Raw genomic sequence first — 53,468 nt, forward strand, 5'->3', positions numbered from 1 at the left:
CAAGACCCTGCCCTATGACCCCCTGCTGGATTTTGCGAGCGTGTCGACCGCGGCCTCTTTTCCGCTCATGCTCTCGATAGGTCCGGTCGTGCCCGCCAGCGTGCGGACGCTGCCGGAGTACCTGGCCTGGGTCAAGGAAGACCTGAAGACGCGGGGCGCCTACGCCAATCCCGGCTCCGGCTCGATTGCCCACTTCGTCGGCGCATTGCTGGCGCTGGAAGCCAACCTGGATATGACGGCGATCGCGTATCGTGGCTCCGCGCCCGCGGTGGCCGACACGGTGGGTGGGCAGGTCCCCGCGATGGTCACGGGCATCACGGAGCTGCTGGCGCATGCCAGTACAGGCAAGATTCGCATCCTCGCCACATCGGGGGCGCAGCGCAACGCCTTCCTGCCGGACACGCCAACCTTCGCGGAACAGGGCTTCCGCCGGCTGGTGGCCGAGGAGGTCGTCGCGTTCCATCTGCCGGCCCGCACGCCGCGCCCCATCGTGGAAGCGGCCAACCAGTCCATCAACAACGCGCTGAAGGATTCCTCGGTGGTCAAGGCGCTGGCCGGTGTAGGCGTGGCTGCGAAAGGATCAACGCCCGAGGAGCTGGACCAGCTGCTGCGCAGCGAGCATGCACGCTGGGCCGCGTCGATCAAGCGCATCGGCTTCAACGCGCAGTCCTGACACCCACTGCCGCATAAAAAATGCGCCCCAGGGGCGCATTTCAGATCGAACGCAAAGGGCGCCTTACTTGGCCGCGACCACCCGCACCATTTCCAGGCACTTGTTGGAGTAGCCCCACTCGTTGTCGTACCAGCTCACCAGCTTGATGAAGGTGCCGTCGAGCGCGATGCCGGCTTCAGCGTCGAAGATGGAGGTGCGCGGGTCGCCGCGGAAGTCGGTCGCAACGACCTTGTCCTCGGTGTAGCCCAGCACGCCTTTCAGCGCGCCTTCGCTTTGTGCCTTCATTTCGGCGCAGATTTCCTTGTAGGTCGCTTCCTTGACCAGCTCCACGGTGAGGTCGACCACCGACACGTCGGAGGTCGGCACGCGGAAGCTCATGCCGGTGAGCTTCTTGTTGAGCTCGGGAATCACCACGCCAACGGCCTTGGCCGCGCCCGTGCTGGAGGGGATGATGTTCTCGAGGATGCCGCGGCCGCCGCGCCAGTCCTTGTTGCTCGGGCCGTCAACGGTCTTCTGGGTGGCCGTGGCGGCGTGCACGGTGGTCATCAGGCCGCGCTTGATACCCCACTTGTCGTTGAGCACCTTGGCCAGGGGCGCCAGGCAGTTGGTGGTGCAGCTGGCGTTGCTGATGATCGCCTCGCTGGCGTATTTCTTGTCGTTCACGCCATAGACGAACATGGGGGTGTCGTCCTTGCTGGGCGCCGACATGATCACCTTGCTCGCGCCCGCGTCGAGGTGCTTCTGGCACGTTTCCTTGGTGAGGAAGAGGCCGGTGGATTCGAGCACCACCTCGGCGCCCACTTCGCCCCACTTGAGGTTGGCCGGATCGCGCTCCTGCGTCAGGCGGATCTTCTTGCCATTGACGATCAGGGTGTTGCCCTCGACGGTAATCTCGCCCTGGAAGCGGCCGTGCACCGAGTCGTACTGGAGCATGTAGGCCAGGTATTCCGGCTCGAGCAGGTCGTTGATGGCGACGATCTCGATGTCGTTCTTGAAGTTCTGCACCGCCGCACGCAGCACGTTGCGACCGATGCGGCCAAAGCCGTTGATGCCGAGTTTGATAGCCATGTGGTTTGCTCCTGAAGTTGAAAACTGGGGTGCAGCCGGATCAGCGCGCGAGCGCCGCCTCGACCGTGGCAGCGACGTTCTCTGCCGTGAAGCCGAAATGCTTGAACAATACGCCGGCAGGCGCCGACTCGCCGTAGGTATCGATGCCGACGGCGGCGGCGACGCCGTACTTCCACCAACCGTCGGTGACGCCCATCTCGACCGCGATGCGCGGGGTTCCCTGCGGCAGCACGCTGTTCTTGTAGGCGACGCTCTGGCGATCGAAGGTGGTGGTGGAAGGCATGGAGACCACTCGCACGGCGATCTTCTTCGCGGCCAGCAGTTCCTGGGCCTTGAGCGCCAGCTGCACTTCGGAACCCGTGGCGATGATGACCGCCTGCAACTTCTTCTTGAGCTCGGGCTCGGCCAGTACGTAGGCGCCCTTGCTGATGTCGGAAAGATCCTTCTTGGGGGCGTAAGGCAGGTTCTGGCGTGACAGCAGCAACGCTGTCGGGCGCGTGGTGTTCTGGAGTGCGACGGCCCATGCCACCACGGTCTCGGCCGTGTCCGCCGGGCGCCAGACGTCGAGGTTGGGGATGAGCCGCAGCGAGGCGGCGTGCTCGATGGACTGGTGCGTGGGCCCGTCCTCGCCAAGACCGATGGAGTCGTGGGTGAATACATGCACCACGCGTTGCTTCATCAGCGCCGCCATGCGGATGGCGTTGCGGCTGTAGTCGCTGAACGTCAGGAAGGTGCCGCCGTACGGAATGAAGCCGCCGTGCAGCGCGACGCCGTTCATGATGGCCGCCATGCCGAACTCGCGCACGCCGTAGTTGATGTGGCGGCCAGGCATGCCGTCGGGCAGCTGTTCGTTGCCTTCGGTGCGCACCACGGCGCCAGTGGCATCGAAGCGCAGCGCCGGCGTGCTCTTGGTGTTGGTCAGGTTGGAGCCGGTGAGATCGGCGCTGCCGCCCAGCAGCTCGGGCAAGGCAGCAGTAAAGGCTTCGAGCGCCAACTGCGAGGCCTTGCGCGAAGCGACGGTCTCCGCCTTGGTGTGGGCCGTGACGACCGTATCGAAAGCGGTCTGGTGAAAGTTCTTCGGCAGCTCGCCCTTCATGCGGCGGGTGAACTCGGCCGCCAGGTCCGGGTACTGCCTGGCATAGGCGGCGAACTTGTCGTTCCACGCGGCTTCACGTTGAGCGCCGGCGGCCTTGGCGTCCCATTCCGTGTACACGGCCTGCGGCAGATCGAAGGGCTCGTGGGGCCATTGCAGTGCCGTGCGGGTGAGGCCGATTTCGTCCGGCCCCAGCGGCTCGCCGTGGGCCTTGGCGGTATTGGCGCGGTTGGGACTGCCCTTGCCGATCTGCGTCTTGCAGATGATGAGGATGGGCCGCTCGTCCTGCTGCCGGGCCCGGTGGATGGAGTCCGACACTTCCTTCACGTCGTGGCCGTCGATCGGCCCGATCACGCTCCAGCCGTAGGCCTTGAAGCGTTCCGCCGTGTTGTCGATGAACCATGGCTTCACCGGGCCATCGATCGAGATGCCGTTGTCGTCGTAGAGCGCGATCAGCTTGCCGAGCTTCCAGGCGCCGGCCAGCGCAGCGGCCTCGTGGCTGATGCCCTCCATCAGGCAGCCGTCGCCCAGGAAGGCGTAGGTGCGGTGGTCGACGATCAGGTGATCGGCACGGTTGAACTCTGCGGCCAGCAGCTTTTCAGCCAGCGCGAAACCCACCGCGTTGGTGAAGCCCTGGCCGAGCGGGCCGGTGGTGGTCTCCACGCCGGGCGTGATACCTGTTTCGGGATGGCCGGCCGTCTTGCTGTGCAGCTGGCGGAAGCGCTTGAGCTCGTCCACCGGCAGTGCGTAGCCCGTCAGGTGCAGCACGGCGTAGATGAGCATCGACGCGTGGCCGTTGGACAGCACGAAGCGGTCGCGATCGAACCACTGCGGGTTGACGGGGTTGTGCTTGAGGTGATCGCCCCACAGGGCGACCGCCATGTCGGCCATGCCCATCGGTGCGCCCGGATGCCCCGAGTTCGCGAGTTGAACGGCATCCATGGCCAGCGCGCGAATCGCGTTGGCCATCAAGGCTTGGTTGGCCATGAGGTCGGAACTTTCTTGGGGAGCAGGTTGGGGAGCCCGCGATTTTAACGGGCGGTGCCTGGCTTCCGCCCGGAGGCCGGGCAGAGGGCTGATAGAGTGCCGGCCATGCATGGCTTGCACCTGACCGCAGATCTCCACGATTGCCGTTGCGAGATGCGTTGGCTGGTCGACGCGCAGGACCTGGGCGTCGCATGCGTGGAGGCGGTCGAAGCGGTGGGCCTGCAGGCCGTGGGCACGCTGTTCCATCCCTTTCCGCCGGGTCCGCGTGGCCCGGGCGGCGTGACGGCCACCGTGCTGCTGGCCGAGTCGCACCTGTGCGTCCACACCTGGCCCGAGCAGCGCAGTGCGACGCTCGATGTGTATGTCTGCAATTTCGGCGCCGACCACTCGGCCAGGGCGAGGGCGCTGATGGCGGCGCTGGAGGCGTTGTTCGTGCCCGGCCGCGCGGAGCGGCATGTATTGCAGCGCGGCGCGATCCAGGCGGAGCTTGGCCAGTGAGCATTCAAGCAATGATCCTCGCCGCGGGGCGCGGCGAACGCATGCGGCCGTTGACCGACGTGCAGCCCAAGCCCCTGCTCGAGGTGCATGGCAGGCCGCTGATGCAATGGCCCATGGAGGCGCTGGCCGCCGGCGGATTCGCGCAGCTGGTGGTCAACACCGCCTGGCTGGGCGAACAGATTGCGATGCGCTTCGGACCGCGCCACGCCGCTTCCGACATCGTCTATTCGCACGAGGGGCGGGACTTCGGAGGTGCGCTCGAGACGGCGGGCGGCATCGTGCGCGCGCTGCCGCTGCTGGGAGCTGTGTTCTGGGTACTCGCGGGCGACGTGTTCGCGCCGGATTTCGTGTTCAGCCAAGCGGCGGTGGACCGCTTTGTGGGAGCCGGGCGTCTCGCACACCTGTGGCTGGTACCGAATCCGCCGCACAACCCAGCCGGCGACTTCGGGATCTCGCCAGACGGGCTGGCATTGAACGATGCGTCGGCAAAGCACACCTTCTCGACCATCGGCCTGTACCGTGCCGCACTCTTTGCGCCGCCTTATTGCCACATTGCGGCCGGCAATCCCGATGGCGTCAAGGCGCCGCTCGCGCCCGTGCTGCGCGCGGCGATCGGCGACGGCCTGGTCAGCGCCGAGCTCTACAGGGGCGCCTGGACCGACGTCGGGACGCCCGAGCGACTGGCTGCGTTGAATGCGGAAAGAAAACGGCCCGCACAAGGCGGGCCGGAGCATCGCTAGATCGCGGCACTCGATGATCAGGGCACGTTGGCTGTCCTGAGCATGAAGGGCCGGCCCTCCATCGTGTAGCTGCCGCCGAACTCCATGTTCATGCCGCCGGTTGGCTGCACCGGACAGCCGCCAGGCGGCTGGCAAGCCCAGGAGGTCCCGCGGTCCGCGAAGATCACGGAGCCGTAGCGGTAGTTCGACACCGCCTTGCCCGTGTAGTCCGCAACGCTCAGCACCATGTTGTCGCTGGCGAAGTTGTCGGCATCCTCCACCGCGATCGGGTCGATGATGCGCGAGTCCTGCAGCGTGCGCACCACGCTGCCGCTGTTGCCGTCGGAGCTGAACCTCACCCACTGGATCTTGCGATCGCCGCGCGAGGCCACCAGCACCTGCTGGTTCAGCGGCTCGATGGTCTTGTTCTCCGGATCGATCTTCGAGATGGCCAGCGAGGTCGGGTTCTTGCCAACGGCCACGCGGCTCCTCTCGACGACATCCGCGACGGTGGTACCGGCCGGCACGTTGCCCAGCCCGTAGATTCGCAGCGAACCGGCCTCGGTAGCGATCCACGCACGGTGCACCGGGCCGAACAGCGTGGTGCGCACTGCCGTGGGCCGGTCGTCCAGCGTCACAGTGGTGATCACCGCCGGGGTCTGCTGCGGCTTGTACGCGAAGGTGTACGGCCACTGGTTGTCGGCGTAGCCCAGGTTCGTGAACTCCGTCGGGCCGGTGCCGAAGTAGACGCTGTTGACGTAGCTGAACAGCGGCTTCAGGTCGATGAACGCAGCCTTCTTCTCCGACTTGGAGATGACCACCGCCACACCCGCCTTGGCATATCGATCGGCGTTGCTGCCGGTGCCGGTAAAGGTCGCGCGCTTGGCCGGGTCCGTCAGGGGCGTGTAGGTCTCGCCCATGAACTCGCCGTATTTCTCTGGCAGCGCCGTCTGGAATTGGTCGAAGCCGGTGGTGACCGCGATCTCGGTGGGTGCGTTCACGCCGGGCAGGTCGATGTAGCCCAGGACTTTCATGAAGGCGGTATTGCCCATGTTCGGCAGGCCGGGATAGACGGCTCCCCATTCGTGCCACCAGTCGTACCAGGCGCTGTAGGTCGTGCTTCCGATGCCGGTCGGGGTGCCGCCATTGCGGTTGAAGGGGTCGCAGTTGTTGCACAGCCCGGCCAGGGAGATCACGGCCACCTGGCCTTTCAGCGCCACCGTATCCCACACCGTCACCAGCGCGTATTCACTGTTGTTGGTGATCGCCATGCCGGTCGGCACCTTGCCGTCGGGCAGCTTGAGGGAGGTCCGGTTGTTCGCCGTGTTGCTGCCGGCGGTGCCGATCAGGCCATTGTTGAAGGCGACCAGTGAGGTCGCGCAGAAGCCCGTGCGTCCACCGCAGCGCGCCACCGCCACCGGGTCGCCTGTCGTGAGGCCGGCGCTCTTGTAAGTGGTGACGTTGTAGTTGTTGCGCCCGGCGCTCCCATCCCAGGCCATGGCTTCCTGCCACGGCAACTGCGGCGCTTGCGAGAAGGTGTTGCGATCGACCGCGGAGACCTGCAGGTCGCCCACGCCCATGCGCACCGTCGGATCGTCGGCCACGAAGCCCACGTGGGCCTGATTGGTCGAATACAGGCCCGTATCGGCCGAGACCGGCCCTCCGACCTGCCAGGTACCGGCGTGGTAGCTCATGGTCTGGTCGCCGCGCTTGAACAGGGTCGGGATGCCACTGTTGTCGATGGCCGGCGCGCTGCCGTAGCGGTAGCTGATGCCGTCGGCCTTCGCCAACCTGGACGCCATGGAGCGGTAGGCGTCGGCAACGACGCGACCAGTACTGTCGACGACGTCGCCCGTGGTGATTGGTGCGGGGGCAGGTGCTGGGGCTGGTGCGGGTGCCGGGGCTGGTGCCGGGGCAGGCGCGGGTGCCGGGGCGGGCGCGGGTGCCGGGGCGGGTGCAGGCACGAGTGCGGCATCGGCCGCGCCAAGTGAGTAGCAAGCCTTGACCACGAAGGGTAGAGGGTCGCTGCCGAAAAATTCGTTGGTGCACTGCGCGGCGCCAGTCACCGTCTTCCCGATCCACGAAGTTCCAGAGCCGTAGTTCACCGAGGTGGCAACAGGCACGGTAAACGATGCGCCCTCTGTTGCGAGCAGTGTTCCTGCGACAGGTGCGAGTGCAGGCGCCGGTGCAGGTGCCGGTGCAGGTGCCGGTGCCGGTGCAGGTGCAGGCGCCGGTGCAGGTGCAGGCGCCGGTGCCGGTGCAGGTGCAGGTGCAGGTGCAGGTGCAGAGGTCTGGACGTAACACGCTTTAGCGACGTTAGGCAGCACATCGCCGAAGGTCGCGTTGTTGCAGGCGACGGAGCCAGACAGGTACTTGGTCACCCAAGTCGACTTCGCGCCGTACTTGACCGCCTGCAGGGTAGCCAAGGTGAACCCTTGATTTTCATCGGCGACTTTCGTCCAGCTCGAACCGAGGGGCTTGGAGGACGATTCGGACACTTCAGCGACCGTCGGGTCATCGGCCGCTGGCGCCGGGCTCAATGTAGCGGCACCGGTGAGTGAGACCGGGAGAGCTCCTCCGCCGGAGCCACCCCCTCCTCCGCCTCCACAACCCCCCAGGGCGCCCGCGGCAACAAAGAGAAGCAGCGCGCTTTTGTCCGTGACTTTCATCGAAGGGGGCTCCAGAAAGGGGGGTTGATCTGTCGGATGCGTCCTACGTTACTTTCATTTGGTTGCTTTGTTGCCGATTCCGAGGGCGCCAAGTTACGTCGGTTTCAATTGGTTACTTGAACTTTTGGAATTCGCATACTGAAGATTTCGATGTGGACAGGCGTTGTCTTGCGAAAGCAACAGGCAAAAAAAGGCCCGCGCAAGGCGGGCCGCAATTTGAATGACCGAACTATCAGGGCACGTTGGCCGTCCTGAGCGTGAAGGGCCGGCCCTCCATCGCATAGGTGCCGCCGAACTCCATGTTCATGCTGCCGGTCCCCTGCACCGGGCAACCGCCGGGCGGCTGGCAGGCCCAGGAGCCGCCACGGCTGGCGAAGATCACCGGGCCGTAGCGGTAGTTCGACACCGCCTTGCCCGTGTAGTCCGCAACGCTCAGCACCATGTTGTCACTGGCGAAGTTGTCGGCATCCTCCACCGCGATCGGGTCGATGATGCGCGAGTCCTGCAGCGTGCGCACCACGCTGCCGCTGTTGCCGTCAGAGCCGAATCTCACCCACTGGATCTTGCGATCGCCGCGCGAGGCCACCAGCACCTGCTGGTTCAGCGGCTCGATGGTCTTGTTCTCCGGATCGATCTTCGAGATCGCCAGCGAGGTCGGGTTCTTGCCAACCACCACTCGGCCCTTTTCCACGACATCCGCCGCGGTGGTACCGGTCGGCACGTTGCCCAGCCCGTAGATACGCAGCGAGCCTTCCTCGGTGGCGATCCATGCGCGGTGCACGTTGCCGAACAGAGTCGTGCGCACTGCCGTCGGCTTGTTGTCCAGCGATACGGTGGAGATCACCGTCGGCGTCTGCTGCGGCTTGTACGCGAAGGTGTACGGCCACTGGTTGTCGGCCTGTCCCAGGTTCGTGAACTCCGTCGGGCCGGTGCCGAAGTAGACGTTGTTGACGTAGCTGAACAGCGGCTTCAGGTCGATGAACGCAGCCTTCTTCTCCGACTTGGAGATGACCACCGCCACACCCGCCTTGGCGTATCGGTTGGCATTGCTGCCCGAACCGCTGAAGGTGGCGCGCTTGGACGGATCGGTCAGGGGCGAGTAGGTCTGGCCCATGAATTCCCCACCCTTTTCAGGCAGCGCCGTCTGGAACTGGTCGAAGCCGGTGGTCACCGCAATTTCCGTCGGCGCGTTCATGCCAGGCAGGTCGATGTAGCCGAGCACCTTCATGAAGGCGGTATTGCCCATGTTCGGCAAGCCCGGGTACACACCCATCCACTCGTGCCACCAGTCGTACCAGCGGTCGTAGGTCCCGCTTCGTATGCCGGTGGGCGTTCCGCCGTTGGGGTTGTACGGGTCGCAGTTGTTGCACAGCCCAGCCAGCGAGATCACCGCGACCTGGCCCTTCAGCGCGGTCGTGTCCCACACCGTCACCAGCGCATATTCGCTGGTATTGGTCACCGCGATGCCCGTGGGCACCTTGTTGGCAGGCAGCTTGACCGAGCCGCGGTTGTTCGCCGTGTTGCTGCCGGCGGTGCCGATCAGGCCGTTGTTGAAGGCAACCAGCGAGGTCGCGCAGAAGCCCGTGCGTCCCCCGCAACGCGCCACCGCCACCGGATCGCCCGTCGTGAGACCGGCGTCCTTGTAGGTGCTGACGTTGTAGTTGGTGCGCCCTGCGCTGCCGTCCCACGCTGCCGCTTCCTGCCAAGGCAGCTGCGGCGCCTGCGAGAAGGTGTTGTGGTCGATCGCCGAGATCTGCAGATCGCCCACGCCCATGCGCACCGCCGGGTTGTCAGCCACGAAGCCCACGTGGGCCTGGTTGGTCGAATAAAGGCCGGCATCGGCCAGCACGGGGCCGCCGACTTGCCAGGTACCGGCGTGATAGCTCATGGTCTGGTCGCCGCGCTTGAACAGCGTCGGGATGCCGCTGTTGTCGACGCCCGGAGCGTTGCCGTAGCGGTAGGCGATGCCTTCTGCCTTGGCGAGAAGCGGCGCCATGGCACGGTACGCGTCGGCTTGCAGGTTGCCAGCGCTGTCGACCACGTCCCCGGCAACCGCGGGGGCGGGGGCCGGGGCAGGGGCGGCGAGAACCGGAGCCGGAGCCGGAGCCGGAGCCGGAGCCGGAGCCGGCGCCGGGGCTGGAGCCGTAGCGGTCGCCGAACCGAGCGAATAGCAGGCCTTCACGACAAAGGGCGCGGGATCGCCGCCGAAGAATTCGTTGGTGCAGTTGGCGTTGCCGCTCACCGTCTTCTGTGCCCACTTCCCGTTGGCGCCATATTGCACCAGCGTTGCGGAAGCCAAGGTGAACGACGAGCCCTCGTTAGCCAGCAGCGTGCCCGCCGCGGGTGCAGGGGCCGGGGCTGGCGCCGGCGCGAGTGAAGTCGCCGTCTGGACGTAGCACGCCTTCGCCACATAGGGCAGCGGGTCACCGAAGGTCCCGTTGCCGCAGTTCACCGAGCCCGACAACGACTTGCTCGCGTAGGTGTCGTTGGCGCCGTACTGGACGACAGTCGCAGAAGCCAAGTTGAAGGCTTGACCCTCGTTCGCTACCTTGGTCCAGCTGGAATCCAGCTTGCTCAGCGCTGCCGCGTTTTCCTTGGTCGCTGTGGATGATTCGGCCGGCACGTCGCCGGTTGAAGATGCTGCCGTAGGTGACGTGTCGGAGCCCAAAGCGGCAAAGCCGCCGCCGGAACTGTTTCCTCCGCCCCCGCAACCCGCGAGTGCGCCTGCTGCAACAAAAAGCAGAAGCGCGCTTTTGTCGAATACTTTCAAGCAAATCCCTCCTAGTTTGATCGAGTTGGGGTTTTTACGGGTGAACCCTGGCGCGCGCAACTCTTCTTGCACTTCCTTTCCTATGTGTATTCGGCTCCCTAGGCGGGTGTTACTAACGTTGTGATTGCTAACGCGTTCAACGCAAATTGGCGGCGACGGGAAGGAGACCTTCGCGCTCACTCGTGTAGGAGAAGGGGCCGGGCAGCGAATTCGACCGAGCATCAAAAAGCCCGCACGAAGCGGGCTTTTTGATGTCAGAGAACGCGGGATCTCAGTAGATCAGGGCACGTTGGCGGTTCGAATGTTGAACGGCTTGCCTTCCATCGCAAAGCTGCCGCCAAATTCAATATTGACACCGTTGGTGGGCTGCACCGGACAGCCGCCCGGCGGCTGGCAGGACCAGGAGCCGCCGCGATTCGCGAAGATCACGGAGCCATAACGGTAGTTGGACACCTTTTTGCCGGCGTAGTCGGCAATGCTCAGGACCATGTTGTCGCTGGCAAAGTTGTCGGCATCCTCCACAGCGATCGGGTCGATGATGCGCGAGTCCTGCAGGCTGCGCACCACGCTGCCGCTGTTGCCGTCGGAGCCGAATCTCACCCACTGGATCTTGCGATCGCCGCGCGAGGCCACCAGCACCTGCTGGTTCAGCGGCTCGATGGTCTTGTTCTCCGGATCGATCTTCGAGGTCGCGAGCGAAGTCGGGTTTCTGCCGACAGCGACGCGGCCCTTCTCGGTCACGTCGCCCACCACGGTCCCGGTGGGCACATTACCGAGGCCGTAGATCCTCAGCGAACCCGATTCGGTCGCGATCCAGGCCCGATGCACATTGCCGAACAGAGTCGTCTTCACTGCTGTCGGTCGATCGTCCAGGGCCACGGTGGAGATCACCGTCGGCGTCTGCTGCGGCTTGTACGCGAAGGTGTACGGCCACTGGTTGTCGGCCTGTCCCAGGTTCGTGAACTCCGTCGGGCCGGTGCCGAAGTAGACGTTGTTGACGTAGCTGAACAGCGGCTTCAGGTCGATGAACGCAGCCTTCTTCTCCGACTTGGAGATGACCACCGCCACACCCGCCTTGGCATATCGGTTGGCGTTGGTGCCCGAACCGCTGAAGGTGGCGCGCTTGGACGGATCGGTCAGGGGCGAGTAGGTCTGGCCCATGAATTCCCCACCCTTTTCAGGCAGCGCCGTCTGGAACTGGTCGAAGCCGGTGGTCACCGCAATTTCCGTCGGCGCGTTCATGCCAGGCAGGTCGATGTAGCCGAGCACCTTCATGAAGGCGATGTTGCCCATGTTCGGCAAGCCCGGATACACACCCATCCACTCGTGCCACCAGTCGTACCACGCGTCGTAGCTGCCGTTCTTGTTGGAATCGTACGGATTGCAGTTGTTGCACAGCCCGGCCAGCGAGATCACCGCGACCTGGCCCTTCAGCGCGGTCGTGTCCCACACCGTCACCAGCGCGTATTCGCTGGTATTGGTCATCGCGATGCCGGTGGGCACCTTGTTGGCGGGCAGCTTGACGGAACCCTTGTTGTTCGCCGTGTTGCTGCCGGCCGTGCCGATCAGGCCATTCTGGAAGGCAACCAGCGAAGTCGCGCAGAAGCCCGTGCGTCCCCCGCAACGCGCCACCGCCACCGGATCGCCATTGGTGAGACCGGCCGTCTTGTAGGTGCTGACGTTGTAGTTGGTGCGCCCTGCGCTGCCGTCCCACGCTGCCGCTTCCTGCCAGGGCAGCTGCGGCGCCTGCGAGAAGGTGTTGTGGTCGACTGCCGAGATCTGCAGATCGCCCACGCCCATGCGCACCGCCGGGTTGTCAGCCACGAAGCCCACGTGAGCTTGGTTGGTCGAATAGAGGCCGGCGTCGGCGAGAAGAGGCCCGCCGACTTGCCAGGTGCCGGCGTGGTAGGTCATCGTCTGGTCGGAGCGCTGGGACAGCGTCGGAATGCCCGCGTTGTCGACCGGAGCCGGATTGCCGTAACGGTAAGCGATGCCCGCATCCTTGGCGAACTGCGCGGCGGTCGCCTTGTAGGCGTCGGCTGCGATAGCGCCGGAAGTGTCGACCACTTCGTTTGCAACGGGAGTTGTGGTGGCTGGGGCCTGGGTGCCTTGCGTGGCATTGGTGCCGGTGCTGGTGGCAGCGCCAGCGCCGGCAGTCGTGTCCGTGGCGGTGCCGGCGGTGGTACCCGTGTCAGTGGCCGTCGCTGTCGCGCCGAGGGCGGCGAATCCACCGCCACCTCCACCGCCACCTCCTCCACATCCCGTGATGAGAGCGCTCGCGACTACCGTAAGCAGCGCTGCGCCTTTATATGAAAACTTCAACAAAAATACCTCCAATTTGACAAGATAGTCATTTGTACGTGGGAGTCCTCCTACAGGGCAACTCTTCTTGCAATTGTTTTCTTGTTGTGTTTTCACTCTCCAGGAGTGGAGTTACAAAGGTATTGCATAGTCACGTTATGACCGCAAATCATCAAAGCTCCCGGCGCAAGGAACTTTCTTCTTATCTGGGCGCCGACGCGGTAGCCATCATCCCGACGGCACCCGAGCGGCCGCGCAATCGCGACTCGGATTTCCCGTTCCGGCACGACAGCTACTTCTATTACCTGACGGGCTTCAGCGAGCCCAATTCCTGCCTGGTGCTCACAAGCGAAGGGCATGCCACCCTGTTCTGCGCCCCGAAAGACCTCGAGCGCGAAATCTGGGACGGCTATCGCCTCGGTCCGGACGCTGCACCGGCGGCGCTCGGCGTCGACGAGTCTTTTTCGGTCGAAGAACTCGACAGCCGCATGCCGAAGCTTCTCGAAAACAAGAGGACTGTCTGGTACCCCTTCGCGACGCACAAGGGTCTGGAGTCGCGCGTCGACGGCTGGCTGTCGGCGGTGCGTGCCAGGGTCCGTTATGGCGCGCTGTGCCCCGATGAACAGCGCGACTTGTGCGGACCGCTGGATGAAATGCGGCTGATCAAGGATGCCCACGAGCAGGACACGATGCGCCGCGCGGCACAGATCAGTGCGCGGGCGCATGTTCGCGCGATGCAGCAGTCGGCGCGCATGCTGCGTGAAGGCCAGGACGTGCGCGAGTACCACCTCGATGCGGAACTGCTGCACGAGTTTCGCCTGGGCGGCTCGCAGTACCCGGCCTACACCTCCATCGTGGCCGCCGGTGCCAACGCCTGCGTGCTGCACTACCGCGCCGACGTGGCGCCCGTGCGCGACGGCGAACTGGTGCTGATCGACGCCGGCTGCGAGCTGGACGGCTACGCGAGCGACATCACTCGCACCTTTCCGGCGAACGGCGTCTTCACCGGCCCGCAGCGAGCCTTGTACGAGCTGGTGCTGGAAAGCCAAGACGCTGCCGTGGCTGCAACGAGAGCAGGCGCTCGCTTCAACGACCCCCACGATGCCACGGTGAAGGTGCTGTCACAGGGCATGCTGGACCTGGGACTGCTGGACGCCAACAAGGTGGGCGGCGTCGACGACGTGATCGAGAAGCGCGCCTACTTCGCCTTCTACATGCACCGCACCGGCCATTGGCTGGGCATGGACGTGCACGATTGCGGCAGCTATGTGGAGCCCGCGCAGGCGAGCGAGGTCAGCGAGCGCAGGGACCCGCTGTCGAACGAGCTCATCAAGAACCGCCCCAGCCGCATCCTGAAGCCGGGCATGGTGCTGACCATCGAGCCGGGCCTCTACGTGCGGCCGGGTGAAGGCGTGCCGGAGCGGTTCCACAACATCGGCATCCGCATCGAAGACGACGCGATCGTGACGCAAACGGGCTGCGAGCTGATCTCACGGGGTGTCCCGGTCAAGCCGGACGAGATCGAGGCTCTGATGCGGGCCTAACCCACCTCGGCAGGCCTCAAAACCTGGCGCGCCCAGGCAGGGAGCCACGGCCCGCGAGGGCGGACCTGGCCACCGACGACGGAGGCGACCAGGTGGGGCCCGCCGGTCTCGGTGTCTGCGGCGTCGAACAACAGGGCGAGTTGCACCTCGCGCACGGCAATGCGCAGGTTCTCGAGCGTGCGCGGGTAGCGCGTCAGGATCTTGTCCGCGGGCACGTCATGGCCGCCCTCGTGCACGCGCTGCTGAACCCGCTCCAAGAGCTGCCGCGGATCGTCGAGGCAAACCACGTAGAGCGCGATCTCGAAACCCAGGGCTCGCGCCTCTGCAATGAGCTGCAGCTTGGAAGGATGTGAAAAAACCGTCTCGCTGACGAAGGCGCGACCAGCGTCCAGGTGGGCCTTGCGCTGGGCGTCAGCCCACGTTCGCGCGGCCTCGGAGCGCCGTACCGCATGGCGAATGTGACCGAGCTCTTCGCGCTCGTGCAGGTCGGCATTGACGAAAGGCAGCTGCGGGTAGCGCGGCTGGATCAGGTACCGGTAGAGCGTCGATTTGCCGGCACCGTTCGGGCCGGCGATCAGGTGGAGAACAGGCATCAGGCCGCGCGGCGGCTGCGCGGACGGCTTTGCGACTTGGCGCGGTTCTCGGCCACAGCAGCCTTGGCTCGCTCGGCCAGTGCGCCGGACTGGGCGAGGGCCAGCACGTGGCCGTGCAGGGCGCCGAGTTCGGGCGACAGCACCGGCGGCACCTCCGCGGCAACGGCGTACCGCGCTCCTTCCTCGCGCGCGATCAATGCCTGGCTGTCCTGGATGGAGAGGCCGGTCTGCTCCAGTGCGCGCCCGAGCGTGGCCCAGTACTCGATCTGGCCCGCCACCGAGCGGCGCAGGGGCTGGGCTGCATCGCGCGCCTTGTCCACCAGCGCGGCCGGTAGCTTGACGGAAGCGAAGGGGGTTGGCGTAGGCATGTGTGACTCCTGATTGGCGCATTTTGCGCCAATGGGCAAAGCCTCGCAATTCAAGCGGTTGCTCCGCGAGTTCAGGCCGCGGCAAGGTGCCCGCGCACAAAGGCTTCCTCGAAGATCGAATACCCTGACCAGTCGCTGTGCGCAAAGGCAAGGCGGCCGGAGACGATACGCTCGCGCGCGCCAAGCCGGGCGAGCAGTCCGGGCGCCGGAATGGCCATGGCGTGGCCGTAACGCGTGATCTCGATGCGGGTGGCGAGCGCGGCAAGATCCGGATGAGGCAGTGACAGCTCGGCCAGCAGTTCGTCGCGCCAGCCGCTCCAGGGTCGATCCAGCAGCAGGCGCCGGGCGTCCGCGCCATCGTACGCGCTGGGGCCGAGCGGCCGGTACCAGCTCAGCACGGTGGCGCCCGGCGTCGGATCCAGCGCCTGGTGGCGCGCATCGACATAGCCAAGCCCACGTGTACCGTAGACCACGTTGTCCCAGCTCGGAGCCGCGCCGGGCCGGTCGGCCAGCGGCTCGCGGAGGTGCACGTTGGCCACCAGCCACGGTGCATGGTGCAACGCGCTGGCGGCGTCGCGCAAGAGCGCAGGGGCGTTCTCCACCACGCGGCCGGCGATGAAGGCCGGCAGCGCGACGATGCAGCGCTCGGCCTGCCAACGCACCCGGGCCCCGGCGATCGCATCGAAGGCTTCGACCTCGACGCCCGCGCGTGTCTCGGCAATGCGCAGCACCCCATGGCCGGTCTTCAGGCGATCCCCCAGCGGCGCCGCAAGCCGCCGGGACAGCCAGCCATTGCCCTCGGGCCAGGTCAGCACCGCGTCGCGCTCGGCGTCCTCATCGCCCGGCGCATGGAAGCCGTGCCGGCTCGCGAAATAGTGGATGCCGGCCCAGGCCGAGACGTGCGCGCTGCCGGCACCGTAGTCGTCACGGCAGCAATAGTCCAGGTACCAGCGCAGCTGCGGATCGTCGAGGCCTTCGCGTTCGAGCCAGGCCGCGAACGGCAAGGCATCCAGTTCCAGCAGGCGCGGCATGAGCGGCGCGCGCAGCGTCGGAATGGCGAAGCGCGCTTCGCGCCGCAGGGCATCCACGCGCCTCGCGAACAGCCGGTACTGCGCCAGGGTGCGTTCGTGCATGCCCTGCACGGGCAGCAAGCCGTCCTGCCAGGCGCCCTGGAAGAAAAGGCGTTCCTGGGGGCTGTGGCAGAGGTGACGTTCCTCGTACTCCCAGCGGCCCGCCACACGCTGGCGCAAGCCGAACTCCTCGAGCAGGTCCTGCACCTCGTGGGCCTCGTGACCCGGCAGCGGCAAGTAATGGGCACCGAGAGGGCAGGCGATGCCGCCGACCTCGCCGCCCCGGCTGTTGCCGCCGGCCTGGTCCTCGAGTTCAAGCAGCACGAAGTCCTCGATGCCGGCCAAGCGCAGGGCGCGCGCAGCCGCCAGCCCGGCAATGCCTCCGCCGGCGATGACGACGCGCGTGCGATGCGTGATCGAGGGCGCCTCGCCGCGGCGCCACGCCTGGTCGCGCATTGCGTGGCCCCGCGCGATATCGATCCCGGTGAAGCCCCCTTCGATCTCGTGCCGCGCGCCGCAGCCGCCGAGCGTCAGGGCGGCGGCACCGAGGAATGCGCGGCGCTTCATCCGCCGTGACCGACGACCTTGCCCCACTCCTGCTCGTAGGTCGTCACCAGGGTCTGGTTGGACAGCCGGTTCACTTCGGCCGGCACGCGCGCCATGTCACGCGGGAACTCGAACAGCTGGGGCAGCGCCGGAAGGGTCAGGAAGCGCAGCCCCTCAGGCAGGGCCTGTGGCAACCGGTAAGGCCTGCGGCCCGCCACCACGAAGCCCCATTCGCCGAAGCTGGGCACGTGCGCATGGTAGGGCGTCGCCACCAGGCCGACCGACTCGACGGTGGCGACCACCGTCCAGAAACTCTTGCGAGCAATCAATGGCGAGGTCGTCTGGATCACGGCATAGCCGCTGGCGGCCAACCGCTTGTCGAGCAAGGCGTAGAACGAATTCGTGTAGAGCTTGCCGATCGCAAAATTGGTGGGATCGGGAAAGTCGACCACGATCACGTCGAACATATCGCCGGTCTGCTGCAGCCACTGGAAGGCGTCGGTGTTGACGATCCGTACCTTCGGCGACTTGAGCGCGCCAGCGTTGAGGGCCGCCAGCGTCTCGTGTTCGCTGAACAGCCGCGTCATGTTCGGATCGAGCTCGACGAGCGTGATGCTCTCCACCGAGGCGTACTTGAGGATCTCACGCACTGCCATGCCGTCGCCACCGCCGAGCACGGCCACCTTCTTCGGTGCGCCCTGCGCCGCCATGGCGGGATGCACGAGAGCCTCGTGATAGCGGTACTCGTCGCGCTCGGCGAACTGCAGGTTGCCGTTGAGGAAGAGCCGGTGCCCGGCGCCGCCGCGCGTGACGACGATGCGCTGGTAGGGCGAGCTCTCGCTGAAGACGATGCGGTCTTGATAGAACTTGTCTTCCGCCAGCGTCGTGATGTGCCCCGCGAACACGAAGGCGGCGGCCAGAGCGGCCAGCGCCAGCGCGCAGGCCAGCGCATGCGCGCCCACGCGGCGCAGCTCGTGCCTGAAGAGCCACAGCGCCCACAGTGCCACCGCCGCGTTCATGAGGCCGAAGAGCAGCCCGGTGCGGATCATGCCGAGCTGGGGCACGAGCAGCAGCGGGAAGGCGACCGACACCGCCAACGCGCCCAGGTAATCGAAGGTCAGCACCTGCGAGACCAGGTCCTTGAGCATCACGTTGCGGCGCAGGATGCGCATCACCAGCGGGATCTCGAGGCCGACCAGCGTGCCGACCACCAGCACCAGGCCGTAGAGCAGCAGGCGAAAGGCGCCGGGAATGTAGGCGTTGGCGATGAAGAGCAGCGCGGGCAGAGCACCGCCGACCAGCGCCACCATCAGCTCGATGCGCAGGAAGTGCGCCGGCAGCTGCCGCTCGAAGTAGCGCGAGAGCCAGGAGCCCACGCCCATCGCGAACAGATAGGTGCCGATGATGGTGCTGAACTGCAGCACCGAGTCGCCCAGCAGGTACGAGCTGAGCGCCGCGGCGCTCAGCTCGTACACCAGCCCGCAGGCCGCGACCACGAACACGCTGGCGAGCAGCGCGATCTCGACTGGCTGCGGGCCGCGCGCCGCCGCAGACGGACCTGGAGCCGGGTCCAAGGCTGCCTCGCTCATCGACCGCCGCGAAGATTCAGTGGATCGCGGCGGCGACGATGATGCTGATGCCCAGGCTCATCGCGGCCACGACCACGCCGAGCGCCACGTTCTGCTTCTCGACGATCTCCTGCCACAGGTCGTAGGGCGTTAGCTTGTCGATGAGAACGAAGGTAATCCAGAACATCAGCACGCCGATCAGCGCGTAGAGGATCGAGCCCAGGAAGGCCGCGGGCCTTAGCCATTCAATTCCAAACATGAGGACCTCCGGAAAAAAGTCATTTGTGGCCGCCGCCACTGGAATAGCCGCCATAGGAGCCGCCCGAGCTGCGCGAGCCGCCGGAGCTGCTGGTGCAGGTGCTCAGGATGATCAAGAGGATGAGGATCACCACGATGATCAGAATGATGGTGCCGCAGCCGAGCTTGCCGGCCGCGCTGACCGGCAGCGCGTCGCCGCGCTTGAACATGTCCTTCTTGCCGTCGAGCTTGAAGGCGGCCGCCACCGCGGCACTGTCGATCTTGCTGCCGGAAGACCAGGTCAGCTCCTTGGCCGAGCGCTCCATCGACAGCAGTGCGCTGCCGCTGGCAAAGTCGCGATTGAAGGTCTTCTGCCCGCGCTCGACCTGCCAATAGAACTCGCCCGCCACGTAGCTGGTCTCGGCGTTGTACGCGTACTGCTGCTGGTAGACCTTGCCCAGGTAGGTGGCGCGCGAGCCGTTCTCGGCCATGGTGGGCGCACCGGTCGTGGGCTTGACCAGGCTCCAGCCATCCTCGGCATCGACCAGGAAATTGAAGCCGCGCTTCTTGTTGTAGAGCAGGTACTCGTTCCACCCGAAATGCTCGTCGTCGCCGGGCGCGACACCCATGCGGTGCTGGAACCCGACCACCTGCCACTGCGCGCCTTGCAACTGGCCCGTGGCCCCAATGGGAATCAGCGGCTGCACCGGCTCGTCCTGCACGGCGTGACGCAGCTCGCCCCCGATACCCTGCGTCAGGTCGATGATGCTGTTGCAGGCGCGGCAGGTGACGCTCTTGCTCTCGGCAAAGTTGACGTTGACCGGCGAGCCGCAGTTCGGGCAGTTGAAGCTGCGGCCCTTTTCCTCCTTGGCCGATTCGTCGCGCAGTCCGGTCAGCTGCAGGTCCTCGAGCTGCACCGCGCGACCCAGGTAGGCGCCGGGCGGCTGGGTGTCGTAGTCGAGGCTCAGCACCTGCCCCTGGTCATTGCGCAGCTCGACCGCGGCGAAGGGCTGGCCAAGCTCGGGCAGGCGCGGCAGCTCGCCTTGGGCGGAGACCAACCGGACCTGCTCGTTCGACGCTACCGTGTAGCTCTGGCCATTGAAGGCCGTGGTCGCGCCCACGCGCAACTCGGCCGAAGGGGGGGCCGTGCGCTGCAACTCATACGGCAGCGAGAAGACGAAGGCGCCGTTGTCCTCGCTCAGGATGCCGCTGCGTTCGGCGTCGAGCGCGGCAATCCACTCGGTCCAGCGGCCGCCGTCGTAGCTGTACTGCAGCCGCCCGACGAGCGTGAAGGGCTGGTCCTGGATGCGCCCGGCGGCGAACAGCTGCAACGGGCTGAAATCGTCGAACAGCTCCGCCATCTTGCCGGTGCGGGCGAGCGTGTCGCCCTGGCGCACGACGGTGCTCTGGCAATAGGGGCAGACCGCATGGGTGGATTGCGCCGACCGGAATTCGACCGGCGCGCCACAGCCGGGGCAGGGCGCGCGGTAGTAGCGCTGCTGGGAAGAGTCAGTGACCACAAAAGGCGACGGCAAGGGTCCGCTCGCTGCGAGCTTGTCGAAGGGGCTTCGACAGCTCAACCGGAACGGAAAGGGCTCAGACCAGCTTCTTCAGCAGTTCCGCCTTCTTGGCGTCGAATTCTTCCTGCGTGAGGATGCCCTTGGTCTTGAGCTCACCGAGCTTTTCGAGCGTGGTCATCACGTCGGCCGGGTTGATCACCGCGACGCTGGGTTGCTGCTGCGCTGCCGCCGCGGGGGCAGCGTTGGCCGGGTTGAGTCCTTGCTGCAGGTTTTGCGCCAGCACCTGGCCCAGTGCCACGCCGGCACCGAGGCCCATCGCGTCGCCGGCAATGCCGCTGCCCTGGCCTGAGCCTTCGGCGAATTTCGGTATCGCCTGGGCCGTCTGGTACTGCATGAACTTGCCCATGTCGTTGCCTACCATGCCCATGCCGATCTTCTGGTCGAGGATCTTCTGCAGCTCCTCCGGCAGCGAGACGTTCTGCACCGTGATGGCCTCGAGCTGAATGCCGATCTTGGCGAACTCGGGCACCAGCTGCGCCGCCAGCGCCTGCGCGAACTGGATCTGGTTGGCAGCCAGGTCGAGGAAGGGCACGCCGCTTGAGGCGATGGCGTTGCTGATGTTCTGCAGCACCAGCCCACGCAGCTGGCCGTCGAGGTCGGCCACCGTGTAGATGTCTCGCGTGCCCGAGATCTCGGTATGGAAGCGCTTGGCGTCGCCGATGCGGAAGCTGTAGTTGCCGAAGGCGCGCAGGCGCACGGCGCCGAAATCCTTGTCGCGGATCGTGATCGGCTGGGGCGTGCCCCATTTCTGGTCGACCTGCTGGCGGGTGCTGAAGAAATAGACGTCGCTCTTGAAAGGCGACTCGAAGAGCTTGTCCCAGTTCTTGAGGTAGGTGAGGACCGGTAGCGTCTGGGTCGTCAGCTTGTACATGCCCGGGCCGAACACGTCGGCAACCTGGCCTTCGTTGACGAAGACCGCGACCTGCGATTCGCGAACCGTCAGCGAGGCGCCGTTCTGGATTTCCATTTCCGCCATCGGAAAGCGCCAGGCCAGCGTCCCGTCTCCAGTCTCGGTCCACTGGATGATGTCGATGAACTGCTTCTTGATGAAATCCATCAGCGCCATGATCGCTCCTCGTCCGGTTTTCTGAGCGGGCATATTGCCACAATGGCTTGGCGCTCCGAGGCTTTTTAGCTGCCTGCGCCAGTGCGCCGAGCCCCGTGGCGCCTGCAATGCGAGGTCTACAATCGGCGCCCCCTACAAGAAGCGTTGCACGGAGCCAAGGCACATGTCCGATCTGACCTCCCCGATCCCCACGCCTGAAGACAAGCGCGACGAACTGCGCCGGGCGGCCCTCGAGTACCACGAGCTTCCTGTTCCGGGCAAGGTCGCGATCGCGGCGACCAAGCAGATGATGAACCAGCGGGACCTGGCGCTGGCCTATTCGCCCGGCGTGGCTGCGCCTTGCGAGGAGATCGTCAAGGACCCGGTCAACGCCTTCAAGTACACAGCGCGCGGCAACCTGGTCGCGGTGATCACCAATGGCACCGCAGTGCTGGGCCTGGGCGACATCGGGCCCCTGGCCTCCAAGCCGGTGATGGAAGGCAAGGGCGTGCTGTTCAAGAAGTTCGCGGGCGTCGACGTGTTCGACATCGAGATCGACGAGAAGGACCCTGCCAGACTGGTGGAAGTCATCGCCGCGCTGGAGCCGACCTTCGGTGCCATCAATCTCGAGGACATCAAGGCGCCGGACTGCTTCTACGTTGAGCGCGAGCTGCGCAAGCGCATGAAGATCCCGGTCTTCCATGATGACCAGCACGGCACGGCCATCACCGTGGCTGCGGCCATGCTCAACGGGCTGAAGGTGGTCGGCAAGGACATCGGGCAGATCAAGCTGGTCGCCTCCGGCGCAGGTGCTGCGGCGCTGGCCTGCCTCAACTTGCTCCTGAAGGTTGGCCTCAAACGCGAGAACGTGTTCGTGACCGACCTCGCCGGCGTGGTCTACGAAGGCCGCACCGAGCTGATGGACGACGACAAGCGCCAGTACATGCAGAAGACCTCGGCGCGCTCGCTGGGCGAGGTGATCGAAGGCGCGGACGTGTTCCTCGGCCTTTCGGCGGGCGGGGTGCTCAAGCCCGCCATGGTGGCCAAGATGGCGGCGAAGCCGGTCATCTTCGCGCTGGCCAACCCCAATCCGGAAATCACGCCCGAGGACGCAAAGGCAGTGCGCGATGACGTCGTCATGGCCACCGGCCGTACCGACTACCCGAACCAGGTCAACAACGTCCTGTGCTTCCCCTACATCTTCCGCGGCGCGCTGGACTGCGGCGCCACCACCATCACCGACGAAATGGAGGTCGCAGCCGTGCACGCCATCGCCGAACTCGCGCAAGCCGAGCAGAGCGAGCGCGTGGCGGCCGCCTACGTGGGAGAAAAGCTGAGCTTCGGCCCTGACTACCTCATCCCGAAGCCCTTCGATCCCCGGCTCATGATGAAGATCGCCCCCGCGGTTGCCAAGGCGGCGGCCGAGAGCGGCGTCGCGCTGCGGCCTATCACCGATCTCGACGCCTACCGCGACAAGCTGCAGAGCTTCGTGTACGCCTCGGGCACCACGATGAAGCCGATCTTCGACGCGGCCAAGCGCGCGCCGAAGAAGCGGGTGGCTTACAGCGAAGGGGAGGAGGAACGGGTGCTGCGCGCGGCGCAGATCGTGGTCGACGAAGGCATCGCCCGGCCCACGCTGATCGGGCGGCCCGCCATCATCGCCCAGCGCATCGAGAAGTTCGGCCTGCGGCTCAAGGAAGAGCTGGACTACGACGTCGTGAACACCGATTTCGACCACCGCTACCGCGACTTCTGGCAAACCTACCACCGGATGACGGAGCGCAAGGGCATCACGGTGCAGGTCGCCAAGATCGAAATGCGCCGCCGGCTCACGCTCATCGGCGCCATGCTGCTGCACAAGGGCGACGTCGACGGACTCATCTGCGGCACCTGGGGCACGACGGCGCTGCACCTGCGCTACATCGACCAGGTCATCGGCAAGCGGGTTGGCGGTTGCGCGAGCACGCCGCAAGACGTGCCGATCTACGCCTGCATGAACGGCCTGCTGCTGCCTGACAGGCAGGTGTTCCTGGTCGACACGCATGTCAACTACGATCCCACTCCGGAGGAGCTGACCGAGATCACGACCATGGCGGCCGAGGAAATGATGCGCTTTGGCTTGAAGCCGAAGGCCGCACTGCTGTCGCATTCGAATTTCGGGACCAGCGAGCATCCCAGCGCAATCAAGATGCGCCAGACCCTGGCGCTGCTTCGCGAGCAGGCGCCATGGCTTGAAGTCGACGGAGAAATGCACGGCGACGTTGCTTTGGACGGCAAGCAGCGCGCCCAGGTCATGCCGCACAGCGCCCTGGCCGGCGATGCCAATCTGCTGGTATTCCCGAATATCGACGCCGCCAATATTTCCTACAACCTGCTCAAGACAGCCGCCGGCGGCAACATCGCGATCGGCCCGGTCCTGCTCGGGGCGGCCAAACCTGTGCATATCCTCACCGCCACTGCCACGGTTCGGCGCATCGTCAACATGACGGCCTTGACGGTGGCGGACGCAAATGCCGAGCGTTAAGCCCTTGTGCGACAGCGGTCGCTAACTTCAGAGCCACAGACGAGACCCTGGCGCCTGCTCAAAGATTGAGCAGGCGCTTGCTATTTGTGCGTCCCTCGGGCACACTTGCGGCCTTGAATTTGCGGGTTAACCCGGAGGTTGACCTGCGATTCGGCCCTCGCTCTTTTCCTTCTGGTGCCCCATGGCGGCTTACGCCTCGATCACGTTCCCGGTCTCCAAACTTGCGCTCACCGGCCTCTTGTTGATGGCCGTGGGCGCTGGAGCCCAGGCCCGCGAATGGTTAGGGACCCGCGCCGATCGGTCGGCACAGGAAACGATCGCGCTGGCCGAATTGCCGGTGCAGGGCCAGCGCACTTATGGAGCCATCTTGAACGGTGGCCCCTTCCGACATGAAAAGGACGGCTCGGTGTTCGGCAATCGCGAACGCCAACTGCCGCAAGAGCGCCGGGGCCACTACCGAGAGTACACGGTCGAAATGCCTGGCTCGCAGGACCGCGGCGCACGGCGCATCGTCTGCGGAGGCGAGCGCAAGGTGCCATCGGTGTGCTGGTACACGGCAGACCATTACGCGAGTTTCAGGCGGATCGTGCCATGAGCGATGAACTGGATTGGAGCGGCGCACCCAGGCGCCCTGAGGTAAAGATGACCACGACAACTATGGAAAGACCAGCGGAGATGACCCCCACCCTTCGGGGCGTGCGACCCAACATCGTGCAATCGATTCGTGCATTTCGTGTGAGCGATCTGCAGGAGGCGGCACATGCGGCGGGGCAGCACTTCCTCTATGCCAATCTGGGCAACGCCCAGTCGAAGCAGGACGTGCTGGACCTGATCGCTCAACAGTTCACCTTTCCGCAGCACTTCGGCAAGAACTTTGACGCGCTGTACGACTGCATGACCGACCCCTTGCACAAATCGGGCCCGCAGCCCGGCTTTGTCATCGTGCTCGAGCAGATCCCGGCGAACGCCAAGTTCGACAAGGAGGCACGCGAGCAGTTGCTGGACATCTTCCGCGACGCCGCCGACTATTGGGGCGATCGGAAGATACCGTTCAGGTGCTTCTATTCTTTTCTGTAGCCCGTTCTGCATCCACCAGCCAAGCAGAACGGGCGAACGAGGCTAACGGCACCGAATCGGTTTCGGGCATTGAACTCCAGAACAACAGTGACCCGGCGGCAGAAAAGATGCCGACCGACAAGCTGGTCGACGTGTCGCCCCTGGCGCTGCGCATGAGCAGCCCCTTCAATGCGGGCTATTGGCTGGCCGCAGCATAGTCGTCGGTTCGCCGCGAAGCGTGCAGGTCGCGTCGCTTCGCGGCCGCCACCCGTGGCCCGCACGGACAAAAAAGCCCGTCCTCGACGGGCTTTTCTTATGGTGCGAGAGCCTGCGCCAGTGCCACGTATTCGGCCACAGGCACCTCTTCGGCGCGCCGCTGTGTTTCGAACTTTCCGTCGAACTCATGCTGCTCCAGCCATTTGCCCAGGCTATGACGCAGCAGCTTGCGGCGTTGGCTGAAGGCGACCTGCACGATCTCGCCGAGCCGGGCGGGGTCGACCGATGGCGGCTCGACCAACGGCACCATGCGCACCACGGCGCTGTCCACCCGCGGCGGGGGATCGAAGCTCTCCGGCGGAACGAACAGCACGTTTTCCATCGCATAGCGCCACTGCAGCATCACGCTCAGGCGCCCGTAGTCCGAGGTCGCCGGCTGCGCGGTCATGCGGTCGATGACTTCCTTTTGCAGCATGAAGTGCTGGTCGGCGACCAGGTGCGCAAAGTCGAGCAGGTGGAAAAGTATCGGCGTCGAGATGTTGTAGGGCAAGTTGCCGACCACGCGCAGCGCGGTGGCTGGCGGCACGGCCAAGCGGGCGGCCAATGCTGCGAAGTCCACCTTCAGGACGTCCGATTCGATCACGTCGAGCTGGCCGTGCGCGCGCAGCCGCTGCGCGAGGTCGCGGTCCAGTTCAATCACCGTCAGCCGCCCGAGGCGCTCGACCAGCGGCTGGGTCAGCGCCGCGAGGCCAGGGCCGATCTCGACCATCGCATCACCGGGCCTCGGTGCGATCTCGCGCACGATCGCATCGATGATGGCGGCATCGGAGAGGAAATGCTGCCCGAAGCGCTTGCGTGCAATGTGCTTCACCGACAGCCGCCGCAGCGCCTTGTCATCTCGTTCGCCAGGCGTGCCTTCACGCCCCTCACGGCAGAAGGAAGCTGGGATTGAGCGTCATTGTTGCGGCGCCTCGCGGTACTCGACGTAAGCGCGCGTGCGCAGTTCCTGCGCCCAGGTCTCGTAGGCTTCTTCCAGCTTCTTCTCTCGCAGCACGGCACGGGCGGCTTCGCGCTGTTCGGTCTGGCTCAGCTTGGCGTCGCGCCGAGCGACGACCTGGATCAGGTGCACGCCGAAACGGGAGACGACGGGATCGCTGACCTGCCCCGGCGCCAGCCGATTCATGGCCTCCTCGAACTCGGGCACGAACTGGCCGGGGCGCGACCAGCCCAGGTCGCCGCCTTCCTTGGCACTGGCATCCTGCGAATTCTCGCGGGCCAGCCCTGCAAAATCGGCACCCTTTTGGATGCGCTCCTTGAACTCCGCCAGCTGCGCCACCGCCTGCGCCGTGGTGCGCTTCGGATCGTTGCGCAGCAAAATGTGGCGCACCTGGGTCTGCGTGACGACCGCGTCGGCCGAGCCGGGTTGGCTCTTGGCCAGGACCTTGAGCACGTGGAAGCCTGCGCCGGAGCGGACCGGCCCTGCGATCCCGTTCACCGCGGTCGATTGGGTCGCCTCGACGAACAGGCTCGGATAGCGGTCGGAGCTACGCATGCCCAGCACACCGCCGTTGGCGCGCTCGGGCGAATCGGAAAACTCCTGGGCGAGCTTGGCGAAGTCCTCGCCAGCGCGCGCCCGCTGGGCGATGCCCTGGGCGCGTTGCTGCAACTGCGCGACCTGCGCCTCGCTCGCGTTCTCGGGCACCGCTACAAGCACCTGGGCGATATTGATGTTGGAAGGCACCGCGGCATTGCCGCCGCTGCGCTGCTCCCGCAGGAACTGGTCGATCTCGACATCGCTGATCTTCACCTTGGCCTCGATCTCGCGGTCGCGCAGGCGTGTCAGCAGGAGCTGGTCGCGCAGGTCATTGCGGAAGGTCTGCACCGAGATGCCCTCGCCTGAAACGCGGCTGCGCAGCTCGGTCAGGCTCATCTGGTTCTGCCGTGCAACGGTCTGCTCCGCCTGGTCGATGGCGAGCTCATCGACCTTGATGCCGGCGTCCTTGGCCGCTTGCAGTTGGGTGCGTTCGGCGATCAGCCGGTCCAGCACCAGCCGCGTGAGCTCCGCTCTCGGCACACGTTGCGCCTCGGCGTTCTCCTTGAGGAGGCGCTCGACCCGCGACTGCACGTCGGTATTGGTGATGGGCTCTGAATTGACCAGCGCCACGATGTACTCGGCCGAGCGCTGGGTGGCCGGCGCCGCAGGGGCTGGAGCGGCGCGCGGCACTGTCGGGGCCGGCACGAGGCGCGGGCCCGCGCGCATGATGTCGGTGATGCCGACGCCGGGGCGCGAGCCCCCCTGTCCTTGCGCACCGGCCGCCGCGGCCAGCGTTGCGAGGCACGCCAGGGTGAGGATGGAGCGGATGTGATTCATGGCGAGGAGGGGCTCAGTCGTAGTTGGTGAAGCGGCTGGGGGCAACGAAGGGTTGCCGCAAGGGCTGGTAGCGCTGGATGTTCTGGGTCAGGGTGCGCATGGGACTTGCTCCGATGGCGGCGAAGCCGACGAATTCGAGCTGGAACATGATGCGCGTATTGGCCGTGGCTTGGCCAGTGGTGAGGCGTTCCAGGACGACGCGCCCGATCCAGCAGCAGCCGTCGTACTCGAGACCAAGCACGCCGTCCGTGAGCTTGCGATCCTGCAGGCTGTAGTTGAGCCGGCCCACGGCATACCAACGCCCGCCACCCTGGCCCCGCCCCGGGCCGAGGTCCTTGCCTTTGTCGCCCCAGAGGTCATTGAGCGGCCACTGCCAGCTCACGTCGAGCGACTTGTTGCCGTCGTTGAGCGTCGGGGTCGAGTTTGCCTGATAGCGGTAGGCCGCGGAAATGTTGCGATAAGGCCCCGGGTTGTAGCGCGCACTCAGGGCCGTGCGGGTCGACTTGTGGTCGTCGGGGTTGTATTGCACGGTGCCGTCCACGCTCCACCGCGGCGTCCAGTTGATCTGGGCACCGAAAAGCAGGTCGCTGACGCGGTCGGTCACGGCGGTGGTGCCTGGTAGCGTGACGCGCTGGTCCTTGAAGCGCAGCCGCTGCGCGACGCCGAAGCGTGCCGCCTCGGCGCCGCTCTCGGGATCGATGAGCCGCGAGGTCACCCCGACCGTGAGCGTGTTGCTGTCGGAGATGCGGTCGTTGCCGGAAAAGGCGTTCTCGGTGTAGACGGTCGCAAAGTTGAAATCGTTGGCCGCCGAGTCGTAGTTCGGCAGCAGGCTCTGGTCGCGGTAGGGCGTGTAGACGTAGAAAGCGCGCGGCTCCAGCGTCTGGCGGAAAGCGCGCCCGAAGAAGCTGGCGTCGCGCTCGAAGATCATGCCGCTGTCGAGGCTGAAGGTGGGCACCGTGCGGCTGGCCGAGTTCGCGCCGTTGGCGAGCGGCGCATCGAATTGGTAGCTGGTCGTATGCAGTTGGATCTTCGGAACGACGAAGGTGCCCGGCGTGAGGAACGGGCGGCTCAGCGCAGCCTGCGCGTACACCCGTTCACCATTGGGCTGCCTCTGCTGCACCGGGTCGCCACGGAAGCGCGTGTAGTCGGTGTTGAGCGAGAAGTCGAAGCCGTGCCAGTCGTACTTGTAGTAGTTCGCGGTGATCTGCGGCAGGCGGTCGTAAGGCGGGATGATCGGTGAGAGGTCGTATTGCAGCGTCTGGTATTTCAGCGTGCGCACAACGCCGTTCCAGTCGCCCTTGGTCCAGTTCAGCGAGGCATCGTTCGAGAGCAGTCGGGTCGTGAGCGAGGGCGTGCGCGTGAAGTCGCGCCAGTAGTCGTCGTCGCTCACGCGATTGAATCTGATCGAGGCGCTCAGCAAGTCGAGCCCGAGCGGCTTGGGGTCGAAGGTCTGCGTATGGTTCGTCCAGATGCCCCAGCGCTTGCGGTTGCGCAGGCTGTCGGTTGGCATGTAGTCGACCCGCATGTCGCCGCTGTAGTCCTTCTCGAGGTAGCGGAACTCGCTGCCGAGATTGATGCCGCGCTTGCCCATCAACTCGGGGTAGAAGGTCGCGTCGCGATTGGGCGCGATGTTCCAGTAGTAGGGCACCGTGACGTCTACGCCGTTGACGCTGCTCACGCCGATGGTCGGCGGCAGGAAGCCGCTCTTGCGGTCGTTGCTGAGCGGAAAGCTCAGCGATGGGAAGGGCGGCGTCGTGATGCCCATGAAGCTCATCCGCGCATCGGTGGCGACGCCGACGTTCTCCTCGGTGTCGGTCGTCAAGGTGGCGGCGCTCAGGATCCAGGCCGGCATCCAGCCTGGATAGTCCTCGCGCCTGCAGGTGGTGTAGGTGCCCTGGCGGGCGATCGACACGTTGCTGTCGACGAAATCGATCCGCTCGGCGTCGCCCTGGCCACCCGAGGCCAGGAAGCGATAGTGCACCTTGTTGAAGAAGCCTTCGAACGTCTCGAGCTTGAGCTCCAGCTGAGGACCCTCGTAGACATTGCCGGCCTGGTTCACACGCACATTGCCGCTGGCCTTGGCGAGATCCTCGGGCTGGTAGTACTCGAGCCGGTCGGCGTGGATCACCGTGTCGCCGCGGCGCAGCGAGGCATTGCCTTCGACCACGGTTTCGAGGTCGGTTCGGCCGGATATGCGGTCTCCATCGACGAAGGTCGGCAGCTCGCCGCGCTGGGTCTTGGGAATCGTCTCCAGCAGTTGCGGCGTGCGTTTCAGCGTGATCGGCGCGTCCAGGCCGGCGTCCTGTGCCGAGGCGCCCTGGGCTTGCAGCAGCGCTAGCGTCAACAAGGCCAGCGGCAGAGGCGGTCGGCACCGGCGCCAGTCAACTCGGGTCAGGTCAGGCATCGGTACGAAAGGGGATCTTCGGGGGATAGGCGCCGGAGGGCCCGGAGTTGCGGCAGTCCGCGCCGGGTGGATTTGTAGAATCGATTATCCATGACAGCTTCCCTGCCCCCGGACAGCGGCGCCGCACCGCCATTCCCAACGATCAGCTGGAGCGATCCGCAACGCGCCCAGGCCTTTGCGCAGTGGTTGGCCGCAGTAGGACCGCGGCACCGGCTGCTGCCGGCAACGGTGCGATTGGCCTCGGCCGATGCGAGCTTCCGGCGCTACTTCCGCATCGATACGGAGGACGCGGCGGCCACGCGCATCGTGATGGACGCGCCCCCCGCCCAGGAGAACAGCGCCCCCTTCGTACAAATCGCCCGTTTGATGCGCGATGCCGGCCTGACCGCGCCGCAGGTGCTCGAGTGGGACGAACCTCGGGGTTTCCTGCTCCTGGACGATCTGGGCCGCCAGACCATGCTCGACGTGATAGACCCGGCCGATCCGGAGGCCGCGCGCACCCTGTATGTCCAGGCGGTCGATGCCCTGATCCAGTGGCAGCTGGCATCCAGGCCGCAGGTGCTGCCGCCATACGACCGCGCGCTGCTCGAGCGGGAGCTGGCGCTGTTCCCCGACTGGTACGTGGCTCGGCATCGAGGTGTGGCAGTCGAAGGCGCGCTGCACGATCGGCTGCAACGCAGCTTCCAGCTGATCGTCGAGAACAACCTGTCGGCGCCAAGCGTCTACGTGCACCGCGACTTCATGCCCCGCAACCTGATGATCACGGGCGGACCGGCGCTCGGCGTGCTGGACTTCCAGGACGCCGTGCACGGCCCCATTACCTACGACATCGCGAGCCTGATGCGCGACGCCTTCCTGAGCTGGGAGGAAGACTTCGTGCTCGACCTTACCGTGCGCTACTGGGAAAAGGCGCGCAAGGCCGGACTGCCCGTCGACGAAGACTTCGGCGCCTTCTACCGCAAAGTCGAATGGATGGGCCTGCAGCGCCACCTCAAGGTGGCAGGTATCTTCGCCCGGCTGACGCTGCGCGACGGCAAGCCGCGCTACCTGGCCGACACCCCGCGCTTCATCGCCTACATCCGGGCGACCGCGAGCCGTTATCGCGAGCTGACGCCGCTCCTGCGCGCCATCGACGAGATCGAAGGTACCCAGCCGATCAGCGGCTTCGCATACGGGCGGATGTGACGCCGCGCTTCCACTGCACCACCGCTCTGGCCGCGCAAGGCGCGATGGCGCTCCCGGCCGGTGCGGCGCGCCATGTCCAGGTGCTGCGGATGCAGCCCGGCGATCCGCTCACGCTCTTCGACGGCAGCGGCGGCGAGTACGCAGCCACGGTCGATCGCATGGGGCGCAGCGAAGTGACGGTGCAGGTCGGCGCACACACGCCGATCGAGCGCGAGGCGCCGCGGGCCGTACACCTGGCGATCGGAATGCCGGCGAACGAGCGCATGGACTGGTTGGTCGAGAAGTCGACCGAACTCGGCGTTGCGAGCATCCAGCCACTGATGACCGCCCACGGCGTGCTGCGGCTGGCTGGCGAGCGCGCCGACAAGAAGCGGGCGCACTGGCAGGCGATCGCCATTGCGGCTTGCGAGCAATGCGGCCGCAATCGGGTACCGCTGGTGCACCCGGTGCGCGCATTGGCCGCGTGGATCGAATCGCCGCCCATCGACGATGCCGAGCGCTTCGTGCTGAGCCTCGCCGAGGGCGCCCGCAGCCTGCACGACCTCCGTGACGGAGTCCCGGCTGCCGGCCTGCGCGGCGCGTGCGTGCTCAGCGGCCCCGAGGGCGGGCTGAGTGCAACCGAAGAGCGCGATGCGGCCGCGCGCGGCTTCGCACCGCTCACACTCGGCCCGCGCGTGCTGCGCGCCGAGACCGCGGCGCTTGCGGCGCTTGCATTGCTGGCGCACCCTTGACCAGAATCCTTCGGCCGCTCTCTCAACCCTTCGCTTCCTATCCCACCCATGCCATTGCTCTCGCCTGCGCCATTCCGCCTCGCGCCTATTTTTCTCGCCGCACTGTGCATCGCGGGCCATGTCCAAGCCCAGGGCACGGCCGTGGCGCCGACCCCGACGCAGGTCAAGCCAGCCGTCGACCAGGCCTACACGCAGTTGCTGGCAGCACCAGCCGTCAAGCAATTGCTCGAGGCGGTGAAGGCCGATCACGAGCGCTCGGTCGAAGACCTCCGGATGCTCACCGAGATCGAGGCACCCCCTTTCAAGGAGCAGAAGCGTGCGGAGGCCTTCCTTGCGCGCATGAAGGCCCTGGGCCTCGCCGATGCGCACATCGACGCCGAAGGCAATGTGGTGGGTCTGCGCAAGGGCACGGGCAACGGCCCCAAGCTGCTGATCTCGGCTCACCTCGATACGGTCTTTCCCGCCGGCACCGACGTCAAGGTGAAGGAGCGCGAGGGCAAGCTCTACGCGCCCGGCATCTCGGACGACACGCGCGGCCTGGCGGTACTGCTGTCGTGGCTCAAGGTGCTCAACGACAACAAGGTCCAGACCGTGGGCGATCTGCTCTTCGTCGGCAATGTGGGCGAAGAGGAACTGGGCAACCTTCGCGGCATGAAGGCCATCTTTCGCGATCATCTCGACATCGACGGCATGGTGGGTGTCGAGCCCGCGCCCGACGGCACGGTGCTGGTGCTGGGCACTGCAAGCCACCGCTACGAGGTGAACTTCAAGGGCCCGGGGGGCCACAGCTACGCGGCGTTCGGCCAGGTGCCCAGCGCCATCCATGGCATGGGCCGCGCGATCGCCAAGATCGCCGAGATCAAGACGCCCAGCTTTCCCAAGACCACCTTCACCGTGGGCACCGTCGGAGGCGGCACCTCGGTCAACACCATTGCGCCCGACGCCCGCATGGCGGTCGACATCCGGTCCGATGACATGGGCGCGCTGCTCGAGACCGAGAAGAAGGTGCTGGCCGCGATCGACGAAGCGGTCGCGGAAGAGAACAAGCGCTGGAACGTCACCACGCTCAGCGTCAGCAACAAGCTGATCGGTGACCGGCCGGGCGGCCGCACGCCGTCGGACTCGGTGATCGTCGAAGCCGCGGTGCGCGCCAACAGCGCCTTCGGCCACAAGACCTTGCTGACGGGCGCCAGCACCGACGCCAATGTGCCGATGTCGCTGGGCATTCCCGCCATCATCGTCGGCGGCGGCGGCAAGACCGGTGGCTTCCATGCGCTGTCCGAATGGATCGACGTCACGGAGGGCTGGAAAGGCGCGCAGAATGCCCTCGCGACCGTGCTCGGCCTGGTCGGCGTGCAGGGCGTGAGCGAGCCGCTGCTTCCCAAGCGTCCGCCACGTCCGAAGTCGTAGTCGGCGCTCAGACCCTCACACCCATTCACTTCAGGAGCCCACCATGGGACTGCTCGATCCGGTACTTGGACAAGTGCTCGGCGGCGCGCACCCGCAGCAGCCCCAGGCCGGAGGCTTGACCGGCCTTGATGAGTCCGGTGGAAGCCATGCAGGCGCGCCCGGCGGGCTGCTCGCCGACAACGGGGAGGCGGGGCGGACTCGGAGGACTGGTTTCCAAGTTCGAACAGGCCGGCCTGGGCGACGTGATCGGCTCGTGGGTCCACAAGGGCTGAGCTGGCTTTGTCGATGAATCGCAATCTCTGGCTGCTCGCCGCCTGCCAGGGCTTGTTCCTGACGAACAACGTCGCCTTCATTGCGATCAACGGGCTGGTTGGACTGGCGCTGGCGCCGCGCGGCTGGATGGCCACGTTGCCGGTGATGGGGTATGTGGTCGGTGGGGCGCTCGCTACCGGTGTAGTGGCGCGCACGCAGCAGCGTTTCGGGCGTCGCCGCTCTTTCCAGATCGGACTGGCGGTGGCCCTGGGGTCGGCGCTGCTGTGCGCGCAGGCCGCGCTTTGGAAAGACTTCTGGCTCCTGTGCGCCGCCACTGTCGTGGCCGGCTACTACAACGCGAATGCCAGCCTCTATCGCTTTGCCGCAGCCGAGCTTGCGGCGCCGGCATGGCGCGAGAAGGCGGTGTCGCTGGTCATGGCGGGCGGGCTGATCGGTGCCGTGGCAGGCCCCAACCTCGCGGCCGTCACGCGCACTTGGTTCGAGGTGCCTTTCGCGGGGGTGTATCTCGCGCTGGCCGCGGTCGCGCTGCTCGCGATGGTCCTGATGCACTTCATCGATTTTCCCGCTCGCCCCGCCAGAAGCGCGGCAGCGGCAGGCCGTCCTCTCGGCGAGATCGTGCGCCAGCCGGTGTTCATCGTCTCCGCCCTGGCGGGCGCTCTCGGCTACGGCGTGATGAACTTGCTGATGGCGGCCACGCCGATCGCGATGCAGGTCTGCAGCCTGCCCTTCGACGACGTGGCGCTGGTGCTCGAATGGCATGTGATCGGCATGTTCGCACCGGGCTTCTTCACCGGCCACCTGATCCGCCGGTTCGGCGCGCTACCGGTGATGGGCGTGGGCCTGCTGCTCAACCTGGGCTGCATTGCCATCGCCTTGTCGGGCGTCGAGCTGCACCAGTTCGTCGCCGCGCTGTTCTTGTTGGGCGTGGGCTGGAACTTCCTCTTCACCGGCAGCACGACTCTTTCACTCTCGGCGTACACGGCCGAGGAGAAAGACCGTGCGCAAGCTGCACTCAACTTCTGCGTGTTCGCGACGCTGGCCGTGAGCTCCTTCGCCTCCGGCGTGCTGGTCACGACGCAGGGCTGGCGGCTGCTGAACCTCGGCTCGCTGCTGCCTGTGCTGCTCACGGGCGCGGCACTGCTGTGGCTGGCGCACAGGCGGCGCGCAGCGGCAGCGGCGGCTTAGGCCGCGCCGGACATCAATCCAGCCGCAAGCTGGGGCAGAAAGCTCAAGCGGCGGCCGCTTGGGCGACCGGCAGCGCGGCTATCACCTCGGCCACTGCAGCAGTCAGCTTCTTGGCATAGGGCACGTGCAGGAACTCGTTGGGCCCATGCGCATTGCTCTTGGGGCCGAGCACGCCGCAGACCATCATCTGCGCTTTGGGGAAGCCGACGCTGAGCATGTTCATCAGCGGAATGGTGCCGCCTTGACCGATGTAGCCACAGCTCGCCCCGAAGTGCGCCTGCGATGCGGCATGGAGCGCGCGCTCGAACCAGGGTGCAGTCGAAGGTGCGTTCCAGCCTGTCGCCCCGCCATTGCTCTCGAAGGTGACCTTGGCCTGGTAGGGCGCGTTGTCTTCCAGCAGGGTTTTGAGTTCCTGCACGGCACGGGCGGCATCGACCAGCGGCGGCAGGCGCAGCGACAGCTTGAAGGCGGTGTAGGGCCGCAGCACGTTGCCCGCGTCTTTCAAGGCCGGGAAGCCCTCGGCGCCAGTGACCGAAAGCGTCGGCTTCCAGGTGCGATTGATCAGGGCCTCCACCGGGTCGGTGGTGGTCGGCAGCGCGAACGCCGTCGCACCGCCGCAGTCGTAGTGCGCCCAGGGGAAGCGCTTGTAGACCTCGTCGCCGAGGATGGCGGCGGTAGCCTTGGCCTGCTCCAGCCGATCGGCCGGCAGCTCACAGTGGAAGCTCGCGGGCAACAGGCGGCCGGTCTTGCTGTCCTCGAGGCGGTCAAGCACCTGACGCATGATGCGGAAGCTCGAGGGCACGAGGCCCGAGGCGTCGCCGGAGTGCACGCCCTCGGTCAGGACCTCGACCTTCAGTGTGCCGCTCGCCATGCCGCGCAGCGAGGTTGTGAGCCACAACTGGTCGTAGTTGCCGGCGCCGGAGTCGAGGCAGATCACGAGCCCGACTTCGCCGAGGCGAGGCCGCAGGGCGTCGACATAAGGGAGCAGGTCGTAGGAGCCGGACTCCTCGCAGGTCTCGATCAGGCCAACTACGCGCGGATGCGCAGCGCCTTGCGCCTTCAGCGCCTGCAATGCAGCAACGCTTGCGTACACCGCGTAGCCGTCATCCGCCCCGCCGCGACCGTAGAGCAGGCCGTCCTCGTACTTGGGCGTCCATGGGCCGAGGTCGCTGCGCCAGCCAGTGAACTCGGGCTGCTTGTCGAGGTGGCCGTACATCAGCACGGTGTCCTTCATGTCGGTGCCGGTAGCGGGCACCTCGAAGAAGAGCACCGGGGTGCGTCCTTCGAGCCGGACGATCTCCAGCTTGAGACCCTCGACCTTCTGCGCCTCGACCCACTGGGCCGCGTTGCGCAGCACGGTTTCGAGGTAGCCGTTCTGCACCCAGTCCTTGTCGAAGCCGGGTGACTTGGCCGGGATCGCGATGTACTCGCTGAGCTGGCGAACGATGTCCTGATCCCATTTCGTCGAGACATCGGACAGGGCGCGCTCGGCGTCGAGCAGGCCGGAAGGCATTTCGCGGTGCAGGGGAGCGTTCATGGGTTTCTCCGCGTGTGGGAACTGGCAAGGGGCCTCGCGAATTATGGGCGCATGCCGCGCGCGCCGCAGCCCTTTGGGCTAATCTCTGCCGGCTTCGCAGTGGCATCTCGATCGGAGGCAGATTTGAGCAGCAGCACGAACAAGCGCATTCGCGTCGGCATCGGTGGTTGGACCTACGAGCCCTGGCGCAACAACTTCTATCCCGAAGGGCTGCCGCACAGCAAGGAGTTGCACTACGCCAGCCGGCAACTCACGGCGGTCGAGGTCAACGGCACCTACTACAGCAGCTTCAAGCCGCCGACGTTCAAGAAGTGGCACGACGAGACGCCCGAGGACTTCATGTTCTCGTTGAAGGCCTCGCGTTTTGCCACCAACCGCAAGCAGTTGTCGACCGCCGGGGAATCGGTGTCGCGCTTCGTCGAAAGCGGAATCGCGGAACTTGGCGACAAACTGGGCCCGATCGTTTGGCAGTTCATGCCGACCAAGGCTTTCGACGCCGAGGACTTCGAGGCCTTTCTCGCGCTGCTGCCGAGGAAGGAGGGCAGCCGTACGTTGCGCCACGTGCTGGACGTGCGGCACCCGAGCTTCATGACGCCGGAATACGTGGCACTGGCACGCAAATACCATGCGGCAACGGTGTTCACCGACTCTGACAAGTTCCCGTCCTTTGCCGACCTGACGAGTGACTTCGCGTACGCACGCCTGATGATGAGCGACGCTGAACAGAAAACCGGCTATGCCTCCAAGGCACTCGATGCCTGGGCGGAAGTGGCAGAGACCTGGGCCCGCGGCGGCCAGCCCGAGGCGCTGCCTTGCGTCGAGGAGCGCGCGAAAGCGACCAAGAGTACGAAGGGCGCCAAGAACACGCGCGACGTCTTCGTCTACTTCATCAACGGCGCAAAAGAAAAGGCACCGGCGGCTGCCGGTGCCTTGATCCAACGCCTGAGCAGCTGAATGGAGGCCGCGGCCTCAGGCAGCAGCTTGCAGCGCCGGCTTGCTTCCGGTGCTGCTTCCGGCGGCTGCGCCGAAGCTGATCTCACCGGAGAGCTGGCCGCCTTCTTCGACCACGATCTTGCCGTAGCGGATCTTGCCGGTGACCTTGCCGGTGGAATGGATGACGAGCTTTTCGCGCACCGTCAAATTGCCGTCGAAGAGACCGCGGATTTCCGCGATGTCGATCTCGGCCGAGCCCTTGAAAGCGCCCTGCTCGGCGATCTGCATGACGCGGGAGTCCATGGTGGCCTCGACCAGGCCTTCGACCACGAGGGTGTCGCAGTCCGTGATCTCCACGCCCTTGAGCTTGATGTTGGGGCCGACGGTGAGCTTGCTGCCGCCTTCTTTCACTGCCGCGCTGGTCGCCGATTGTGCCGAAAGGTTGGCGGGGGTCACGGGTGCACCCGACAGGTTGGTGCCGGAGCCCACCAGCGGCGCGGGACGAGAGACAAGGGGTTCGGTTTCGCGATCACGCTTGCCGAAGAAGGGGGACTGTGTGGCCAATGGGAAGCTCCTCAAAAGGGCTCATCGTAAGAACGCGCTCGTAACTCTCTGCACTTCATTGCGCAAGAAGCGTAACTGAATAAGTCTCGAATGGCTATCACTGGGAACTTTCGTCTGCGTTGGCGCGCATCCACAATGGGCGGACCCTCACTTTCCGCGATCGAACGATGCTGGCAACCCATTCACCCGCCGCCGCAGCTGCCGAGCCGCTCGAAGGCGATACACGCTTCGGCAAGCCCGAGCACGGCTGGCGACGCACGCTCTTTTCAGTGATCTTCGAGTCCGAATCGCCGGCAGGCCGACTCTTCGACCTGGTGTTGATCGCGGTGATCCTGATGAGCGTGACGGTGGTGATCCTCGACAGCGTGGCATCGGTGAGGGAGCGCGCAGGACAGGTGTTCGGCGTCCTGGAATGGATCTTCACCGCGCTCTTCACGCTCGAATATCTCGGGAGGCTTGCCTGCGTGCAGAGGCCGCTTCGCTATGCCATGAGCTTCTATGGCGTGATCGATCTGCTCGCATTGCTGCCCACCTTCCTGGTCGTGCTCACACCGGAGTTCGCCTACCTGATCGATGTGCGCGTCCTGCGGCTGGTGCGCGTGTTCCGGATCTTCAAGCTGTCGCGCTACTCGGTCGAGTACCGCGTGCTGGTAAGCGCAGTGGCCGCCAGCCGCCGCAAGATCACCGTCTTTGTCGGCTTCGTTATTCTGGTGGTGCTGGTCATGGGCACGCTGATGTACGTGGTCGAAGGCCCAGTGCACGGATTCACCAGCATTCCGGTCGCGGTGTACTGGGCGATCTCGACCATGGCGACGGTGGGCTTCGGCGACCTGGTGCCGAAGACCGATGTGGGTCGTGCCATTGCTTCCGTGATGATGCTGATCGGCTGGGGCGTGCTCGCTGTCCCGACCGGCATCGTGACGGCCGAAATGGCGCGCCGCGGACCGGACGAAGGCTCGGTCCCGGTCGCCCCGCGCGGTGTGTTCTCCCTGGCGGTGCCCGAGACCGCGACCCCGCGGCGGCGGCTCACGCCGGCGGCCAGGCGGCGCGCCCTTGCGCAACGCGTCGACCGCCACAACGAAGCCGGCGGGCGGCGAGGGTTCAGCGCTCGCGCTCGAACTTGAAGACCGCAGTGGCGGCGCGTGCGTTTGGAAGCCAGCGAACCTCGGCACCTGCCTGCAGGCCGAAGGCATCGAGCACGCGCAGACGGTTCTTGCGCGCCAGCACCTCGAAGTCCTTGAAGGTGCCCACGCGAATGTTGGGCGTGTCGTACCACTGGTAAGGCAGGCGCCGCGTCACCGGCATGCGGCCGCGCACGATGCTGATGCGGTTCGGCCAGTGCGCGAAGTTGGGAAAGGCGACGATGCCGATGCGGCCCACCCGCGCCGTCTCGCGCAGCATCACCTCGGCGTTGCGAAGATGCTGCAGTGTGTCGATCTGCAGCACGACGTCGAACGATGCGTCGTCGAACATGGCGAGGCCCTCGTCGAGGTTGAGCTGGATCACGTCGACGCCGTGGCGAATGCACTGCAGCACATTGCCGTCGGCAATCTCCACGCCGTAACCGCTGCAGCCGCGTTCGCGCTGCAGCAGATCGAGCAGGGCGCCGTCGCCGCAGCCGAGATCGAGCACGCGTGAGCCTTCGGGCACGAGCCGGGCGATCAGGCGCTGGGTTTCCAAGTCGCTCACAGGGCACCCTTCGAGCCGCGGTGCGCGGTGCCATGAACCATCGCAGTGGCCATGCAGCTCATGCCGACACCTCCTCCTTGGCGATACGTTCGAAGTACGCGCGCACGACGCTCATGTAGCGAACGTCGTCGAGCAGGAAGGCGTCGTGCCCGTGCGGCGCGTCGATCTCGGCGTAGCTGACGCTGCGACGGTTGTCGAGCAGCGCCTTCACGATCTCGCGGCTGCGCGCGGGCGCGAACCGCCAGTCCGTCGTGAAGCTCACGAGCAGGAATCGGGCGGTGGCCGGTGCAAGCGCGGCCCTCAGGTCCCCAGCATGTAAGCGGGCAGGATCGAAGTAATCGAGCGCGCGCGTGATCAGCAGGTAGGTGTTGGCATCGAAGTACTCGCTGAACTTGTCGCCGTTGTAGCGCAGGTAGCTTTCGATCTGGAACTCGACCTCCTGGGTCGAGTAGAGGAAGTCCGTACCGGCCAATTCGCCCTCGACGGCACTGCGAAGCGCGCGCCCGAACTTCTCGTTCATCAGGTCGTCGCTCTGGTAGGTGATGTGGCCGATCATGCGCGCGATGCGCAAGCCACGCTTCGGGATCACGCCGTGCTCGTAGAAGTGGCCCCCGTTGAAGTCGGGGTCGGTCACGATAGCGCGGCGGGCGACCTCGTTGAAGGCAATGTTCTGCGCCGTCAGGCTGGGGGCGCTGGCGATCACGACTGCGTGGCGCACGCGCTCGGGGTATTGCAATGTCCACGACAGCGCCTGCATGCCGCCCAGGCTGCCGCCCATCACCGCCGCCAGCGTGTCGATGCCGAGCGCGTCGAGCAGGCGGGCCTGCGCGCGCACCCAGTCCTCGACGGTCACCACGGGGAAATCGGCGCCGTAGATGCGCCCGGTGGAAGGATTGACATGCATCGGGCCGGTGGAGCCGAAGCAGGAGCCGAGGTTGTTGACGCCGATCACGAAGAAGCGGTCGGTGTCGACCGGCTTGCCCGGGCCGATCATGTTGTCCCACCAGCCCTCGGACCTGTCCTGGCCCGCATACACGCCCGCGACGTGGTGCGAGGCGTTCAGCGCATGGCACACCAGCACCGCATTGCTGCGTTGTGCGTTGAGCGTGCCGTAGGTTTCGTAAGCCAGGCTGTAGCCGGCGATGCTCGCTCCGCTGCTGAGCGGCAGCGGGGCAGGGAAAGACATCGATTGCGAAGAGACGACCAAGGACATGAAAAAGAAAAACCCGGCCTCGCCAAAAACGAGCCGGGTCCGGCATCCGTCTTTAGCAGCATTTGTTAAGCGCCCGCAAGCTGGAGCAAATCGGCGCGTCGGACGAGTATATGCCGCTCAACCCCACCCGATCAATGCGCCCACGCCCAGCAGCAGGAACAGCACGGCGGAGACGCTGTGCACCAGCTTGATGGGCACGCGCTTGACGATGCGCTCGCCCAGCCACACCACCGGGGCGTTGGCCAGCATCATGCCGAGTGTGGTGCCGAGCACGACCCACGCATACGCGTCGACGTAGCGCGCGGCAAGCATGACGGTGGCGATCTGCGTCTTGTCTCCCATCTCGGCAAGGAAGAAGGCGATCAGCGTGGTGCCGAAAACGCCGAAGCGCGACGCCTTCGGCAGCTCGTCGTCATCGAGCTTGTCTGGAATCAGCATCCACAGGGCCATTGCGATGAAGGAGCCTCCAAGGATCCAGCGCAGCAAGTCGGGCCCCAACGTGTGGGTGACCCAGTTGCCCACCGCTCCGGCCAGCGCGTGGTTGACGACCGTGGCCGCAAAAATGCCGAGCACGATCGGCCAAGGCCGCCGAAAGCGAGCGGCGAGCACGAGGGAGAGCAGTTGGGTCTTGTCGCCCATTTCGGCGAGTGCGACCACGCCGGTCGCGACGAGAAAAGCTTCCATGTGAAAGGGATTCCTTGGGCCGAAGGACGCAATTGACCGTGCAGCACCTTCGGCCACATCCGAAGCTGCACGGTCAAAGGTCTCGCCAGGCTGAACACTGTCTGCGCCATGTCGGGCCGACGGCCAGACAAGTCTGTTGACGCACACCCTTCTCGCGATGGAAGGCGGCTACTCCCCAATGACCCGGGCGATTTTAGCCCTGCGCAAGACCTAGTTTGTGAGCGTGTGCCAACTTCCCAAATATTTATATTGGCGGCGGCCTTGCGGGCAAATTCCTACTTGCACGCCAATCATTTCACCCATAATGCACGAGCCTCTCACTTAAGTTCTAGGGGGGCGGCGATTCGGTGATCGGTCAGTTTCGCGCGGCCCAGCGGCTTATTTGTGGGTGGTGCTCCCGGGACTCCATCGCTTTTTCTTTGTGTTTATTAGGAGTCCCTTCATGGGCAACAAACTGTACGTCGGCAATCTGCCCTATTCGGCACGCGACGGCGATCTGGAGCACGCCTTCAGCCAGTTCGGCACCGTGACCAGCGCCAAGGTCATGATGGAGCGCGACTCCAGCCCGCCTCGGTCCAAGGGTTTCGGCTTTGTTGAAATGGGCAGCGACGCGGAAGCGCAAGCGGCCATCCGGGGCATGAACGGCCAGGACATGGGCGGCCGCAGTGTCGTCGTCAACGAAGCGCGTCCCATGGAAGCGCGTCCGCCGCGCAGCGGCGGTTACGGCGGCGGTGGTGGCTACGGCGGCGGTGGTGGTGGCGGCGGCTACGGTGGTGGCGGCGGCGGTGGCCGCAGTGGCGGTGGTGGTGGCTATGGCGGCGGTGGCGGTCGCAGTGGCGGCGGCTACGGTGGTGGTGGCGGTGGGGGCGATGGCGGTTTCCGCAGCCCCTACGGCGCTGGACCCCGTGGTGGTGGCCGCGGGGGCTACGGTGGTGGTAGTGGCGGCGGCAACAGCGGCTATTGATTACGCCCGCATGCTTCACGAAAGGCTCCCTCGGGAGCCTTTTTCGTTCTGGGGACGAGCTTCACCTTTCAGGCAAAGGCGCCGAGCTCAATCTCCGCGCCGCTTTTTCCGGCCGCGGCCCTGGACGGCGAGGTCGAACAGGGCATTGGGCAAGAGCCGCATCAGCTTGGCGGCGACGCCCATCTGCCAAGGAATCACACGGTAGCTGACGCCCGCCTCGATGGCACGGAAGGCGCGCTCGGCGAACACCTCGGGCTGCAGCAGAAAAGGCATGCCGTAGCGATTGCCCTGGGTGAGCGGCGTATCGACGTAGCCCGGCAGCAGCGTGACGACCTTGACGCCGCTCGCGCGCAGTTCGCCTCGCAGGCTCTCGCAATAGGCCACCACGCCCGCCTTGCTGGCGCAGTAGGCCCCGTGGCCGGGCAAGCCCCTGATGGCCGCGACGCTTGCGATCCCCACCAGCCGGCCGCTGCCGCGCGCCCGCATGGCGGCGACGAATGGGTGGAACGTGGCAGCCAGGCCGACGTTGTTGATGGCCAGCGTTTCGGCCAGCACGTCGAGGTCGCGGCGATCTTCGGTATCGATGCCGATGCTGATGCCTGCGTTCGCGATGACCACATCGGGCACACCCCGGCGCTCCATACAGGCGGCGCCTGCAGCCACGATGCTGTCGATCTGCGCAACGTCGGCCCGATAGACCTCGCAATCGTCGCCGCTGATGCCGCGGGAAGCGGCCCAGGCCTCGACCTCGGCGGTCCTTCGCGCGGCGAGAGCGAGGCGGTACCCTGCCTCGTTAAAGCGCGCCGCCAGCGCTTGGCCGATGCCGCTCGACGCTCCGGTAATGAAGGCCAGCGGCTTCAACGCTTGATTCCGGGCGCGGAAGGCATGAGCAGGCCTTTGACGCGCCCATGCAGGTTTGCCACACCTGTGAGGTTGTCGTAGTCCATCGAATCGGCGGTGAACCGGTCGGAGCCGCGGATCAGCGTGACGGGCTTGTGCGATCTGACCCGCTCGGTATCGAGGAACGCATGAAGGAACTCGCCACGGAACTCCAGCCTGGGCATGGGCTTGCCGTCCGCTGCCGTGGCCGCTTCCCTCACCACGATCGCATTGCCGAAAAGCTGGATCTCGCTGCCGTCGGCATTCGACAGGCCCCGGTTGGCAGTGGCGCGCGTGGTCAGGCCCTCGGGCGAGACGGAGCGCACGCGCACCTGGTCGACCTCCATCGTGTCCGTGTCCGGATAGTGCCGACCCTCGGTGCCGAACAGCTCGCTGCGCAGCTCACCGCTGGGCAGAAAGTTCTTGATCACAAAATCGCGCATGAAGTAGTCGGGCTCGTGCTTCGGCGCCTCCCTGGGCACGGGCTCGAGCAGCTTCGGCGCGTTGCGCACCAGCCAGTAGGTGCCCAGCGCAAGCAGGGCCGTGAGGATGATCGGCAGGTAGATCGTCACCCTGTCGAAGGTGTCGCGCAGCAGGCTCAAGGCCGCCTTCGTCCTCATGCAGCGGGACCTCGTGCGATGTCGAGCAGGCGACGGTAATGGCCCCCTGCCGTGAGCAGCAGATCGCAGAATTCGCGCGCCGCACCCTCGCCGCCGCGAGCCGAAGTCACATGATGCGCGACCGCGCGAACTTCGGCGTGCGCGTTGGCGGGCGCGGCAGCGAAGGCCGCGCGCGCGAGCACCGGCAGGTCCGGCCAGTCGTCTCCAATGGCGGCGGCCTGCGCCCACTTGAGGCCGAGCAGCGCAAGGATGGCCTGCGCGGCAGGCAGCTTGTCCTCGGTGCCGTAGCGCACATGCTCGACGCCCAAGGCTTGCAGCCGCAGGCGCAGCGGCTTCGAGTCCCGGCCGGTGATCACCGCCGGCACGATCCCTGCCAGACGCAGCAGCTTGAGGCCATAGCCATCGAGGATGCTGAAACGCTTGAGCGTCTCGCCCTGCTCACTGAAGTAGACACCGCCATCCGTCAGCACGCCGTCGACATCGAAGAAGGCGACACGGATGTCCTGCGCGGCGAGCAAGGTCTCCGCCTTGAATTCGAGAGTCATCAGATGACTTTCGCGCGCATCAGGTCGTTGATGCTGAGCGCACCGATCAACACACCGGCGGCGTCGACCACCAGCACGCTGGTGATCCTGTGCTGCTCCATCAGCTCGGCAGCCTCCGCAGCCAGCGCATCGGCGCGCAGCGTGCGCGGGCCGGCGTGCATGGCATCGACCGCGGTCAGCGCGCGCAGATCCGCGCCGGTCTCGATCTGGCGGCGCAGGTCGCCGTCGGTAAAGATGCCGATTGCGCGGCCCTCGCGATCGACGATCGCGGTGGCGCCCAGGCCCTTGGAACTCATCTCGCGCATCAGCTCGCTGAAGCTCGCATCGGGCCCCACCCTCGGCACCGCATCGCCGGAACGCATGACGTCACCGACGTGGGTGAGCAGCTTGCGGCCCAAGGCGCCGCCCGGATGGGAGCGCGCGAAGTCCTCGGTGCCGAAGCCGCGGGCATCGAGCAGCGCGACCGCCAGCGCGTCACCCATGGCCATCTGGGCGGTGGTGCTGGCGGTCGGCGCGAGGTTGAGCGGGCAGGCCTCTTTCTCGACGCCGCTGTCGAGCACGATGTCGGCATGGCGGGCCAGCGTGGAATCGCCACGGCCGGTGATGGCGATCAGCGGCACGCCCTGCCGCTTGACCACCGGCAGGATGACCGTAAGCTCGTCGACCTCGCCGCTGTTGGAGATGGCGAGCACCAGGTCGACAGGCTTGATCATGCCGAGGTCGCCATGGCTGGCCTCCGCCGGATGCACGAACATGGCGGGCGTGCCCGTGGATGCGAGCGTGGCCGCGATCTTGCGGCCTACATGGCCGCTCTTGCCCATGCCCATGACGACCACGCGGCCGCGCACTTCAAGGATCTTCTGCACGGCCTCCACGAAGCTGGCGCCGATGCGCTCCTTGAGCCCGAGAACGGCAGCAGCTTCGATGTCGAAGGTGGTGCGGGCCCGCGCGAGCATTGCGTCGGAAGAGGCCTCGAGGGCCGGGTTTGGGCTGATGCGCATCGCGGGATTTTATCGGCCGGCCACGAACGCAGGCGCGGCGGGGATTCCATTCAGTAGCATCGGCCCATGTCCTCTTTCGATCTCACGCTGATGTATCTGCTCGCCGCAGTGATCGGCGTGGTGGCCTGCCGCTTCCTTCGGCTGCCGCCCATGCTGGGCTACCTGGGAGCGGGCGTGCTCATCGGGCCGCACGCGCTGTCGCTGGCACAGGACGCGGACGGCATCCGGCACCTAGGCGAATTCGGCGTCGTCTTCCTGATGTTCGTGATCGGGCTGGAGTTCAGCCTGCCCAAGCTGCGTGCCATGCGCAAGCACGTGTTCGGCCTGGGATTGCTGCAGGTCATGCTGACCATGGCGATCGCGACTCTCGGCGGCCTGCTGATGGCTTCCTGGCTTCCGCCCGCCTGGCGCCTGGGCTGGCAGACGGCGCTGGCGCTCTCAGGCGCGCTCACCATGAGCAGCACCGCCATTGTCGTAAAGCTGATGGCCGAACGCCTGGAGCTCGAGAGCGAACACGGCAAGCGTGTGATGGGCGTGCTGCTCTTCCAGGATCTGGCCGTGGTGCCGCTGCTGGTGCTCATCCCGGCACTGGGCGCGCCGCCAGAGGCGCTGCTGAAAGCCCTCGGCATCGCCTGGCTCAAAGCCAGCTTTCTGGTCGGCGTGTTGCTCTATGGAGGACCGCGGGTGATGCGCTGGTGGTTGACCCTGGTCGCACGCCGTCGCAGCGAGGAGCTCTTCATGCTCAACCTGCTGCTGGTCACGCTGGGCCTGGCCTGGCTGACCGAGCTCGCGGGGTTGAGCTTGGCGCTGGGTGCATTCATCGCGGGCATGCTGGTCTCGGAGACCGAATTCAAGCACCAGGTCGAAACCGACATCCGCCCCTTCCACGATCTGCTGCTGGGGCTCTTCTTCATCTCGATCGGGATGTCGCTCGACTGGCACATCGTGGTCGAGCGCTGGGCACTGGTAGGCGTCCTGCTGATTCTGCCGCTGGCCTTCAAGCTGGTGCTTGTGACGGTGCTGGCGCGGCTGCTCGGGGCAACGGCCGGCGTGTCGCTGCGCACAGGCCTGTACCTGGCGCAGGCGGGGGAGTTCGGCTTCGTGCTGCTCAACCTGGCGCAGGGCAGGGACCTGCTGCCGGCGTGGCTGGCGAATCCGGTGCTCGCCTCGATGGTGCTGTCGATGCTCGCGACGCCCTTCATAGTGATGTACAGCGACCGCATTGTGCGCAGGCTGGTGGCCAGCGATTGGCTGCAGCAGTCGCTGCAAATGACCTCGATCGCGCGCAAGACCATCAACACTGCCCAGCACGTGATCATCTGCGGCTACGGGCGCTGCGGTCAAAACCTCGCACGCATGCTGGAGCGCGAGGGCATTCCCTATCTCGCGCTGGACCTCGATCCCGACCGCGTGCACCAGGCCGCCGCAGCCGGCGACTCCGTGGTGTTCGGCGATGCGGCGCGGCTGCAGGCCCTGATGGCGGCCGGCCTGGCACGGGCTAGCGCGGTGGTGGTGACCTACCTCGACACCCCCGGCGCGCTGAAGGTGTTGGCCAACACGCGGGCGCACGCGCCGCAGGTGCCCGTGATCGTGCGCACCAAAGACGATCGCGAACTGGAGAAGCTGCAGGCCGCCGGCGCCACCGAGGTGGTGCCGGAAGCGATCGAGGCCTCGCTGATGCTGGCCAGCCACGCGCTGGCGCTGGTCGGCGTGCCGATGCGGCGGGTGATCCGCGTGGTGCAGGACCAGCGGGATGCCCGCTACAACTTGCTGCGCGGCTACTTCCATGGCGCTGACGATGACAACGCCGATGAGCTCGACCATGAGCGCCTCAACACCTTCACCCTCACGGCCGACGCTCGCGCCGTGGGACGGCCGCTCGATCAGCCGGCGTTGCAGGGGGTGGGCGTGCGGGTGGCGAGCCTGCGCCGGCGCAACGGCAAGGCGGAACCGGTGAGCGATGAAGTCATGCTGGCTGACGGCGACACGCTGGTCCTGTCGGGCAAGCCTGACGCACTCGCCATTGCCATCGAGCAGTTGCAGAAGGGCTGAGCGCTGCGCGGTCTCTCGGGCCATGCGGCGAACCTTGCGCTAGCACGGCGCGTTGTTCCGCCTTCTCAGTTGGCAAGGCTGGGATTGCGCTTCTCCTCGTCGATCTGCTGCTGACGCCGCACCGCGTCGCACTGGGTGTTTGCCTTGTACTCGGCCTTGGCGCACTGCGCGACCATGCAGCGCGTGCGGCCGAAGAATCCCTGGCCGGCACATGCCGCATCCGGAGCGGGTGGCGCGACCGGTTCGATTGGCAACGGCGCGACGGCGACGACTGCGGGCGCCGGCGTTGGCGAGGCTGCAGGCGCAGGCGCGGGCGCGGCGGGCTTGCGCGGCTTGGGCGCAGCGGCGACGGCAGGCCTCGCTTGCGCTTCGGTCTTGACGCGCCGCGGGGGTGGCTCGGATTTCCCTGGCCCCGCGGAAGGTATAGAGGGCTCGGGTTTGGATGCGGGCGGCGCAACAGGGGCGGGTCCATCAACTGCGCTTTGCAGTGCCGGCGGCGGGAGCGTGGGCTCCGGTGCGGCAGCAAGAGCTGCGTGAGTTGCATCAGGTGCGGGACCGGCGGGAGCGTTTCCGGAAGTGGGCGCGATGGGTGCCGCGTCGGGCACAGGCGCTGGCGCAGGCGCAGGCGCAGGCGCAGGCACAGGCTGCGCGACGGTAACGGTCCCCGCCGTCGCAGCGATCCGGCTCGAGGCAGGCCTCGGCGTATCTTGACGGCTCTGCACGAACCAGGCCCCCGCAGCGAGCACAATCAACGACAGGGCCATGACGCGCCATCGCGCAGACCGGCGCGACGCAGCCGCGGGGGGGAGCCCAGCCGGCCGAGATGCTGCTTTGTGAATGGGCTCATGAGCCGCGGTTGGCGTCGCAACCGATTCAGGCTGGCGCGGCACCGCCTCAGGCGCGACTTCCGACCGACTGATGGCCGCGGTCTTTTCCTCCGCGGCGGAGGCGCTTGCTACCGGACTTTCGGTTAGCGGCGTCGGCTCGGTTGTCGGCCACCCCTCGGCCGTCGCCGTGGGCGAGACAGCGGCCAAGGTTGGCACCAGGCGATGGCCGCAGCCTCTGCAGAACCTGGCGCCATCCCGATTATTCGCCCCGCAGGACGCGCACTCCACACCCATCTTGGAAGCCCCTCAACTGTAAGCATCATCTTCCAAGCTGCGAGGTAGTGGCGCTCGATGCGCTCAGCGAGAGCTTCAGGTCACCGCCACGCGCTTGGGCTTGTTGACCATTCTCTTCGCAATTACCGCTCCCAACGCCATCGTCAGCTCCAGCGCCAAGGCAGGCTGGCGATTGGACATCTCGGCAAATCGGATGGCCGTCAACCGCCACACGCGCGCCGCGCCAGTCGCCACCACGTTCGCAGAACGCGGGAGTCGGGAGAAGAAGGACCCTTCGCCCACCACAGAACCTGGATTGAGGATCGCGAGCCGCATCTGGCCCTCGCTGCCGATCAGGTGGACGCTCAGCGCGCCTCGCTCGATGAAGAAGAGCGTGCGGTCGTTGGCGCCTTGGTCGATGAGGACCTGCCCAGCGGCGAGGTCGAAGGGCTGAAGGTAGCCCGCGAGCGTCTCCCACTGCTGGGCATTTAACGCCGGAACAAAGGCGTCGTAACTGGTGTTTTGCGCGACGGAGCGGCAAAGATCCTGAATGCTCGATGACATGGTGATTCACCTGCTTTGGTGTGCCGGAGCGCAGTATCGATCATTGTGGCAAATTCCAGTGACACAAGTCACGAGTCCTAACTCTTTCTGTCTATTTTCCGATACAGAATTTTGAAAAGATCACACCCAGCAGATCATCGACGCCGAATTCCCCGGTAATTTCGTTGAGCGCGTTCTGGGCAAGGCGCAGTTCCTCGGCCAGCAACTCCAACGACATTGCGCCAGCCGCCAAGTGGTCGGCGGCCCGCACAAGATGTTCTTCGACGCGCAACAGCGCTTCCACGTGGCGGGCGCGCGCCAGGTAGACACCCTCAGGCACCGCCTGCCATCCGGCAACCTCGAGCAGGCCCTGCCGCAGCATCTCGACACCGAAGCCGGTCTTCGCGGACACGCTGATTCCTGACGCCGGCGCTTGCAAAGGGGCTGCATCCTGCTTGCTCCACACATCGAGCACCGGCACGCCGCCGCTCAGCTTCTCGCTGAGCAAGCGCAGGATGTCGGCATCGGCGCTGGCATAGTCCGCCCCGTTCGAACGCGTCAGGTCATGCAGGAACAGCACGACATCGGCACCTTCGATCTGCCCCCAGGCACGCGCAACCCCGATCTGTTCCACCAAGTCGGTGCTGTCTCGCAAGCCGGCGGTGTCGACCACGTGCAGAGGGACACCCTGGATCTGAATGGTTTGCGACACGACGTCGCGCGTGGTGCCCGGGATCGGGCTCACGATGGCGAGTTCGGCACCAGCGAGGGCATTGAGCAGCGAGCTCTTGCCCGCGTTGGGCTGACCGGCGATCACGACCTTGATTCCCTCGCGCAACAGTGCGCCCTGGCGCGCGCGCTGCTGGACGGCGTCAAGACTTGCCTGGAGAGCGGCGAACTGACCTTCGGCATCGGCCTTCTTGAGGAAGTCGATCTCCTCCTCCGGAAAATCCAGGGTCGCTTCGACCAGCATGCGCAGGTGGACCAGAGCATCGCGCAGCGCGTGGATCTCCTGCGAGAAGGCGCCGGACAGCGAACGCCCGGCGCTGCGGGCCGCCGCCTCGGTGCTGGCATCGATCAAGTCGGCAATGGCCTCGGCCTGGGCCAGGTCGATCTTGCCGTTGAGGAAGGCGCGCTGGCTGAACTCCCCGGGCTCGGCCACGCGCAGGCCGGCCAGGGCAGGCCGACCGGTGCTTGCGTCGATGCCTGCGGCGGCTTCCAGGCAACGGGCCAGCAGCAATTGCAGCACCACGGGACCGCCGTGCGCCTGCAATTCGAGCACGTCTTCGCCGGTGTAGGAATGCGGCGCCGGAAAGTGGATGGCAAGGCCATGATCGATGGCGTTGCCGTCGGCATCGCGAAAGGGCAGGTAGGTGGCCTCCCGCGGCTTGAGGGTGCGCCCGCAGATCGCAGCGATCAGAGGCGCCAGCCGGGCGCCGGACACGCGCACGATCCCGACCGCGCCGCGCCCGGACGCCGTGGCGATCGCCGCGATGGGGTCATTGGTGCGCGCCAGCATGGTGTGGATGATGCTTCAACGAGAAGGGCCGCATTCTGCGGCCCTTGCTCGAGTTCGCCTCGCTTGCGCGCTACTTGCCCAGCACGCCGAGGCGCTTGTTGATGAACCACTGCTGCGCGATCGACAGCACGTTGTTCGTGATCCAGTACAGCACCAGGCCGGCCGGGAAGAACACGAACATCACACTGAAGGCCAGGGGCATGATCCACATCAGCTTGGCCTGCATCGGGTCCGGCGGCGTGGGGTTGAGCCAGGTCTGGAAAAGCGAGGTCGCCGTCATCACGATCGGCAGAATGAACCAGGGGTCCGGTGCCGAGAGATCCTTGATCCAACCGATCCAGGGCGCATGGCGCATCTCGACCGAAGACAGCAGCACCCAGTAGAGTGCGATGAACACGGGGATCTGGATCACGATCGGAAAGCAGCCGCCCATCGGGTTGACCTTTTCCTCGCGGTAGATGCGCATCATCTCCTGCTGCATTTCCTGCGGCTTGTCCTTGAGCCGCTCGCGCATCTCCATCACCTTGGGGTTGATGGCCTTCATCTTCGCCATGCTGGCGTAGGCCTTGGCGTTGAGCCAGTAGAAAGCGGCCTTCAGGAGCACCACGAGCGCGACGATGGCCCAACCCCAGTTCCCCAGCAGGGTGTGCAGCTTGTCGAGCAGCCAGTAGAGCGGCTTGGAGATGATCGTGAAAATGCCGTAGTCCTTGACCAGCTCGAGTCCGGGCGCCACTGCCTCCAGCGTCTTCTCCGCCTGCGGCCCGACGAAGAACTCGGCGTCGATCGCCTTGGATGCGCCAGGTTCGACCGAACCTGCCGGCGTGATCATGCCGACCGCATAGAGGTTGGTGTCCACCTTGCGCGCGAACAGGTCGCGCGGCGTGCCGTCCTTCAGCAACCAGGCGCTCGCGAAGTAATGCTGCACCATCGCAACGTAGCCGTTGGTCGCTTCCTTGACGAAGTCGGCCTTGCCGTTCTCGATGTCCTTGAATTCGATCTTCTGGTACTTCTTGGCGTCGGTGTAAACCGCCGGGCCCGTGAAGGTGGAATAGAAAGAGGACTCGCCAGGTGGCTTGTTGCCGTCGCGCACGATTTGCAGATAGACCTGCGGCGACACCGGCGCCGTGCCGGTGTTGACGATCTCGTGGCGCACCTGCATGTCGTAGCTGCCGCGCTTGAGCGTCCAGGTCTTGACCAGCTTGACGCCACCCAGGTCGGCCGATTCAAAACGCAGCACAAGTTCGTTCGCGCCGTCCTTGAGCGTGCGCTCGCCGCTGACACTCATCGGCGTCTTGTGCGTCGGGAAGTTTCCGCCGATCAGGCCGGTCTGGGCGACGTAGTAACGGTTGGGGCTCTGGTCGAGCAGGATGAAGGGCTTGTCCTTCTCCGCCAGATCGTCATGCTGGACGAATTCGCTTTGCACCAGCGAGCCGCCTTCGGTGTCGAAGGTGAGCTTGAGCACGTCAGTGGTAACGACGACCCGCTCGCTCGCCGTGGGCGCTGTGGTCTTGCCCTCGGGCACGGCCGCGGCGCCCCCCGCACCGGACACCGTCGTGTTGGTAGCCTGCGGCACCGTGCTGGAGGCTGCGCCAGGGGCCGCGGATACGGGCGCAGGTGCCTTGGCGGCCGCGTGCGGCTTGGTCGACGGCAGGAAGGTGGGATTGCGGCCGTTGAAGACCTGCCACTGGTCCCACAGCAGCACCAGCGAGAAACCAAAAACCACCCAGAGGATGGTGCGGCGAATATCGTTCATGAAGATGACTTCTTGTCGTCGGAGAAGAGGGAAGAGAACAGCGCCCGCGAATTGCGGGCCGCGGGCTCTTTCCTTGGGGGAACTGGATCGTGGCCGCCATGGCACCACGGCTGGCAGCGCGCGAGACGGCGCAGGGTGAGGTAGCTGCCGGCCGCAGCGCCATGGCACTCGAGCGCTTCGATGGCGTAGACCGAGCAGGTTGGCTCGAAGCGGCAACCTTGGCCCAGCCAGGGACTCAGCAGCAGGCGGTAACCTTTCACCGCGCCGATCAACAGGCTTTTCATGGTGCGCGCACGGCAGCGGCCCGCTCGAGCAACTGCTGAAGCTCGGCACGAACGGCCGCGTTGAGCTTCTCGGACTTTGCGCTGTGGAATTCCTTGCGGTCGAAGCCCGCGCGCAAGCGCACCAGATGTGCGGCAGGGGGGAGGGAACTGCGCATGGCCGTGCTCATGCGATAGATCTGGCGCTTGATTGCATTGCGAGTGACCGCCCGGCGCGCCCAGCGCTTGGGCACCATCGCGCCGACCCACACATCCTCGGTGGCGAACAGGGACGAAGATCCACTGTGCGCGTCGAGCGCGCAACGGTGCAATGCGAAATGGGTGGTGCGCGCCACGGTGGCACCTGCAAGGACGGCCTGAAATTGCGCGCGGGTCTTGAGCCGCTGCATGGAAGCCAACCGCAATGCGCCGGCAGACGATGGCGGCGCCGGTACGACTGGCAACAGAGCCGACAGCGCGTTAGACGGCGAGGCGCTTGCGGCCCTTGGCGCGGCGTGCGTTGATCACGGCGCGGCCGCCGCGGGTCTTCATGCGGACCAGGAAACCGTGGGTACGGGCGCGGCGGACTTTGGATGCTTGGTAGGTGCGTTTCATGATTTGATTCCTGATAGACCCGGACGGCTTCGAGGTCGTCGGGTTCTGCTGCCAATCTGGCTGATACCGGACACCGAACGTCGGCTAACCGGCTGATACCCCGAAACACACAAAGAGGCTTTCAGGGAAACCCGCGATTATCGCAAACATTCGGGCCCGCAACAATCGACGAGCGCCGGCGGCGGGATTCACCCAGGCAGAAAGCCATGTGGATAAGGTTTTGACAAGTTAGAATCGTCGGCCCGTCCCAGGGGCGACTATCCACAAGCAGAACGACAAATGACAGAGGGATCCTCCACCTTTCAGACCCCCC

Annotated in this window: 49 protein-coding genes, 1 pseudogene and 1 riboswitch (1 of these 51 running past the window's edge); of the genes and pseudogenes, 17 read left to right on the plus strand and 33 right to left on the minus strand. The window is 65.9% G+C overall.

What is annotated here, in order from left to right; genetic code table 11:
* On the plus strand, positions 1 to 673 hold the 3' portion of the coding sequence (locus E5CHR_RS30310) for a tripartite tricarboxylate transporter substrate-binding protein (protein WP_162583447.1). 323 nt of this gene lie to the left of the window's left edge; the window shows 673 of its 996 coding nt (coding positions 324-996); its start codon lies beyond the left edge, outside the window; the stop codon is at positions 671 to 673.
* A gap of 63 nt (positions 674 to 736) precedes the next feature.
* Here the strand turns inward: E5CHR_RS30310 and gap are convergent, their stop codons facing one another.
* Together gap and tkt are read right to left on the minus strand one after the other, a co-directional pair.
* Positions 737 to 1,741 (minus strand): type I glyceraldehyde-3-phosphate dehydrogenase, encoded by a 1,005-nt coding sequence (gap, locus tag E5CHR_RS30315; RefSeq protein WP_162583448.1) that lies wholly within the window; start codon positions 1,739 to 1,741, stop codon positions 737 to 739.
* A 40-nt stretch (positions 1,742 to 1,781) separates the two neighbouring features.
* Positions 1,782 to 3,821, minus strand: coding sequence for a transketolase (gene tkt / locus E5CHR_RS30320; protein WP_162583449.1), 2,040 nt, complete (start codon positions 3,819 to 3,821; stop codon positions 1,782 to 1,784).
* Positions 3,822 to 3,926: 105 nt separating this feature from the next.
* On the opposite strand from tkt, the gene E5CHR_RS30325 reads away from it, so the two are divergent.
* Together E5CHR_RS30325 and E5CHR_RS30330 are read left to right on the plus strand one after the other, a co-directional pair.
* Positions 3,927 to 4,319, plus strand: coding sequence for an S-adenosylmethionine decarboxylase family protein (locus E5CHR_RS30325; RefSeq protein WP_162583450.1), 393 nt, complete (start codon positions 3,927 to 3,929; stop codon positions 4,317 to 4,319).
* An 11-nt stretch (positions 4,320 to 4,330) separates the two neighbouring features.
* Positions 4,331 to 5,059, plus strand: a complete 729-nt coding sequence (locus E5CHR_RS30330) for a nucleotidyltransferase family protein (protein ID WP_162583988.1) — start codon at positions 4,331 to 4,333, stop codon at positions 5,057 to 5,059.
* Positions 5,060 to 5,076: 17 nt separating this feature from the next.
* Here the strand turns inward: E5CHR_RS30330 and E5CHR_RS30335 are convergent, their stop codons facing one another.
* Positions 5,077 to 7,161 carry a hypothetical protein gene (locus E5CHR_RS30335; protein WP_197893888.1) on the minus strand — a complete coding sequence of 695 codons (2,085 nt, stop codon included), beginning with the start codon at positions 7,159 to 7,161 and terminating at the stop codon, positions 5,077 to 5,079.
* Positions 7,162 to 7,169: 8 nt separating this feature from the next.
* On the opposite strand from E5CHR_RS30335, the gene E5CHR_RS30340 reads away from it, so the two are divergent.
* Positions 7,170 to 7,349, plus strand: a complete 180-nt coding sequence (locus tag E5CHR_RS30340; RefSeq protein WP_162583451.1) for a hypothetical protein — start codon at positions 7,170 to 7,172, stop codon at positions 7,347 to 7,349.
* A 590-nt stretch (positions 7,350 to 7,939) separates the two neighbouring features.
* Here E5CHR_RS30340 and E5CHR_RS30345 read toward each other — a convergent pair.
* Together E5CHR_RS30345 and E5CHR_RS30350 are read right to left on the minus strand one after the other, a co-directional pair.
* Positions 7,940 to 10,228 (minus strand): hypothetical protein, encoded by a 2,289-nt coding sequence (locus E5CHR_RS30345; RefSeq protein ID WP_197893889.1) that lies wholly within the window; start codon positions 10,226 to 10,228, stop codon positions 7,940 to 7,942.
* A gap of 528 nt (positions 10,229 to 10,756) precedes the next feature.
* Positions 10,757 to 12,544: a hypothetical protein gene (locus tag E5CHR_RS30350; RefSeq protein WP_162583452.1), complete on the minus strand. Its 1,788-nt coding sequence runs from the start codon at positions 12,542 to 12,544 to the stop codon at positions 10,757 to 10,759.
* A gap of 392 nt (positions 12,545 to 12,936) precedes the next feature.
* Here E5CHR_RS30350 and E5CHR_RS30355 point away from each other — a divergent pair, with 392 nt between their 5' ends.
* Complete coding sequence (locus tag E5CHR_RS30355) at positions 12,937 to 14,322, plus strand: aminopeptidase P N-terminal domain-containing protein (RefSeq protein WP_162583453.1); 1,386 nt, start codon at positions 12,937 to 12,939, stop codon at positions 14,320 to 14,322.
* Here E5CHR_RS30355 and E5CHR_RS30360 read toward each other — a convergent pair.
* The 7 genes from E5CHR_RS30360 to E5CHR_RS30390 form a co-directional block, all read right to left on the minus strand.
* Positions 14,319 to 14,915 carry an AAA family ATPase gene (locus tag E5CHR_RS30360; RefSeq protein ID WP_162583454.1) on the minus strand — a complete coding sequence of 199 codons (597 nt, stop codon included), beginning with the start codon at positions 14,913 to 14,915 and terminating at the stop codon, positions 14,319 to 14,321. The genes E5CHR_RS30355 and E5CHR_RS30360 overlap by 4 nt on opposite strands.
* Positions 14,915 to 15,283, minus strand: a complete 369-nt coding sequence (locus tag E5CHR_RS30365) for a TA system antitoxin ParD family protein (RefSeq protein ID WP_162583455.1) — start codon at positions 15,281 to 15,283, stop codon at positions 14,915 to 14,917. The genes E5CHR_RS30360 and E5CHR_RS30365 overlap by 1 nt, the downstream gene beginning before the upstream one ends.
* Positions 15,284 to 15,354: 71 nt before the next feature.
* Entirely contained in the window at positions 15,355 to 16,920 is a 1,566-nt protein-coding gene (locus tag E5CHR_RS30370) for an FAD-dependent oxidoreductase (protein ID WP_162583456.1), read from the minus strand.
* Complete coding sequence (locus E5CHR_RS30375) at positions 16,917 to 18,488, minus strand: polyamine aminopropyltransferase (RefSeq protein WP_162583457.1); 1,572 nt, start codon at positions 18,486 to 18,488, stop codon at positions 16,917 to 16,919. The genes E5CHR_RS30370 and E5CHR_RS30375 overlap by 4 nt, the downstream gene beginning before the upstream one ends.
* Before the next feature lie 16 nt (positions 18,489 to 18,504).
* Positions 18,505 to 18,726, minus strand: a complete 222-nt coding sequence (locus tag E5CHR_RS30380) for a DUF350 domain-containing protein (protein WP_162583458.1) — start codon at positions 18,724 to 18,726, stop codon at positions 18,505 to 18,507.
* 19 nt (positions 18,727 to 18,745) lie between these two features.
* On the minus strand, positions 18,746 to 20,224 hold the full coding sequence (locus E5CHR_RS30385; RefSeq protein WP_162583989.1) for a DUF4178 domain-containing protein: 1,479 nt from the start codon (positions 20,222 to 20,224) through the stop codon (positions 18,746 to 18,748).
* A gap of 76 nt (positions 20,225 to 20,300) precedes the next feature.
* Positions 20,301 to 21,350 (minus strand): SPFH domain-containing protein, encoded by a 1,050-nt coding sequence (locus E5CHR_RS30390; protein WP_162583459.1) that lies wholly within the window; start codon positions 21,348 to 21,350, stop codon positions 20,301 to 20,303.
* 163 nt (positions 21,351 to 21,513) lie between these two features.
* Between E5CHR_RS30390 and E5CHR_RS30395 the strand changes: the two genes are divergently transcribed.
* The 3 genes from E5CHR_RS30395 (at position 21,514) to E5CHR_RS30405 (ending at position 24,930) form a co-directional block, all read left to right on the plus strand.
* Positions 21,514 to 23,853, plus strand: coding sequence for an NADP-dependent malic enzyme (locus E5CHR_RS30395; protein WP_162583460.1), 2,340 nt, complete (start codon positions 21,514 to 21,516; stop codon positions 23,851 to 23,853).
* A gap of 181 nt (positions 23,854 to 24,034) precedes the next feature.
* A complete protein-coding gene (locus E5CHR_RS30400) occupies positions 24,035 to 24,448 on the plus strand; it encodes a ribonuclease domain-containing protein (protein WP_162583461.1) in 414 nt (137 codons plus the stop codon).
* A gap of 47 nt (positions 24,449 to 24,495) precedes the next feature.
* Positions 24,496 to 24,930, plus strand: a complete 435-nt coding sequence (locus E5CHR_RS30405) for a barstar family protein (RefSeq protein WP_162577690.1) — start codon at positions 24,496 to 24,498, stop codon at positions 24,928 to 24,930.
* A 292-nt stretch (positions 24,931 to 25,222) separates the two neighbouring features.
* Here the strand turns inward: E5CHR_RS30405 and rsmA are convergent, their stop codons facing one another.
* From rsmA to E5CHR_RS30425, 3 genes are all read right to left on the minus strand, one after another.
* Positions 25,223 to 25,996: a 16S rRNA (adenine(1518)-N(6)/adenine(1519)-N(6))-dimethyltransferase RsmA gene (rsmA, locus tag E5CHR_RS30415; protein ID WP_162583462.1), complete on the minus strand. Its 774-nt coding sequence runs from the start codon at positions 25,994 to 25,996 to the stop codon at positions 25,223 to 25,225.
* A gap of 84 nt (positions 25,997 to 26,080) precedes the next feature.
* Positions 26,081 to 27,496 carry a peptidylprolyl isomerase gene (locus tag E5CHR_RS30420; protein ID WP_162583463.1) on the minus strand — a complete coding sequence of 472 codons (1,416 nt, stop codon included), beginning with the start codon at positions 27,494 to 27,496 and terminating at the stop codon, positions 26,081 to 26,083.
* Positions 27,497 to 27,509: 13 nt separating this feature from the next.
* Positions 27,510 to 29,900, minus strand: a complete 2,391-nt coding sequence (locus tag E5CHR_RS30425) for an LPS-assembly protein LptD (RefSeq protein ID WP_162583464.1) — start codon at positions 29,898 to 29,900, stop codon at positions 27,510 to 27,512.
* Positions 29,901 to 29,990: 90 nt separating this feature from the next.
* Here E5CHR_RS30425 and E5CHR_RS30430 point away from each other — a divergent pair, with 90 nt between their 5' ends.
* Genes E5CHR_RS30430 through E5CHR_RS30440 form a run of 3 tightly spaced genes read left to right on the plus strand, consistent with a single transcriptional unit; the run spans position 29,991 to position 33,226 of the window.
* A complete protein-coding gene (locus E5CHR_RS30430) occupies positions 29,991 to 31,085 on the plus strand; it encodes an aminoglycoside phosphotransferase family protein (protein WP_162583465.1) in 1,095 nt (364 codons plus the stop codon).
* Positions 31,082 to 31,816 (plus strand): 16S rRNA (uracil(1498)-N(3))-methyltransferase, encoded by a 735-nt coding sequence (locus E5CHR_RS30435; RefSeq protein WP_269474072.1) that lies wholly within the window; start codon positions 31,082 to 31,084, stop codon positions 31,814 to 31,816. Before E5CHR_RS30430 ends, E5CHR_RS30435 begins: the two co-directional genes overlap by 4 nt.
* A 48-nt stretch (positions 31,817 to 31,864) precedes the next feature.
* On the plus strand, positions 31,865 to 33,226 hold the full coding sequence (locus tag E5CHR_RS30440; protein WP_162583466.1) for a M20/M25/M40 family metallo-hydrolase: 1,362 nt from the start codon (positions 31,865 to 31,867) through the stop codon (positions 33,224 to 33,226).
* 25 nt (positions 33,227 to 33,251) lie between these two features.
* Here E5CHR_RS30440 and E5CHR_RS32015 read toward each other — a convergent pair whose 3' ends face one another.
* Entirely contained in the window at positions 33,252 to 33,374 is a 123-nt protein-coding gene (locus tag E5CHR_RS32015; RefSeq protein WP_269474073.1) for a hypothetical protein, read from the minus strand.
* Here E5CHR_RS32015 and E5CHR_RS31900 point away from each other — a divergent pair.
* Both E5CHR_RS31900 and E5CHR_RS30445 read left to right on the plus strand, forming a co-directional pair.
* Positions 33,373 to 33,498: a YidB family protein gene (locus tag E5CHR_RS31900; protein ID WP_232062339.1), complete on the plus strand. Its 126-nt coding sequence runs from the start codon at positions 33,373 to 33,375 to the stop codon at positions 33,496 to 33,498. The two genes, E5CHR_RS32015 and E5CHR_RS31900, sit on opposite strands and share 2 nt — an antisense overlap.
* 13 nt (positions 33,499 to 33,511) lie before the next feature.
* Positions 33,512 to 34,684 (plus strand): MFS transporter, encoded by a 1,173-nt coding sequence (locus tag E5CHR_RS30445; protein WP_162583467.1) that lies wholly within the window; start codon positions 33,512 to 33,514, stop codon positions 34,682 to 34,684.
* Between the two features lie 43 nt (positions 34,685 to 34,727).
* Here E5CHR_RS30445 and E5CHR_RS30450 read toward each other — a convergent pair whose 3' ends face one another.
* Entirely contained in the window at positions 34,728 to 36,221 is a 1,494-nt protein-coding gene (locus tag E5CHR_RS30450) for a M20 family metallopeptidase (protein ID WP_162583468.1), read from the minus strand.
* A gap of 123 nt (positions 36,222 to 36,344) precedes the next feature.
* Between E5CHR_RS30450 and E5CHR_RS30455 the strand changes: the two genes are divergently transcribed.
* Complete coding sequence (locus E5CHR_RS30455; protein ID WP_162583469.1) at positions 36,345 to 37,175, plus strand: DUF72 domain-containing protein; 831 nt, start codon at positions 36,345 to 36,347, stop codon at positions 37,173 to 37,175.
* Positions 37,176 to 37,190: 15 nt separating this feature from the next.
* Here the strand turns inward: E5CHR_RS30455 and E5CHR_RS30460 are convergent, their stop codons facing one another.
* On the minus strand, positions 37,191 to 37,718 hold the full coding sequence (locus E5CHR_RS30460; RefSeq protein ID WP_162583470.1) for a bactofilin family protein: 528 nt from the start codon (positions 37,716 to 37,718) through the stop codon (positions 37,191 to 37,193).
* 167 nt (positions 37,719 to 37,885) lie between these two features.
* Between E5CHR_RS30460 and E5CHR_RS30465 the strand changes: the two genes are divergently transcribed.
* Positions 37,886 to 38,842: an ion transporter gene (locus E5CHR_RS30465; RefSeq protein WP_162583471.1), complete on the plus strand. Its 957-nt coding sequence runs from the start codon at positions 37,886 to 37,888 to the stop codon at positions 38,840 to 38,842.
* Here E5CHR_RS30465 and metW read toward each other — a convergent pair.
* From metW to E5CHR_RS30480, 3 genes are all read right to left on the minus strand, one after another.
* The gene (gene metW, locus E5CHR_RS30470; RefSeq protein ID WP_162583472.1) at positions 38,820 to 39,407 is read right to left on the minus strand and encodes a methionine biosynthesis protein MetW; all 588 of its coding nucleotides are present in this window, start codon (positions 39,405 to 39,407) and stop codon (positions 38,820 to 38,822) included. The two genes, E5CHR_RS30465 and metW, sit on opposite strands and share 23 nt — an antisense overlap.
* Before the next feature lie 58 nt (positions 39,408 to 39,465).
* On the minus strand, positions 39,466 to 40,593 hold the full coding sequence (metX, locus tag E5CHR_RS30475; protein ID WP_443083105.1) for a homoserine O-succinyltransferase MetX: 1,128 nt from the start codon (positions 40,591 to 40,593) through the stop codon (positions 39,466 to 39,468).
* A 144-nt stretch (positions 40,594 to 40,737) separates the two neighbouring features.
* Positions 40,738 to 41,304, minus strand: a complete 567-nt coding sequence (locus E5CHR_RS30480; protein ID WP_162583474.1) for a TMEM165/GDT1 family protein — start codon at positions 41,302 to 41,304, stop codon at positions 40,738 to 40,740.
* Positions 41,305 to 41,309: 5 nt separating this feature from the next.
* Positions 41,310 to 41,493: riboswitch (yybP-ykoY riboswitch) on the minus strand.
* A gap of 253 nt (positions 41,494 to 41,746) precedes the next feature.
* Here E5CHR_RS30480 and E5CHR_RS30485 point away from each other — a divergent pair.
* Complete coding sequence (locus E5CHR_RS30485; protein ID WP_162583475.1) at positions 41,747 to 42,268, plus strand: RNA recognition motif domain-containing protein; 522 nt, start codon at positions 41,747 to 41,749, stop codon at positions 42,266 to 42,268.
* A gap of 87 nt (positions 42,269 to 42,355) precedes the next feature.
* Here the strand turns inward: E5CHR_RS30485 and E5CHR_RS30490 are convergent, their stop codons facing one another.
* The 4 genes from E5CHR_RS30490 to E5CHR_RS30505 are packed head-to-tail and all read right to left on the minus strand — an operon-like array spanning position 42,356 to position 45,313.
* Positions 42,356 to 43,129 (minus strand): SDR family oxidoreductase, encoded by a 774-nt coding sequence (locus tag E5CHR_RS30490; RefSeq protein WP_162583476.1) that lies wholly within the window; start codon positions 43,127 to 43,129, stop codon positions 42,356 to 42,358.
* A complete protein-coding gene (gene lptC, locus E5CHR_RS30495) occupies positions 43,126 to 43,767 on the minus strand; it encodes an LPS export ABC transporter periplasmic protein LptC (RefSeq protein ID WP_162583477.1) in 642 nt (213 codons plus the stop codon). The genes E5CHR_RS30490 and lptC overlap by 4 nt, the downstream gene beginning before the upstream one ends.
* Positions 43,764 to 44,312: a KdsC family phosphatase gene (locus E5CHR_RS30500; protein WP_162583478.1), complete on the minus strand. Its 549-nt coding sequence runs from the start codon at positions 44,310 to 44,312 to the stop codon at positions 43,764 to 43,766. Before E5CHR_RS30500 ends, lptC begins: the two co-directional genes overlap by 4 nt.
* Complete coding sequence (locus E5CHR_RS30505; RefSeq protein WP_162583479.1) at positions 44,312 to 45,313, minus strand: KpsF/GutQ family sugar-phosphate isomerase; 1,002 nt, start codon at positions 45,311 to 45,313, stop codon at positions 44,312 to 44,314. Before E5CHR_RS30505 ends, E5CHR_RS30500 begins: the two co-directional genes overlap by 1 nt.
* Before the next feature lie 66 nt (positions 45,314 to 45,379).
* On the opposite strand from E5CHR_RS30505, the gene E5CHR_RS30510 reads away from it, so the two are divergent.
* Positions 45,380 to 47,365 carry a monovalent cation:proton antiporter family protein gene (locus E5CHR_RS30510; protein ID WP_162583480.1) on the plus strand — a complete coding sequence of 662 codons (1,986 nt, stop codon included), beginning with the start codon at positions 45,380 to 45,382 and terminating at the stop codon, positions 47,363 to 47,365.
* A gap of 65 nt (positions 47,366 to 47,430) precedes the next feature.
* On the opposite strand, the gene E5CHR_RS30515 is transcribed toward E5CHR_RS30510, so the two are convergent.
* From E5CHR_RS30515 to rpmH, 8 genes and pseudogenes are all read right to left on the minus strand, one after another.
* A complete protein-coding gene (locus E5CHR_RS30515) occupies positions 47,431 to 47,619 on the minus strand; it encodes a hypothetical protein (RefSeq protein ID WP_162583481.1) in 189 nt (62 codons plus the stop codon).
* A 795-nt stretch (positions 47,620 to 48,414) separates the two neighbouring features.
* Positions 48,415 to 48,486 (minus strand): annotated as a pseudogene (locus E5CHR_RS32175) (zinc-ribbon domain-containing protein); the annotation flags it as partial.
* A 75-nt stretch (positions 48,487 to 48,561) separates the two neighbouring features.
* A complete protein-coding gene (locus tag E5CHR_RS30520; protein WP_162583482.1) occupies positions 48,562 to 49,029 on the minus strand; it encodes a cyclic nucleotide-binding domain-containing protein in 468 nt (155 codons plus the stop codon).
* A gap of 91 nt (positions 49,030 to 49,120) precedes the next feature.
* Positions 49,121 to 50,527, minus strand: a complete 1,407-nt coding sequence (mnmE, locus tag E5CHR_RS30525) for a tRNA uridine-5-carboxymethylaminomethyl(34) synthesis GTPase MnmE (RefSeq protein ID WP_162583483.1) — start codon at positions 50,525 to 50,527, stop codon at positions 49,121 to 49,123.
* Between the two features lie 70 nt (positions 50,528 to 50,597).
* Positions 50,598 to 52,280: a membrane protein insertase YidC gene (gene yidC / locus E5CHR_RS30530; RefSeq protein WP_162583484.1), complete on the minus strand. Its 1,683-nt coding sequence runs from the start codon at positions 52,278 to 52,280 to the stop codon at positions 50,598 to 50,600.
* The gene (yidD, locus tag E5CHR_RS30535) at positions 52,277 to 52,564 is read right to left on the minus strand and encodes a membrane protein insertion efficiency factor YidD (RefSeq protein ID WP_162583485.1); all 288 of its coding nucleotides are present in this window, start codon (positions 52,562 to 52,564) and stop codon (positions 52,277 to 52,279) included. Before yidD ends, yidC begins: the two co-directional genes overlap by 4 nt.
* Positions 52,561 to 52,950: a ribonuclease P protein component gene (locus E5CHR_RS30540; RefSeq protein ID WP_162583486.1), complete on the minus strand. Its 390-nt coding sequence runs from the start codon at positions 52,948 to 52,950 to the stop codon at positions 52,561 to 52,563. The genes yidD and E5CHR_RS30540 overlap by 4 nt, the downstream gene beginning before the upstream one ends.
* Positions 52,951 to 53,020: 70 nt before the next feature.
* Positions 53,021 to 53,155 (minus strand): 50S ribosomal protein L34, encoded by a 135-nt coding sequence (gene rpmH / locus E5CHR_RS30545; protein ID WP_007834827.1) that lies wholly within the window; start codon positions 53,153 to 53,155, stop codon positions 53,021 to 53,023.
* Positions 53,156 to 53,468: the final 313 nt, after the last annotated feature.

This window comes from Variovorax sp. PBS-H4, assembly GCF_901827205.1.
GTDB lineage: Bacteria > Pseudomonadota > Gammaproteobacteria > Burkholderiales > Burkholderiaceae_C > Variovorax.

Coding starts and splice junctions, on each gene's coding strand:
- E5CHR_RS30365 (WP_162583455.1), bottom strand. CDS start 15,283: ATGCCTACGCCAACCCCCTTCGCTTCCGTCAAGCTACCGGCCGCGCTG.
- E5CHR_RS30380 (WP_162583458.1), bottom strand. CDS start 18,726: ATGTTTGGAATTGAATGGCTAAGGCCCGCGGCCTTCCTGGGCTCGATC.
- rpmH (WP_007834827.1), bottom strand. CDS start 53,155: ATGAAACGCACCTACCAAGCATCCAAAGTCCGCCGCGCCCGTACCCAC.
- E5CHR_RS30400 (WP_162583461.1), top strand. CDS start 24,035: ATGGCGGCTTACGCCTCGATCACGTTCCCGGTCTCCAAACTTGCGCTC.
- E5CHR_RS30355 (WP_162583453.1), top strand. CDS start 12,937: ATGACCGCAAATCATCAAAGCTCCCGGCGCAAGGAACTTTCTTCTTAT.
- E5CHR_RS30330 (WP_162583988.1), top strand. CDS start 4,331: ATGATCCTCGCCGCGGGGCGCGGCGAACGCATGCGGCCGTTGACCGAC.
- E5CHR_RS30360 (WP_162583454.1), bottom strand. CDS start 14,915: ATGCCTGTTCTCCACCTGATCGCCGGCCCGAACGGTGCCGGCAAATCG.
- gap (WP_162583448.1), bottom strand. CDS start 1,741: ATGGCTATCAAACTCGGCATCAACGGCTTTGGCCGCATCGGTCGCAAC.
- E5CHR_RS30390 (WP_162583459.1), bottom strand. CDS start 21,350: ATGGCGCTGATGGATTTCATCAAGAAGCAGTTCATCGACATCATCCAG.
- yidD (WP_162583485.1), bottom strand. CDS start 52,564: ATGAAAAGCCTGTTGATCGGCGCGGTGAAAGGTTACCGCCTGCTGCTG.
- E5CHR_RS30520 (WP_162583482.1), bottom strand. CDS start 49,029: ATGTCATCGAGCATTCAGGATCTTTGCCGCTCCGTCGCGCAAAACACC.
- E5CHR_RS30420 (WP_162583463.1), bottom strand. CDS start 27,496: ATGAATCACATCCGCTCCATCCTCACCCTGGCGTGCCTCGCAACGCTG.
- E5CHR_RS30445 (WP_162583467.1), top strand. CDS start 33,512: ATGAATCGCAATCTCTGGCTGCTCGCCGCCTGCCAGGGCTTGTTCCTG.
- E5CHR_RS30375 (WP_162583457.1), bottom strand. CDS start 18,488: ATGAGCGAGGCAGCCTTGGACCCGGCTCCAGGTCCGTCTGCGGCGGCG.
- E5CHR_RS30510 (WP_162583480.1), top strand. CDS start 45,380: ATGTCCTCTTTCGATCTCACGCTGATGTATCTGCTCGCCGCAGTGATC.
- E5CHR_RS31900 (WP_232062339.1), top strand. CDS start 33,373: ATGCAGGCGCGCCCGGCGGGCTGCTCGCCGACAACGGGGAGGCGGGGC.
- E5CHR_RS30430 (WP_162583465.1), top strand. CDS start 29,991: ATGACAGCTTCCCTGCCCCCGGACAGCGGCGCCGCACCGCCATTCCCA.
- E5CHR_RS30395 (WP_162583460.1), top strand. CDS start 21,514: ATGTCCGATCTGACCTCCCCGATCCCCACGCCTGAAGACAAGCGCGAC.
- E5CHR_RS30405 (WP_162577690.1), top strand. CDS start 24,496: ATGACCACGACAACTATGGAAAGACCAGCGGAGATGACCCCCACCCTT.
- mnmE (WP_162583483.1), bottom strand. CDS start 50,527: ATGCTGGCGCGCACCAATGACCCCATCGCGGCGATCGCCACGGCGTCC.
- yidC (WP_162583484.1), bottom strand. CDS start 52,280: ATGAACGATATTCGCCGCACCATCCTCTGGGTGGTTTTTGGTTTCTCG.
- E5CHR_RS30325 (WP_162583450.1), top strand. CDS start 3,927: ATGCATGGCTTGCACCTGACCGCAGATCTCCACGATTGCCGTTGCGAG.
- E5CHR_RS32015 (WP_269474073.1), bottom strand. CDS start 33,374: ATGGCTTCCACCGGACTCATCAAGGCCGGTCAAGCCTCCGGCCTGGGG.
- E5CHR_RS30500 (WP_162583478.1), bottom strand. CDS start 44,312: ATGACTCTCGAATTCAAGGCGGAGACCTTGCTCGCCGCGCAGGACATC.
- E5CHR_RS30340 (WP_162583451.1), top strand. CDS start 7,170: ATGCGCCCTCTGTTGCGAGCAGTGTTCCTGCGACAGGTGCGAGTGCAG.
- E5CHR_RS30505 (WP_162583479.1), bottom strand. CDS start 45,313: ATGCGCATCAGCCCAAACCCGGCCCTCGAGGCCTCTTCCGACGCAATG.
- E5CHR_RS30450 (WP_162583468.1), bottom strand. CDS start 36,221: ATGAACGCTCCCCTGCACCGCGAAATGCCTTCCGGCCTGCTCGACGCC.
- E5CHR_RS30425 (WP_162583464.1), bottom strand. CDS start 29,900: ATGCCTGACCTGACCCGAGTTGACTGGCGCCGGTGCCGACCGCCTCTG.
- lptC (WP_162583477.1), bottom strand. CDS start 43,767: ATGAGGACGAAGGCGGCCTTGAGCCTGCTGCGCGACACCTTCGACAGG.
- tkt (WP_162583449.1), bottom strand. CDS start 3,821: ATGGCCAACCAAGCCTTGATGGCCAACGCGATTCGCGCGCTGGCCATG.
- E5CHR_RS30485 (WP_162583475.1), top strand. CDS start 41,747: ATGGGCAACAAACTGTACGTCGGCAATCTGCCCTATTCGGCACGCGAC.
- metX (WP_443083105.1), bottom strand. CDS start 40,593: ATGTCTTTCCCTGCCCCGCTGCCGCTCAGCAGCGGAGCGAGCATCGCC.
- E5CHR_RS30370 (WP_162583456.1), bottom strand. CDS start 16,920: ATGAAGCGCCGCGCATTCCTCGGTGCCGCCGCCCTGACGCTCGGCGGC.
- E5CHR_RS30480 (WP_162583474.1), bottom strand. CDS start 41,304: ATGGAAGCTTTTCTCGTCGCGACCGGCGTGGTCGCACTCGCCGAAATG.
- E5CHR_RS30540 (WP_162583486.1), bottom strand. CDS start 52,950: ATGCAGCGGCTCAAGACCCGCGCGCAATTTCAGGCCGTCCTTGCAGGT.
- E5CHR_RS30440 (WP_162583466.1), top strand. CDS start 31,865: ATGCCATTGCTCTCGCCTGCGCCATTCCGCCTCGCGCCTATTTTTCTC.
- E5CHR_RS30465 (WP_162583471.1), top strand. CDS start 37,886: ATGCTGGCAACCCATTCACCCGCCGCCGCAGCTGCCGAGCCGCTCGAA.